Raw genomic sequence first — 57,671 nt, 5'->3', positions numbered from 1 at the left:
GCAGAAAACATCATCCCAACTTCAACTGGTGCAGCGAAAGCCGTTTCTCTAGTGCTTCCTGAACTAAAAGGCAAATTGAATGGTATGGCAATGCGTGTTCCAACACCAAACGTATCTGTTGTTGACCTTGTTGTTGAACTTAAAGAGAATGTAACAGCTGAGCAAATCAATGCATCTTTCAAAGCAGCATCAGAAGGCGATATGAAAGGCATTCTTGCTTACACTGAGCTTCCGCTTGTATCAACTGACTACAACGGCACAACAGCTTCTTCAACGATCGATGCTCTTTCGACAATGGTAATGGAAGGCAACATGGTAAAAGTTCTTTCTTGGTATGATAATGAGAATGGCTATTCAAACCGCGTTGTTGACCTTGTTCAATACATCGCAGCAAAAGGTCTTTAATTAAAAACACGCTGTTTTTCAGGCTATAACTTGGAAATCAACAGTTCACCATCTATAATGAAAAGGTGAAACGGGGAGCGGGATACAATCCCTGCTCCCCTTTTTTTGTCTGTTCCATTATGTCTGGCTGTGGGCGTTAGAGGCTCAGGGGCTGCAGGATGCAGGTCACGAAAGCATTGCGACAGGACGTCGCGTTTTTAGCTTGTGTTCCGACTCTTGTGCCTGTCGCCTCTAAACAAACGCCCTCCGCTTTTCATTTGTGTCTAGCTGCAGCGGCTAGGCTCTAGGGCTAGAGGATGTAGGTCACGAAAGCGTTGCGACAGGACGTCGCGCTTTTAGCTTTTGATCTGCCCCTTGTGCTTGTCGAGCCTGGGCAAGCCGCTTCCGCTTTTCAACTAACGATATGGAGGTCTTTTACATGAACAAGAAAACGATTAAAGATCTGGATTTGAAAGGGAAACGCGTTTTTTGCCGTGTTGATTTCAATGTGCCGATGAAAGATGGGGAAGTGACGGATGATACACGCATCCGCGCAGCACTTCCAACGATTCAATATTTGTCTGAGCAAGGCGCGAAAGTGATTTTAGCAAGCCACCTTGGCCGTCCAAAAGGCGAAGTAAATGAAGAAATGCGTTTGACAGCTGCGGGCAAGCGTTTAGAAAAACTGCTAGGCCAGTCGGTTACGAAAACAGATGAAGCCTATGGTGAAAGTGTTAAAGGTGCAATTGCCGAATTAAATGAAGGCGGCGTTCTTCTTCTTGAAAACGTTCGTTTTTATCCGGGCGAAGAAAAAAACGACGAAAAGCTTGCGAAAGAATTCGCGTCACTTGCTGATGTATATGTTAATGATGCATTCGGTGCAGCTCACCGTGCGCATGCATCAACAGAAGGGATTGCGAAGTTTCTTCCATCGGCATCCGGATTTTTAGTGCAAAAAGAATTGGATGTACTCGGTAAAGCATTGTCTAATCCGGAACGTCCTTTCACGGCCATTATCGGCGGTGCGAAAGTAAAAGATAAAATCGGTGTAATCGACTATCTTCTTGATAAAGTAGATAACTTAATCATTGGCGGCGGACTTGCGTACACATTTGTAAAAGCTCTTGGCCATGAAGTCGGTAAATCACTTCTTGAAGAAGATAAAATTGATCTTGCTAAGCAATTTATGAAAAAAGCCGAAGACAAAGGCGTTAAATTTTTAATGCCAGTTGATGTCACAGTAGCAGACGATTTTGGCGAGCATGCCAATACAAAAATTGTGCCAATCAATGAAATCCCGGCTGACTGGGAAGCACTTGATATTGGTCCGAAAACAATCGAATTGTACGCAGAAACAATTAAAAATTCGAAGCTTGTGATCTGGAATGGCCCAATGGGTGTATTTGAACTAGATAAGTTCGCAAACGGCACAAAAGGTGTCGCACAGGCACTGGCTGATTCAGGTGCATATTCTGTCATCGGCGGCGGCGATTCAGCGGCAGCTGTTGAGAAATTTAACCTGGCAGACAAAATGAGTCACATTTCGACTGGCGGCGGTGCAAGTCTTGAGTTTATGGAAGGCAAAGAACTTCCGGGCGTAACAGCACTGGACGACAAGTAATTTATAGAGTTGAAGGGAGATTTTTTCATGCGTAAACCAATTATTGCAGGAAACTGGAAAATGAATAAAACGCTTGGCGAAGCACTTGAATTCGCAAACGATGTAAAAGGAAGAGTACCATCTTCAGAGAAAGTCGACAGCGTAATCGGTGCACCGGCACTATTCCTTGGCCAGCTCGTTGAAGCGGCAAAAGGAACAGAATTGAAAATCAGCGCTCAAAATGCTCACTTTGAAGACAACGGTGCATTCACAGGCGAAACAAGCCCGAAATCATTGTCCGATCTTGGTGTAGAATATGTGATTATAGGTCATTCAGAACGCCGCGAATTATTTAACGAAACAGACGAGTCGGTTAACAAAAAAGCGAAAGCCATTTTCAATCATGGCATGACACCGATCATTTGCTGCGGTGAAACATTGGAACAGCGTGAAGCGGGCGAAACGAACGCATTCGTTGCCGGCCAAATTAAAGCGGCACTTGAAGGCTTGTCTGAAGAGCAGGTAAGCAATTCTGTTATCGCTTATGAGCCAATTTGGGCGATTGGAACAGGCAAATCGTCTTCATCAAACGATGCAAACGAAGTATGTGCAGAAATTCGTGAAACAGTTCGCGGTCTTTATTCAGACAAAGCAGCTGATTCTGTCCGTGTTCAATACGGCGGCAGTGTAAAACCTGAAAACATTGCAGAATACATGGCTCAGCCAGACATCGACGGTGCACTTGTCGGCGGCGCAAGCTTGGATGCAGCATCGTACCTTGCACTTTTGGAGGCTGTCAACAATGGCTAAAGGACCGGTTGCGCTCATTATTCTCGACGGGTTCGCCTGCCGGGCTGAAACGAGCGGAAATGCGGTCGCGCAGGCAAATAAGCCAAATTTCGACCGTTACTGGAATCAATTTCCGCATTCTCAGCTCATAGCAAGCGGGGAAGCAGTCGGTTTGCCAGACGGGCAGATGGGCAATTCGGAAGTCGGCCATATGAACATCGGCGCCGGCCGTATTGTGTATCAAAGCTTAACACGTATTAACATTGCGATTCGTGATGGTGAATTTTTTGATAACGAACAATTTTTAAAAGCTGCTGCTCACGCGAAAGCAAATGGAACGGCTTTGCACTTGTTCGGCCTGCTGTCGGATGGGGGCGTACATAGCCATATTGAGCATTTAAAAGCCTTGCTCCAATTTGCGAAGAATCAAGGCCTTGAAAAGGTATACGTTCACGCGTTTCTCGATGGACGTGATGTTGGACCGAAAACAGCAAAGAGCTACATTGAAGATGTGCAGGCAAAAATGGATGAGCTTGGTGTCGGACAGTTTGCGACAATTTCCGGACGCTACTATGCGATGGACCGCGACAACCGCTGGGACCGTGTTGAAAAAGCATACAGCGCAATTGCGCAAAACGACGCACCGAAGTTTCATGATCCGTTAGAAGCACTGGAAGCATCGTATGCAACCGGTGTGTATGATGAGTTTTTTGTTCCAACCGTTATTACGAATAAAGAAGGTCTTCCTGTTGCAAAAGTACAGGATAACGACGCGGTTATTTTCTTTAACTTCCGTCCGGACCGGGCCATTCAGTTGGCAAATGTCTTTACAAACGAAGACTTCATGGGATTTGATCGCGGCGAGTTCCGTCCGAAAAACTTGTTCTTCGTTTGCATGACACCTTATTCGGAAACAGTGAAAGGTGTCATCGCGTATAACAAAACAGATTTATCAAATACTGTCGGAGAAGTATTGGCTAACAACAACCTTCGTCAGCTCCGTATTGCAGAAACAGAGAAATACCCACATGTTACGTTCTTTATGAGCGGCGGACGTGAAGGAGAGTTTCCAGGTGAGAAACGCATTTTGGTCAACTCGCCGAAAGTAGCAACGTATGATTTGCAGCCGGAAATGAGCGCATATGAAGTAACGGACGCGTTACTTGCGGAAATCGAAGGCGACAAGCAGGATGCAATCATCTTAAACTTTGCTAATCCGGACATGGTAGGCCATTCTGGAATGCTGGAACCGACCATTAAAGCGATTGAAACAGTTGATGAATGCCTCGGGCGGGTAGTAGACTTAATTTTGTCAAAAGGCGGAACAGCGATCATTACAGCCGATCATGGCAATGCTGATGAAGTCACAACAATTGAGGGAAATCCGATGACAGCTCATACGACAAACCCAGTACCAGTGATAGTCACAAAAGAGGGCGTAACACTGCGTGAGGGCGGTATTTTGGGCGACTTGGCACCGACGATTCTTGATCTATTGAACGTAGAACTGCCAGTTGAAATGACTGGAAAAACATTAATCCAACAATAAGGGAGAGACAAAACTATGCCAGTAATTACAGACATTTATGCACGCGAAGTACTTGATTCACGCGGAAATCCAACAATCGAAGTAGAGGTATATACAGAGTCCGGTGCATTCGGACGCGCAATGGTTCCATCAGGTGCTTCAACAGGCGAACATGAAGCAGTTGAGCTTCGTGATGGCGATAAAAGCCGCTATCTTGGCAAAGGTGTCGAGCAGGCTGTGAAAAATGTAAACGAAGTAATCGCACCGGAAATCGTTGGCAGCTTCGTTGTAACAGATCAAATCGGCATCGACAAAGAAATGATCGAGCTTGACGGTACAGAAAACAAAGGGAAACTCGGTGCAAACGCAATTCTTGGTGTGTCAATGGCTGTTGCACATGCAGCTGCAGATTACCACGGCGTCTACCTTTATGAATATCTTGGCGGTGTAAACGGCAAGCAGCTTCCAGTTCCAATGATGAACATTGTAAACGGCGGCGAGCATGCGGATAACAACGTTGATATTCAAGAATTCATGGTTATGCCTGTAGGTGCAGCTACATTCAAAGAAGCGCTTCGCATGGGAGCGGAAATTTTCCACAATTTGAAAGCAGTTCTTCAGGCAAAAGGCTTGAACACAGCAGTGGGTGACGAAGGCGGATTTGCACCAAACCTTGGTTCAAATGAAGAAGCTCTTCAAACAATTATCGAAGCAATTGAGCGTGCTGGCTACAAGCCAGGTGAAGAAGTGAAATTGGCAATGGATGCCGCATCTTCAGAGTTCTACAACAAAGAAGACGGCAAATACCATCTTTCAGGCGAAGGCGTTGTAAAAACTTCAGCTGAAATGGTTGACTGGTACGAAGAAATGGCTAACAAATACCCAATCATCTCAATTGAAGACGGTTTGGACGAAAACGACTGGGATGGCCACAAATTGTTGACAGAACGTCTTGGCGATCGTGTTCAGCTTGTTGGTGATGACTTGTTCGTTACAAACACAAAAAAATTGTCTGAAGGCATTAAAAACGGCGTAGGAAACTCAATCCTAATCAAAGTAAACCAAATCGGTACATTGACAGAAACCTTCGATGCGATCGAAATGGCAAAACGTGCAGGCTACACAGCGGTTATCTCTCACCGTTCAGGTGAAACAGAAGATGCAACAATTGCAGACATCGCAGTTGCAACAAACGCTGGACAAATCAAAACAGGTGCTCCGTCGCGTACGGACCGTGTGGCGAAATACAATCAGCTTCTTCGTATCGAAGACAATTTGGCTGAACTTGCACAATACCTTGGCAACGACACGTTCTACAACTTGAAAAAATAATGATGCATCTGAAGCCCGGCGGCCGCCGGGCTTTTTTTGCGCAGGCAGGAAAAGTATGTTATAATACAGTCATCTATATGTTCGTCTTTAATGGAGGTAAACCACATGTTGCATACAGTGCTTATCGTACTGCTCGTGATTGTGACGATTTCGCTTATTGCGGTCGTTTTGCTGCAATCTGGGAAAAGCACGGGACTTTCCGGCGCTATTTCCGGCGGTGCAGAGCAATTATTCGGGAAACAGAAAGCGCGCGGCATTGATCTTGTGCTGCACCGCATAACGGTCGTCCTGTCCGTATTGTTTTTCGTTTTAACCATTGCACTCTCTTATTTTGATTTGTAATAAAAAAGGCGATTCGGCTGAATCGCCTTTTTTTGTGCCTGTAAGGCTCTTAACAGAAAAAAGAAAGGATCGATCAACTTGAAATTAACACTGCCACAACCATTTACATTTGAAGCAGGAAAGCGGGCCGTGCTGCTTTTGCATGGCTTTACCGGAAATTCATCCGATGTGCGCATGATTGGGCGCTTTCTTGAGAAAAATGGATATACATCACATGCGCCTCACTATAAAGGGCATGCGGTTCCGCCGGAAGAATTGGTCAAAACCGGTCCTGAAGATTGGTGGAAAGATGTGCAGGACGGCTACAATCACCTCATCGATCTCGGCTATGAAGAAATTGCGGTATGCGGGTTGTCGCTTGGCGGTGTTTTTGGGCTGAAACTCGGTTATACTAAACCTGTAAAGGGTATTATTCCAATGTGTGCCCCCATGTCGATGAAAGACGAGCAGACGATGTACAACGGGGTAGTGGAATATGCACGTGGATTTAAGAAATTTGAAGGGAAATCCGCTGATGTTATTGAAAAAGAAATAGAAGCGTTTAAACAAACACCGATGAATACGCTGCATGCGCTCCGCGACCTTGTACAGGATGTCCGCAGTCACATTGACCACATTTATGCGCCTGTATTTGTTGTTCAGGCACGCCAGGATCAAATGATTGACACGAACAGCGCCAACATTATTTTTGAAAATGTCGAAACAGATGAGAAACAATTGAAATGGTACGAACAATCCGGCCATGTCATTACACTTGATAAAGAAAAAGAGCAGCTGCACGCAGACATTCTCACATTTCTTGAACAGCTTGACTGGACGGTGTAACCTTGGCAAAAGGAGGCGGGTCATAATGGACCAGCACATAGAGAAAATCGTTGAACGATTATTGACGTATATGAAAGAAGAATCGTATAAGCCGATGACGGTACAGGAGCTTGAAGAAGTACTCGGCATTGAAGGATCAGAAGGATTCCGGGATTTTGTTAAGTCACTCGTCTACATGGAAGAACGCGGTCTTGTCGTCCGGACGCGGGCAAATCGGTACGGTCTGCCTGAAAAAATGAACCTTGTACGCGGAAAAATTTCCGGCCATGCAAAAGGTTTTGCGTTTTTGCTGCCGGATGAGAAGGATATGGACGACGTATTCATTCCACCACATGAAACAAATGGCGCGCTGAATGGTGACGTTGCCCTTGTGCGTGTCACGAAAGAAGACGAAAGCGGAACGCGTCGTGAAGGCACGGTCGTCCGTATATTAGAACGCGGTCAAACAGAGGTGGTCGGCACGTTTGTCGATAAAAAAAGCTTTGGTTTTGTGGAAACGGACGACAAAAAATTTACAGCCGATATTTTTATTCCGATAGAAAAAACAGCCGGCGCGATCGACGGGCATAAAGTGGTTGTCCACATTACGCGCTGGCCGGAAGGAAGACAGGCAGCGGAAGGCGAAGTAAAAGAAATTATCGGGCATAAAAATGATCCCGGTGTCGACATTATGTCGATCATTTACAAGCATGGCCTGCCACAGGAGTTTCCGGATGATGTGCTTGAACAAGCCAACGCCGTGCCGGATCAAATCGATCCGAAAGACATTCAAAACCGCCGCGATCTTCGCGAGGAAGTAATCGTGACCATTGATGGTGCAGATGCAAAAGATTTGGATGATGCGGTAACAGTGACAAAGCTTGAAAATGGCAACTACAAGCTCGGTGTTCATATTGCCGACGTTAGCCATTACGTAACGGAAAACTCCCCGATTGACCGGGAAGCATATGAACGTGGGACGAGTGTTTATTTAGTTGACCGGGTAATTCCGATGATTCCGCATCGTTTGTCAAATGGCATTTGTTCATTGAACCCAAAAGTGGATCGCTTAACACTGTCGTGTGAAATGGAAATTAATGGGTCGGGCGAAGTCGTCAACCATGAAATTTTTGACAGTGTCATTCGGACAACGGAACGTATGACATATTCAGATATAAATAAAATTTTAAACGATAAAGATGAAGAATTGCGTGCGAAATACGAGCCGCTCGTGCCATTATTTGAACGAATGGAAGAGTTGGCAGCGGTTTTGCGTCAAAAACGGTTTGACCGGGGTGCGATTGATTTTGACTTCAAAGAAGCAAAAGTTATTGTCGACGAAGAAGGGCATCCAACTGATGTTGTTATTCGTGAACGTTCTGTTGGGGAAAAGCTCATCGAAGAATTTATGTTAGCGGCGAATGAAACGATTGCTGAGCATTTTCATAGGATGGATGTTCCATTTATTTATCGGATTCACGAAGACCCGAAAGAAGACAAATTACAGCGCTTTTTTGAGTTTTTAACGAATTTCGGCTTGAACGTAAAGGGAACAGCGAATTCTGTTCACCCGCGGGCCTTACAGGAAATTATTGAAAATGTAAAAGACACACCGGAAGAAACAGTTATTTCAACTGTCATGCTTCGATCAATGCAGCAGGCGAAATATAACGCAGACAGCTTAGGTCATTTTGGTTTGGCTGCCGAGTTTTATACGCATTTTACCTCGCCAATCCGCCGGTACCCGGATTTAATCGTTCATAGACTGATCCGTACGTATTTAGTTAATGGGGATCTCACTCAGCCGACACAAGCAAAATGGGATGCGCGCCTTCCGGAAATCGCTGATCATACGTCAAGCATGGAGCGCCGTGCAGTCGAGGCGGAGCGGGATACAGACGAACTGAAAAAAGCGGAATATATGCTTGATAAAATTGGCGAAGAGTACGATGGTGTCATTAGCTCAGTGACAAACTTTGGGATGTTTGTTGCGCTTGAGAATACGATTGAAGGACTTGTCCACGTTTCGTATCTGACGGATGATTATTACCGTTATGATGAACGGCATTTTGCGATGATTGGCGAACGGACCGGCAATGTATTCCGAATTGGTGATGAAATCACGGTGCGTGTCCGCGATGTCAATAAAGAAGAGCAGTCGGTTGATTTTGAAATTGTGGGCATGATAAAGCAGCGCCAGCGTCCAAAACGCATGGACGGAGCAGCCGAAAAAAAACCGCGCAGCCGCGGTAAAAAAGCACAATTGTTAAAAAAAGATGACACGCCGTCGAAAAAACCAGCACGTCCGGATATAAAAGAGGGCAGCGGCGAATGGTCAAACCAGCCGCAAAAGAAAAAGAAAAACCGAAAGTTTTACGAAGGAATTCCGAAGAAAAAGAAGCGCAAGTAAGAAAGTGAGGACCCACCAATGCCAAAAGGAGAAGGAAAAGTGCTCGCGCAAAATAAAAAAGCGCGCCACGATTACTTTATCGAAGAAACGTACGAAGCAGGCTTGGTGCTGTTAGGAACAGAAATTAAAGCAATCCGTGCGGGACGTGTGAATTTAAAAGATTCATTCGCCCGCATTCGGAACGGCGAACTATTTGTTCACAACATGCACATCAGCCCATACGAGCAAGGAAATATCCATAATCATGAACCGCTCCGCACGAGAAAGCTTCTTTTGCATCGGAAGCAAATTAATACACTCATCGGTGAAACAAAAGAAGCGGGCTATTCCATTGTTCCATTAAAGCTTTATTTAAAAGATGGTTATGCCAAGCTGTTGATCGGACTTGCAAGAGGGAAAAAGAAATATGACAAGCGTGAAGATCTGAAGCAAAAAGAAGCAAAACGCGATATGGATCGTGCTTTCCGTGATCGTCAAAAAGGTTGAGAAGCTAATCTATTTATGTTATAATAGATTCTGTCACAATGAAGCAATCTTGCTTCGAACGATACCTTCAAGCGATGTTCTGATGTAAAGAACAGCTTTTCCTAACGGGGACGTTACGGATTCGACAGGGGTAGTTCGAGCCTGGGCTGCGGGTCAGAGGGTCGGCTCTGTCAAAACGCACTTGCCTATAATAACTGGCAAACAACAAACACAACTACAAGCTGCCTAATTAACTTTAGGTTAGCCTGTGCTCCTCCCGCTGTTGTCCGTGCAGTCGGGTAAGGGGCCCACTTTCAGCGGACTACGCTCGATTCCTCCGTCTGGGGATGACAGAAGAGACTAATCAGACTGGCCGATCCAAACGCCTGCTGTGCGGCAGATGGACCGGCGAGACTCAAATAGCATAGCTACACCCGTAGACGCTCAGGTGCCGTTATCTTTGGACGCGGGTTCGACTCCCGCCGTCTCCATACATGTATGGAGCACACAAAAAAGCCTTGCAAATTTTGCAAGGCTTTTTTGTATTTAGATAGAGCATTTCAAAGCCTATATTCAATCATTAAACCATGAATAAAAAGCCGGTATACAGCAGAAATCTCTGGCATGTATCAGATTTTCAGAAAATTACAATTAGCGGAAGGAAGTCATTGAAAAGAAATGGGCTGCATACATTTATAAAACAGTCCGCAAAGAACTTATTTGAAAAAGAAAACTAGAAATTTGCTTTATTGAATAATCATTCTTTTGCCTATTCCCTTGGTTAGAATATATGTTAGGGAAAAATACGATTTTTTGCCATCTATGCTGCATCAATTGAAACAATTTTAAAAAGAATTGAATAGCTGGGGGTGATTTGAATGAAAAAAATCATCATTATTGGTGCAGGGGGGCATGCAAGTGTTTTGATAGATGCAATCGAAAAAGAAAAGAAATATTCAATATATGGAATTATCGATCCAGTCCGTCCTGTTAATACAATTATTTATGGATACCGGGTCATTGGAACAGAAGGTGTGCTGCTGCAAATAAATAAGCACATTCACGGGGGGATCGCTGCGATCGAAGATAACTGGAGCCGGAAAAAAATGATTCAAACCATTCAGGCACTTGTCCCTAACTTTTCATTTATTTCATCTATTCACCCATCAGCGTATGTCAGCAGTGATGTCAAAATAGGAGATGGAACGATTGTTATGGCCGGAGCTGTCATTAATCGGAATACGATTATTGGAGAGCAATGTATTGTCAATACGAATTCCTCTGTTGATCATGACTGCATTTTGGGTGATTACGTCAGCATTGCACCGGGAGCAACACTTGGAAGGCAGGTAAAAATAGGCAACAGTGCGGTTATTTCGTTAGGTGCCAATGTCATTCACTCGATCCGCATTGGCGAACATACTATTATTGGAGCGGGCTCTACTGTCTTGAAAAACATAGACCCCTACAGTGTCGCATACGGGACACCCGCGAAAATAATCAGGTCCAGAAATCAAGAAGACAGCTACTTATCATGAGTAAAGAGAATGTCTGAAAAAAGCAAGGATAGGGAAAGTGGAAAAATTCTATTTGCTGCAAAGAAAAAGCAGCGCATCACCCACCGGTTCGATGACTGGAAATAAAATACTCATGAAGTTCGATGCTGGTTCACTTTATAGGAAAAAGAATCAATCTGATAAGCGGGTACGATTTCTTTTAGAAGTTTCTTTATTTCATCATTTCTCTGTTCTGCTCCAGGCGAATAAACGAGGTTTTCCAGCTGGCGGATCCAAAGCAGTATATCCATTTCAGTTAAATCAGCCGGTTTTGCCACATAAATAAGTTCATGTTTGGATGCCATATTGCCTTCTTCTGCTGTAAATAATTCTTCGTGCAATTTTTCTCCCGGGCGTATTCCTGTATAACAGATGTGAATGTCTTTATCCGGTGTCAGGCCGGACAGCGTAATTAAATTTCGGGCTAATTCACTGATTTTGACCGGCTTGCCCATATCGAGAATGAAAATTTCTCCACCCTTTGACAAAGCCCCTGCTTGAATGACAAGCTGCACAGCTTCTGGAATGGTCATAAAGTAGCGGGTCATATCAGGATGTGTGACCGTAACCGGCCCGCCGCCTTGTATTTGTTTTTTGAATAAAGGAATGACACTGCCCCTGCTTCCAAGCACATTCCCGAATCGCACGGCGACAAAGTTAGTATCGCTTTTTTGATTCAGGTTTTGAATGATCAGCTCTGCGATTCGTTTTGTTACACCCATGACGCTCGTCGGGTTCACCGCTTTGTCTGTTGAAATTTGAACGTACGTCTCAACATTGTATTGATGAGCACATTCTGCCAAATGTTTTGTGCCGAAGATGTTATTTTTAATTGCTTCGGTCGGGTTATGTTCCATTAAAGGCACGTGTTTATGGGCGGCAGCATGAAATACAACCTGAGGGCGGTGAACAGAGAAGATATGCTCCAGCCGATTTTTATCTTGAATATCGGCGATAAGTGCTTTAACAGAGAGGTTTGGACATAATTGTTCAAGCTCTTTTTCAATTGTATATATACTATTTTCTCCATGACCGAGCAGGAGCAATTGTTTTGGTTTAAAAGAAGAAATTTGCCTGCAGATTTCTGAACCGATTGAGCCGCCTGCTCCGGTAATTAAAACCGTTTTTTCTTGTACATAATGAGAAATACTGAGAACATCTAATTGAATAGGCGGCCGGCCGAGCAGATCTTCGACGTTTACTTCACGAATCATATTCAGCGTAATACGGCCGTTAATAATATCCGTGATCCGCGGCAGAATTTTCACATCTACACCGCTTTTTTGGCACGCTTTAACAATCTTGGTAATGTCGCTCCCCGAAGCAGAAGGGACTGCAATGACAGTCATTTCTATATTGAATTTTTTGATGACTCTTTCAATGTCCCGGCTTGTGCCGGCGACAGGCATATTTCTGACATGAAGGCCCAGTTTTTCTGGATCATCATCGATAAAGGCCACGGGATACAGAGATGAGTTAACAGATTTTTTTAGTTCTTTTACGACTAAAATACCTGCACTGCCGGCGCCGATAATTAATGTTCTTTTCCCTTTTTTATTGAGCATACCCTTGTTTTCATTGATGGACCATAAAATAAGGCGTGAAAATAAGAAAGCGAACAATGTCACGGCCCACGTCATCAAAAGAAGAGAGTGGGGTAAGCTGACCATATTCCATTCAGAGAAAAGAAGGTGAAGGGTACCGGCTGTGATAAGCGTGAACACAAAACTTTTACTGATGACCTTCGTTTCACCCATACTAGCAAAACGCCATAAATGACGGTAGTGGCGGAACAAATGAAATCCGACAATCAATGTGGTCCAAAACAGCAGGAAGATGTAAGTAATTTCATATAGGGTAATGTTTCCGTTGTTTTCATAAAAGATAAAGCAGGAGCTGATGACAGAAATAAATACGATCATGGAATCCATTAAAAGCGCTAGTGCATATATTTTGTTTCGACTCATAAAAACACCCCCCCTTCAATTCTTTTTATTTTCTTTACTGTATATGAATGCAGAGAAGGGAATGTGATGAAATTTCTAAAAAATGGGAATTAGCCTAGTGGAGAGAAGAAGAAACTGAAGTTAAAACAAGAGCGAAAACTTAATAAACGTAAAAAAGAACTTGCGGGGACGAGGCAAGTTCTTTTTTATAGGTGAATGATATTATTTTCTCATGTTGTTTTGAATGCCAAAGCGTGCATTCAGCTGTCCTTTGATCATGCTCCGCTTTAGTTTTTCCTGATCTGGCTTTTTCTTCATTTCCTGCCTGATTTCAAATGTTCGTACACCATCTTCCATCTGATTGGCGATATCCATTAACGTTTCCACATCACCAAAAGAATATTTTCTCGTTCCGCGCTGGGAACGATCAGGGAAAATGAGCTGTCGTTCTTCATAATAGCGGATTTGACGCTCGGATAGACCAGTCAGTTCGCTAACAACGCCGATCGTAATGACCTTTTTCGCTTTATAACTTTTTTCTTCTTCTGTCATAAGATCACCTCGAAATGGGATACATTCACTATTATATATTACTTCCGGAAAATATGTAACAAGTTTATGTTATGTTTTCTTACAATTAAACTTTTGTGTTAGATTATATAACATTTATCATGACTACTTCTTTTATGTCTCTTATAATCAACACTATCAACAGCCACCAAGGAGGATGTTCAGATGACAAAAGAAAAAATCGTATTAATCGGAAATGGAATGGCAGGTGTCCGGTCTATTGAAGAATTGCTGAAAATCGATCCGAACCGCTTTCATATCACTATTTTCGGTGAAGAGCCTTATCCAAATTATAATCGTATTCAATTGTCCAAAGTTCTCCAAGGGGACACGACGATTTCTGATATTACATTAAATGACTGGAATTGGTATGAAGACCACAACATCCAGCTTTACCCGGGAGAAAAAGTAACACGGGTGGATACGGAAAACAAATTGGTTCACACAACGAAAGAGCGCGCGGTTGCATACGACAAGCTTATTATCGCGACCGGCTCACTTCCATTTATCATTCCGGTGCCAGGCCACGAAAAAGAAGGCGTGACGGCATTCCGTGACATTAAAGACTGTGAAAAAATGATCAACACGTCGAAAGAATACAAAAAAGCGTCTGTCATCGGCGGCGGCCTTCTCGGCTTGGAAGCGGCGCGCGGCTTACTCAATTTGGGAATGGACGTCAATGTGATTCATCTTGCGGAATTTTTGATGGAGCGCCAGTTGGATGGAACAGCTGGAAAAATGCTTCAAAAAGAACTGGAAAAGCAGGGTATGACGTTTTTAATGAATAAGCAGACAGCGGAAATTCTAGGAGAAGATCGGGTAGAAGGCATCAGGTTTGGAGATGGGGAGCAAATTGAAACGGATCTTGTCGTCATGGCCGCGGGTATTCGGCCGAATACTTCCCTTGCAAAAGAAAGCGGCATTGCTGTCAACCGGGGGATTCTCGTCAATGATTATATGGAAACAAACACCCCGGACGTTTATGCGGTCGGCGAATGTGCGGAACACCGCGGAGTCGTTTATGGATTAGTCGCCCCGCTTTATGAGCAAGGAAAAGCAATGGCCGCACATATTTGCAATGAGCCGCCAGCTGGATACGAAGGCTCTGTCTTATCCACTCAATTAAAAGTGTCAGGCGTTGACGTGTTCTCGGTTGGTGAAATCGTGGAAGACGAAGAAACGAAAACAATCAAAATATTTGATGACTGGAAAGGCATGTATAAAAAGGTTTTAATCCGTGATGGGAAAATGGCCGGAGCTGTTCTGTTTGGCGATACGAGCGAAGGAAACAAGCTGCTTCGCCTTATTAACAAAAAAGCGGATGTAGAGGAATACATCGGGGCGGCGGAAGAAGCGGCCAGCGGCACAAGTCTGGTCGCGTCCATGGATGACAGCGAACTGATCTGCGGCTGTAACGGTGTGTCCAAAGGCGACATTGTCTGCGCCATTAAAGAAAATGGCTTAACGACTGTGGATGAAGTAAAAGGCTGCACAAGTGCGTCGCGTTCATGCGGCGGCTGTAAACCGCTTGTGGTCGATCTTCTTGCCGATACACTTGGCGATGGGTTTGACACCTCTACTCAAAAAGAAGCCATCTGTGGCTGTACGATACTTTCACGCGATGAAGTCGTGGAAGCAATTCGGGAAAAAGGCTTGTCGCATACACGTGAAGTGATGAATGTGCTCGGCTGGAACACAGACGGCGGCTGCTCGAAATGCCGTCCGGCGCTGAACTACTACCTCGGCATGATTAAGCCGACAGAATATGAAGACGAAAAAGAATCCCGCTTTGTCAATGAGCGCATGCATGGCAACATTCAAAAAGACGGCACGTATTCGGTTGTGCCACGGATGTATGGCGGTGTCACCTCAGCGGAGGACCTGCGGAAAATTGCCGATGTCGCCGATAAATACAGCGTGCCGCTGATTAAGGTAACTGGCGGCCAGCGGATTGATTTGTTCGGGGTGAAAAAAGAAGACCTGCCGGGCATGTGGGCGGACCTGGATATGCCATCCGGCTACGCATACGGGAAAACACTCCGGACTGTAAAAACATGTGTCGGCGAAAGCTTCTGCCGATTCGGCACCCAGGATTCCATGAGTTTGGGTGTCCGGATGGAAAAGAAATTTGAGCGCATTGGCACGCCGCATAAATTTAAAATGGCGGTTTCCGCCTGCCCGCGCAACTGTGCAGAATCGGGCATCAAGGATCTCGGTGTTGTTGGTGTGGACGGCGGCTGGGAACTTTATGTCGGCGGTAACGGCGGCACGCATTTACGAGCGGCTGACTTATTCTGTAAGGTCAAAACCGATGAAGAAGTGATGGAAATGATTGGCGCATTCATGCAATATTACCGAGAGGATGCCGTTTATCTCGAACGGACATCGGTTTGGGTAGAGCGTGTCGGGCTGGATCACATTAAAGAAGTGCTGGCTGATAAAGCGACACGGGACGCACTAAATGCCCGGATTGATGAGGCATTGTCTGTCACGAAAGAGCCATGGAAAGAAGTTATTGACAGCGAAAAAACACGCAAAGAATTATATGAAACTGAACTCGTCAGCGCGACAAAATAAAAGGGGGCCGTGAACATGGAAAAAGTAATGGAAAAGGTGCGGATCGCCTCGATTCAGGATCTGCCGGAGAAAATGGGCAAAACTGTTCGGATTGGGGAGCTGGAGCTGGCCGTCTTTAAACTGGGAAATGGAAAGGTAAGAGCGATTGAAAACCGCTGTCCGCATAAAGGAGGCGTACTCGCTGAAGGAATTGTCAGCGGCGAGCACGTTTTCTGCCCGATGCACGACTGGAAAATCTGCACGACCGACGGCCAGGTGCAGGCACCGGATGTCGGCTGTGTCTCAACGTATAAAGCGGTAGTTGAAAATGACGACGTGTTTCTATTGATCTAAAAAGGAGGCGGACCAAGATGGGGGCTGTATATATTGTAGGAGCAGGACCGGGCGACCCGGAACTGATTACCGTAAAAGCACTGAAAGCGATCCGGAAAGCGGATGTGATTTTATACGACCGACTGGTCAATAAAGAGCTGCTGGATGAAGCGAAGCCATCGGCGGTCCGCGTCTTTTGTGGCAAGTTTCCAGGCAATCATATTATGACGCAGGACCGGATTAACCGGCTGCTTGTGAAATTCGCCTCAAAAGGGAAATGTGTCGTCCGGTTAAAAGGCGGCGATCCCTTCGTGTTCGGCCGCGGCGGTGAAGAAGCAGCGTATGTGAGAAGCTTCGACATTCCGGTTCAGGTGATTCCCGGCATTACAGCCGGCATCGCCGCTCCAGCGTATGCGGACATCCCGGTGACGCACCGCGAATACGGCAATTCATTTGCGGTCGTCACCGGCCACCAAATGGACGGCAAACAAGAAACCGACTGGGCGCAATTGGCAACCGCTGTCGACACGATTGTCATTTATATGGGCATGAAGAATCTAGCCGGCATTGCCGAGGCCCTCATACAGCATGGCCGGAGCGGTGCAACGATGGCAGCGGTTATTGAACAGGGTACAACCTCTGCACAGCGTGTCGTGACTGCACCGATCAGCCACATTGCAGAAGAAGCCCGGAAGCAGAAAGTAGGAAATCCAGCGGTCATCGTAGTCGGAGATGTGGTCAATTGCCGCAAGCAGCTGCAGCATGAAATGGCTGCTGCTGCATATTAAAAGTAAATCCGTTGACTCGCCATTGTTTGTGCTGTACCATTATCTTTAATTCGAGATAATGAGCCGAGAAGGGTGGAGGCAACGTGAAATATTTATTTCAAAAGGGATCAAATAGCCGTGTGCTGCTTTTGCTGCACGGAACGGGTGGAACGGAGCAAGACTTACTGCCGCTTGCCGAAATCATTGACCCGAATGCATCTGTTTTGAGTGTCAGAGGAAACGTACTTGAAAATGGCATGCCGCGGTTTTTCAGACGGCTGGCGGAAGGTGTATTTGATGAAGAGGATTTAGTTTTCCGAACGAATGAATTAAATGAATTTTTACATGATGCAGCGAGCGAGCATGGTTTCGATCGGAATGAAGTGATCGCAATCGGCTACTCGAACGGTGCTAACATAGCGGCAAGCCTGTTGTTTCATTATGAGAATGCACTAAAAGGCGCAATTCTGCATCATCCGATGGTGCCGAGACGCGGTATTAAACTGCCGGATCTGCAAGGCGTGCCGGTTTTTATTACTGCTGGAAAAAATGACCCAATTTGTCCTGCTATGGAAACGGACGATTTAAAGCAGCTGCTGGACGGCGCCGGTGCCAAAGTGGATGTTCATTGGGAAATGAATGGCCATATGCTGACAGGCACGGAAGTTCAGGCAGCCGCTGAATGGTATAAACAGACACTATCTTAATAAAAACCAGAGAGAAGCATGCCTTCTTTCTGGTTTTTTTATTGAATTATCGTGTTTTGACAGTGAAAAGGGAATGTGAAATAGTAGAATTATCATAAATAAAAAGAGGTGGCTTATGATTCAAGTGAAAGCAAAACGCATAGTGGACGGGCAAGGGCGGGTCGTATTGCCGAAAGCGGTGCGTAAAAAGCTGGACATTCAACCGGAGGATCGTGTGATAGTGAAAGTAAAACAAGATGAAATTGTCATTAAAAAACACGTAGACCAAGTAGAAGAAGAGAAGGTTTGCTATGTCACAGGGGTCGCCTCAGCAGAGTGCCAGCCATTTAGCGGCGGCATTGAATTAAGTAAAGAAGCAGCGCTCCTTCTTCTGGAAGAAATGAAGTCTAAACAGTAAACAATTGGCGTATAGTTAAAAGTATGCTAATTTAAAGAGTGGAAATCGAATGAAGGAGAACTAAAATGGATTTTATCACTCTACTAAAAGCAGTTATTCTTGGCCTTGTCGAAGGGCTTACGGAATTTGCTCCGGTCTCGTCCACGGGACACATGATTATTGTCGATGAGATGTGGCTGCAATCACATCAGTTTTTGGGAAAGTATGCGGCTAATACGTTTAAAATTGTCATTCAACTCGGATCGATTTTAGCTGTTGTCGTAATGTTTCGAAACCGATTTATTGATTTACTGGGTTTGAAAAAAGAAACACGCGGGCAGGAGGGGCGTCTTCGGCTGACACACGTTCTTGTTGGCTTGCTGCCAGCTGGAATACTAGGTGTTTTGTTTGAAGATTTTATTGATGAACATTTGTTTTCAACAGAAACGGTATTGATTGGTCTTGTTATCGGCGGGTTTTGGATGATTGCTGCTGATTTGCTCGGACGGAATAAACGGACAGTGGAGACAGTTGATCAAATTACATACAAACAGGCCCTTACTGTCGGGATCATTCAATGCCTATCGCTTTGGCCGGGCTTTTCACGATCTGGTGCTACGATCTCAGGCGGTGTTATGCTTGGCATGAGCCACCGGGCAGCGGCGGACTTTACCTTTATTATGGCTGTCCCGATTATGGCTGGAGCCAGTTTCATTTCACTGTTGAAAAATTGGCAGTATTTTACGATGGACGCACTGCCGTTTTTTGTTATTGGCTTTATCAGCGCATTCATTTTTGCGCTTATCTCGATTAAATTTTTCTTGAAACTTATTAACCGTGTAAAACTGATTCCATTCGCCATTTATCGAATTGTGCTGGCGGCGGTCATTTATTTTATCTTTCTTTAAACGGAGACACTTGTCTCCGTTTTTTTATGTGGAATAATTAACTATGCTTGTATAATGCGAGAAAATCGAAAGAAGTGGTATGATAGGTTTCATTACGCAGAAGACGTGAACAGCAGAAGAAGCAGCGAAGCGGATTGGCGGAGGGCTGCAAAAAGAAAAACTCGGCGTTCTTTGATTTTTCGACGTCAAAAAAATTAAATGAAAAGGGCTCGATTCCGATCAATCATATAAGATTTTAGAGGTGTACAATCCTGCGGAAGAGAAAAAGGTATTATATAAGTTGACCTTATCACTTTTCCTTCTGCTTTTGTGTGAGCGCCGTTTTGGATTGCTGCTGACGATACAGTGCAAGCAATTGTTAAAAATGCAGAAGCAAATATAAAAGCGGTCATTGACTGAGTTTGATTTAGGGAAAGCGGGCATGATAAAATTACAGCACGAATGGATCCCGCAGGCAGCTGTCTGCGGTTTTTTCACAATGGAGGTTTATATGAACGAAACAAAAATCGAACAGTTAAAAGGAATTACAGCCGGTGTCAATACGGACAATGGCGACGACTTTCTTTATTCAATGGAAGAATTGAAGAATTTGGCCGAAGCGTGCGGCATTGATGTGAAAGGTGAGCTGACACAAAATTTGCCGCGTGTCCATTCGGCGCTTTATATGGGAACCGGGAAAGTGGAGGAATTGAAAAACCTTGCTGAACAGATGGAAGCGGACGTTGTCATTTTTGACAGCGAACTGTCGCCGTCGCAAATTCGTAACCTTGAAAAAGAACTCGACTGCGAAGTCATTGACCGGACGATGCTCATTTTAGACATTTTTGGCCGGCGTGCAAAAACGAAAGAAGCGCAGCTGCAAGTGGAGATGGCAAGGCTTCAGTACATGCTGCCGCGTCTTGTCGGCACGTATGTGGCCCTTGGACGGCAGGGGGGCGGATCAGGTTTTAAAAACCGTGGTGCCGGTGAAACAAAGCTCGAGCTCGACCGCCGGAAAATCGAATCGAAAATATCCTATTTGCGCAAAGAACTGGCAAAAATTTCTGAACAGCGGACGGTGCAGCGCAGACAACGGCAAAAAAATAATATGCCTGTTGCCGCGCTTGTCGGTTATACGAATGCAGGGAAATCGACGGTCATGAATGCGATGCTCCAGACACATGGCGGAGACGGAGCGGAAGTATTTGAAAAAGATATGCTGTTTGCGACACTTGATACATCCGTCCGCAGTATCGAGCTGCCAGATAAAAAAGAATTTTTGCTTGCCGATACCGTTGGATTCGTGAACAAGCTGCCTCACCATCTTGTTAAAGCGTTTCGTTCAACACTTGAAGAAGCGGCGGAAGCAGATGTGCTTGTCCATGTGATTGACGTATCAAGCTCTCAGTTTGAGACGATGATGGACATTACCGAAAAAACACTCGCCGATATTGGCGCAAAAAACATGCCGGTTATTTACGCGTACAATAAAGCCGATCTTGCTGGCATTGAGTATCCGGAAGCAGCCGGTGATTCGGTTTATTTATCCGCAAAAGAGCGGGCCGGTATTACGGAGCTGACCGATGTGCTGAAGCGTCATTTATTTAAAGACTACGTTCGCGCTACATTGCTTATTCCGTTTGATGAAGGGGAGGTGGTTTCTTATTTTAATGAACATACCGCCGTTCTTAAAACGGAATACGAGGAAAATGGGACGAAGCTGACGGTAGAGTGCAATCAGGCAGATTATGAAAAATATAAGTCATTTATTGTGAAATAATGAACCAGTACGTCTTTTGAGTGCTTTTGTGAGTGTAAAGAAAATAAAAGGTGATATGTTAGGCAGCAAGAGTCCTGTTTTCATACAGGATTTTGCTGCCTATTTTTGGGTACAGCCACTTTCGGATATAGGAAAAGGAAATTACTTCACGAACGGAGCTCTTTTTAGAAGAAGGGGTATAAGTAAAAATTTTCTTATTTGTCCTTCAAGAACTTTTTTTGAATATTACAATAAAGATTTTAAAAAAACAAAAGCAATATTTTAAAAATATAACCTTTATGAATGCGTTATCATTATTTTATGAACTGAAAACGCTTTCTTAATATAAGCATTCATTTTGATAAACACCTATTTAGAAAGAGGAGGATTTTATATGGAAGGAAAAGGAAAGATTTCGTTGCCGGCAAGTGTTGAACAATCATGGGATGTGCTGATGGATCCCGAGGCATTAAAAAATAGTATCATGGGCTGTAAAAAACTTGATGTGATAGCAGAAAATAAATATGAGGCAGACATTTCAATGGGAGTAGCTGCTGTAAAAGGGGATTACTTCTCAACGATTGAATTAACAAATATTCAAAAGCCAGAAAGCTACCGAATGATTATTAAAGGGGATGGAGCTTCAGGGAGCATCGAAGCGATTGCGGATGTAAGCCTGGAAGCAGTAGATGAAACAAAAACGATTCTTCATTACTCATATGAAGCAGAAGTTGGCGGGAAAGTGGCAATGGTTGGCCAGCGTATGCTTGGCGGAGTTGCAAAGCTTGTGATTAAAGATTTCTTTAAGAAATTTGAAAAAGAATTAAAAAAAGTAGAGTCAAGTCGCTAATTATTATATCAATCGGCAGAAAGGGGCGCTTTTTGAATGAAATTAGGAACAATGTTGAATTTTGCTGTTAAAAGATATCCAGACCATATCGCTTTAGTTCAAGATGATAAATCTTACACGTATACTCAATTAAATGCAGAGGCGGAGAAGGTGGCGGCTTCTCTGCAGCACATGAACATTCAAAAACAGGATCGCGTTGTTGTTATATTGAAGAATCGAATCGAAAATATCATGATTTATTGGGCGTTGCAAAAAATTGGCGCTATTTATACGCCATTGAACCACCGTTTATCCGCAAAAGAAGTGGAATACTGTGTAAGTGACGCTGAAGCGAAAGCGGTTGTATATGAAGCAGCAAGCCGGGCTTCTGTACTTGGCGCAAACTTAAAAGATAAACCGATTTTGATCGGGATTGAAGACGGGGACGGTGTGGACATTTCTTATCCGGAACTGGTAGAAAAAAGCCCGGGGAGCTACGAAAAACCAGATCTAGATGAAAATGATATTTCGCTCATGCTTTACACATCAGGAACAACAGGGCGTCCAAAAGGGGTTCCGAGAACTCACCGCAATGAATACGCGGCAGCGATGGCACACATTGTTCAAAACCAATACCAACTATGGGAAAGCACTCTTGGGGTCATGCCGCTTTACCATACAATGGGTGTGCGTTCGCTTCTTTCAATGACATTCTTAAATGGAAAGTTTGCCCTTCTGCCAGACTTTGATTCAAGAGATGCGTTATCGATTGTAGAAAAAGAGAAAGTCACGTCTTTATATTTAGTTCCTACTCTTTACCACGATATGTTAAATCACGCTGAATTTCATAATTATAACCTTTCAAGCCTTAAAAAAATTGGCTACGCGGGTGCAGCGATGACAACGACACTCGCTAACCAGTGTGTAGAGTTATTAAAACCGGACATTTTTGTGAATCATTATGGCAGTACGGAAGTATACACATTCACGATTTGCCCTGATGTACACAGCAAGCCTGGAAGTGCAGGGAAACCGGGAATTCATCAAGAAATCCGTTTAGTAAAACCTGATCCGGATGGTCTTTCTACCCCTGATGATGTTGTCGAAATAAAAGAACCTGGTGAAATTATCGTAAACCTGGAATCCATCGAAGCGTTTAAAGGGTATTGGAACCGTCCGGACGCGACAAGTAAAGCCATTCGAGATGGCTGGTATTTCACAGGTGATATCGGTTTTCTTGATGAAGACGGGGATTTATTCGTCGTCGGCCGTGTAGATGATATGGTTATTTCTGGAGGGGAAAACATTCATCCACTTGAAGTGGAAGATTGTCTCGCGCAACATCCGAAAGTATTGGAAGCAACGGTTATTGGGGAACCCGACGGTCGCTGGGGACAAATTGTTTCTGCTTATATTATTCCGAAAGATCCTACTGTAACGGCACAGGAGTTGGATGAGTTTTGTAAAAACCATCCCAACATGTCGAATTTCAAAAGACCTCGTAAATATACATTTGTAAAAGAAATACCAAAAAGCCCAGTCGGCAAAATTTTACGCAGAAAATTGCGCGATGGGGAGTTTGTAGAAGTGAATGATTCAAATGAAGCAGTCAGTCAATAAAATTTAATTTCAAATGGGGGACGAAAAAATGTCGGTTACGGAACAAACATACGACCATATTCGAATTGAGAAAAACGCAGAAAAGAAAACAGCAGAAATTATCTTTGACCGCCCGGAGAAAATGAACTACATCAGCATGGCAGGAAGAGACCAGCTCGGCGGCATTTTTGATCTGCTAAATGCAGATGATGATGTTCGTGTTATCATCCTAAAAGGAGCAGGTGACGTTTGTTTCTGTGCCGGAGGAAGCATTCCGGAATTCATGACGACACATCAGGAAAAATTATCTCATTTAGCGGATAATGTAGCAGCACCTGAGCGTTCGCCGAAGCCGGTTATCGCGCAGCTGCAGGGGTATACATTTGGCGTTGGCCTGGAGCTTGCGATGGCGTGTGATTTCCGAATCGCAGCGGAAGACACGCTGATGGCGCTGCCGGAAATGAACCTGGGGATGATTCCGGGAAGCGGTGGCACACAGCGTATCGCGAAGACTGTAGGGTTAACACGTGCGAAAGACATGATTATGCGCGCGCGCAAAATTCCGGCGGATGAAGCCTACCAGTGGGGCCTTATAACAAAAGTGGTGCCGAAAGCGGATCTTCAGGCAACAGTAGATTCCTTGGCGGAAGAACTCGTTCAATTCTCTCCTGTTGCACAGCGTGTAGCGAAAGAAGTCTTGAATGCATCGGAAGAAAGCCCGCTCAGCGCCGGCCTGAAAATTGAAGGAAAAGCATACGGCCTTCTCCGCACAACAGAAGATTTCAAAGAAGGCGTAGATGCGTTTGTTGAGAAAAGAAAGCCTGTATTTAAAGGAAAATAAGAACGTGTATTCACCGGCTGAGCATCGCCGGTGATTCACTTTTTCTGAAAAATTGAGATAGAGGGAGTGAAGACAGTGAAGGATAATCATGAAACTTCAGGAAAAATGAAAGGGTTTTCAAATAGTTTCAATATAAATACAGTCAGTGCTGGGACGCTCGCAGCTATTTTTGGCTGCACAGGTCCAGCTCTGATTATTATTAATGGTGCGACAAACGGGGGGCTGACACAAGCGCAGACTATTTCCTGGCTATTCGCTGTCTATTTTTTTGGAGGACTAATTGGACTATTTCTCGGACTCCGTTATAAGCAGCCGATTGCGGGCGCATATTCTATTCCTGGCGCTGTCCTTGTAGCAGGAGGATTAACTAACTTTTCTTTAAGTGATGCCGCCGGCGCTTATTTAGCGGCAGGAATTATAGTATTTGTTTTAGGAATTACAGGTGTTATTGGTAAAGTAACGAAATGGATCCCAGTTCCAATAGTTATGGCGATGATTGTAGGAGCGATGATTCGATTTGGAACAGATATGATTCTTTCAGTCGAACAGGCACCTCTGGTTGCTGGAACAGCCATCCTTGTATATCTTTTTTCAACCCGTTATATAAAAAAGGTTCCGCCTATTTTATCGGCATTTTTAGTTGCAGTTATATTATCTATTTCAACGGGACAATTTCAGGTACAAGAAATGGATTCGGCTTTCAGTCTTCCGCAAATGCTCTTTCCGACTTTTAACCTTGATGCGATTATTTCAATTGGGATTCCGCTTGCGCTGCTCGTTATTGGTGCTGAAAATGCACAGGCAACCGGTGTATTAATGGCTCAAGGTTATAAGCCGCCAGTGAACGCCATGACCATTATCAGTGGTATTGGCGGGATTGTAACATCCTTTTTTGGAGGACATAATGCGAACATTGCAGGTCCGATGACAGCGATTTGCTCATCAAAAGAAGCAGGTGAAAAACAAGGAAGGTACGCGTCGGTTATTGTGTGTGGCGTGCTATTTTCCGCTTTCGGTCTATTTGCAGGTGTTGTACTGCCCTTTGTAACGGCTATGCCAAAAGTATTGATCGGCACGATTGCAGGGCTGGCAATGATTGGTGTTTTGTTAAATTCATTGCAGAGTGCATTTGCGAAACCACGATTTCAAATCGGTGCTTTTTTTGCTCTTGTCATTGCCATGTCAGGAGTGAGTTTTTTTGGTGTAAGTTCTCCTTTTTGGGCAATATTAGGAGGTATTGCCGTATCCTTGATTATTGAGAAAGTGGATTTTGCAACGATCAGCAATGATCAAGAAGGACAAGGTGGAGAGGACGAAATATCTGCATAAATGAATATTTTATTATTTCAATAACAAGCTGAAGCTCTTAGTTTATCATAAGAGCTTCTTTTATTTGGAAAATAAATAAATACAGCAATAAATTGAGAACAAGTTGTGGAAAGGTCGAACCACAACTGGTAAGGTAAATAGACAGGGAAGGTGATAAATATTTATAAAAAGTTCCTTAAAATTTTAAAACTCAAGACTAGTTTGTTTTTTTATAATGAAGCTACTTTAAATAAAAATATCCGGCAGGCAGGGGTTGAGAGAGACAATGGCTGAGTTATTAATTGTAGATACCGATTACAGATCGATCAATGACATTCGTCAAATTGTTGAAAACAGCGATTATAGTTTTTTACGCATTTACCAGGCGAACACAGCACAAAAAGCATTTGATATCCTCAAACAATCCCAGCCGAGTGCCCTGCTGATGGATGTCTCTCTTCCCGATATGGATGGTATTGAATTTGCCAAGACAGTTCTTCAGCTTTACCCGGATATGCCTGTCATCGGGATTAGCGGGTTGAAGATGTTTGAGATTGTTCAAAGTGCAATTAATGCAGGGGTTTCAGGGTATTTGTTGAAACCGCTTTCTAAGGGTGAGCTTTTGAACACATTCGATCGTGTTTTAAAGTCTGTTATTAAAAAAGAAATGAATCAGACTGTAAGTCAAGATAGATTTGAAATGGATCTTCGAAAGCCGATTCAAAGTGCGGTTCAATATATTCAGCTTCATTACAATGAAAGCTTAACGCTCAAAAACATTTCGGACAAAGTGTATTTAAGTCCTTCTTATTTCAGCAAGTCATTTAAAGAAGAAATGAAAATGACATTTGTTGAATACTTGTCCTGGATTCGCGTTCAAAAAGCAAAAAGTATGCTGCGGATGACCTCACTGCCAATTGATGTTATTGCGAATAATACCGGTTTTGCCAATTCCAGTTATTTTGCGACGACCTTCAAAAAAATAGAAGGGCGAACACCTACACAATACCGGGAATACTTTTACTTGGAACGAACAAAAAATGCACAATTAAAGTAATGCGATTAAATCTGCAGCCCAAGGAGGGATTACCGTGCTGACAATCATCGATGAGATGTTGAGATGTGACCGGGAAGCAAAAAAAGGAATTTTAGCAACAATCATCAATGTTCAAGGGTCCACCTATCAAAAAGAAGGAGCAAAATGCTTTCAAGCCGAAGACGGGGGCCTGATCGGCTTATTAAGCGGCGGTTGTGTTGAAAGCGATATCATTGAGCATGGCCGTGAAGTACTGGCAAGCGGTATTCCGAAAACGATTCATTATGATTTTCGGGATGAAGGAGATCAAATTTGGGGACTTGGTGTAGGATGCAATGGGGCACTGGACATATTTATTGAGCTATACGATCCTGCTGTCCAGCCTGAAAAATGTGACTATATGAAAAAGGTTTTTACAGCGAAGTCTCCATTTTCGATCGCTACAATAACAAAAGCAGAAAATCCAGAAACATTGGGGGGAAAATGGATTGTAAACAATGAGCAGGAAGAAATCTTTGGCGGCTCTTTGTCACTTCCTGACAATGTAAGAAAAAGAAAACCAATGCTTACAGCTCTTAATGCCGACACGGAAATATTTTTAGATTATATTGATCCTGTTCCTGAATTAATTATTTTTGGAGCTGGACCGGACGCACTGCCTCTTGTAAGGACAGTAAAAAACTTAGGCTGGACGGTCAAAGTAGCGGATCATCGCCCGGGGTATGTTACAAAAGAAAATTTCCCGATCGCAGACGAACTCTTTCACGCACGTCTTGGGGAAAAACCGAATGTTTCATTACATGAGAATGCATTTGCGGTTATCATGAGCCATCACTTTGAGCAGGACCAAGCCATGCTGGGTTTTCTTTTGCAGTCTAACATCCGCTACATCGGCGTGCTCGGTCCTTCAAAGAGAACGAAACAGCTGTTAAAACCGCTGCTCGATCGCCATACAGTCGAATCGCTTCGTCTCGACCGTATTTACAGTCCAGTTGGAATCGATATCGGTGCTAAAAGCCCAGAAGAAATCGCGTTAAGCATGGCAGCTGAATTGATTAATATATACCGCAGTGGCAACGCCGTCCACTTAAAGGAAACAAAAGGTGAAAGTCTGATTAATGATTCGAACGAAACAAAACTGCATGTGCTGGCAACATGAAAACGGGCGTTGCAGGTGTTATCTTAGCCGCAGGTTTGTCAAAAAGAATGGGACGTCCCAAAATGATGCTTCCATATAACAAAAAAACAATCGTCCGTCATGTAATCGATGCAGCGCTCCGATCCCGATTGGACAGCGTACATGTTGTCATTAATCCGCAAATTGAAGGACTTCTTCAGGAAGTGTCCGTTGATGGTGTAATGAAAGTGATATCAAATGATTCCTTTCATTTAGGCATGTCCACTTCTGTTAAGAAAGGAATTCTGGCTATGCCGCACCATGCGGAAGCAGTGGTTTTTCTTCTGGGTGACCAGCCCGGAATCAGTGAGCAGGTTATTAATCAAGTAATAGGGACATACCAAGCTCATGATAAGCCGTCTATCGTTCGTTCCGCTTTTTGGAATGATGAGAAAGGTCATCCTGTTTTATTTAAAAAAATCATGTTTAAGCACCTTTTAAAAGCGGAAGGAGACAGCGGCGGGAAAGCGGTTCTTCAAAGGTTCAGCAGCGAAATCGTTTATGCTGAATTGAATCAGGCAAACATTCCGGATATTGATACTCTTGAAGATTATGAAGTGTTGGTAAAAGAAAAAGGAGGGTGAAGCATGACAAACGTAATTGGAAAATCAGCAACACGGGTAGAGGATAAACGGCTGTTAACAGGCCAGGGAAAATATATCGATGATCTGGGCACAAAAGTGAGCACTGGGCACGCGGCTATTTTACGGAGCTCGCATCCGCATGCATATATCAAATCAATAGATAAAGAGGCAGCCTTAAAAATGCCGGGAGTAAAAGGGATTATTACAGGTGAGGACATACGCGGTCTTGTAAAACCTTTCAGTGTGGGTGTTATGGCGCCTGTAGAGTATTATCCGCTTGCGATTGATAAAGTGCGGTATGTCGGAGAGCCCATGGCCATTATTGTGGCAAAAGACCGGTATGCAGCTGAAGATGCGCTTGAAAAAATCAAAGTTGTGTATGAGGCGCTGCCCCCTCTTGTCGGTATTGAAAGAGCGCTGGAAGAGGATGCACCTATATTGCATGAAAATGTTGGATCGAACATTGCCAATCATCGTGAATTCAATTATGGGGATGTCGACAAAGCTTTTGAGGAAGCGGACCGTATTGTTAAACATAAATTTAATTTTCCGAAATATACAGCAACGCCAGTTGAAACATACGGTGTGGTTGCAGAATATGACCCTGCGCATGATCAATACACTGTGCAGGCCAATTTCCACGGCCCGTTTGTTATTCATTCCATTATGGCGCAGGCACTTCAAATTCCAAGTAACAAATTGAGAATTATTGTGCCGAAAGATATCGGCGGCAGTTACGGGATCAAGGCTGGAATTTTCCCTTACATCGTTCTTTGCGGACTGGCAAGCAAACTGATTGGCTGTCCGGTGAAGTGGATTGAAGACCGGCAGGAGCATCTTTCCTCAAGTGCGAGCGGGACGGACCGAGTGACGTATATCGAAGCGGCTGTTGAAAACAGCGGCAAAGTAACAGGTCTTCGAATGAAGATGATTGATAACGTAGGTGCCTATATCCGCGCACCGGAGCCGGCTTCCCTTTACCGCAATCATGCCAATTCAACAGGCGCATATGATATTCAAAACTTACATATCGATGCGTATGCAATTATGACCAATAAGTCACCGACAGGCTTAATTCGGGGTTATGGGGGCCAGGAGCTGTACTTCCCGTTAGAGCGCATCATGCAGGAAGTGGCAAAAGAGCTGAACATGGATCATGCAGATGTGATCCGCAAAAACTTGGTTAAAGAAGCCCAATTTCCGTATAAAACGGCTTCAGGCGGTACGTATGACAGCGGAAATTACGAGAAATCATTTGAATTAGCTCTTGCAACAGGGAAATATGAAGAGTTCAGAAAAAAACAGGAAGAAGCGCGTAAAAACGGCAAAATACTGGGTGTCGGTCTCGCATGTATCGTTGAGCCGTCCGGTTCGAACATGGGATACATTACCGTCGCGTTAACGCCGGAAGAAAGAGCCGGTTCACTGCCAAAATCAGGCGCAGCAGAAGCGGCGACGGTCTCAATGGATCCGCTTGGCAGTGTGAATGTCCGAATTAGCACGACGCCATCAGGGCAGGGGCATGAAACCGTTGCAGCACAAATTGTTTCCGAAGTGTTAGGTATTCCGCGCGAACAAATTAATGTTGTCGCTGAATTGGATACATCAACAAGTGCCTGGTCGATTGCATCCGGCAGCTATTCGAGCCGGTTTGCGTCATTGGGGTCGAGTGCGATTTATTATGCGGCGCATAAAGTCCGTGCAAAATTATTTAAGATTGCAGCGGACCAGCTTAACGTAAAGGAAGCGGACCTTGAACTGGAAAAAGGATCGATTTTTGTTAAAAATAATCCGGACAAAAAGTTTTCTGTAAAACGTGCAGCTGGTCTTGCACACTGGCATCCAACTTCATTGCCTGATGGAATGGAGCCGGGAATCTATGAAACATATTATTACACAGCTGACGTGGCCCAAGCGCCGAATGAGCAGGATATGATTAATTCATCTGTGACATACGGCTTTGTTGCTGACATGGTGACGGTTGAAATTGATCCGGATACAGCGGAAGTGAAGATCATTGATTACTTTACTGTTCACGATGCCGGCAAGCTTTTGAACCCACTTATTGTTGATGGGCAAATTATGGGTGGCCTTGCACATGGATTGGGCGGTGCTTTATATGAAGAACTCGCTTATGACAAAAACGGCCAGTTTTTAACCGGTTCATTTATGGATTATTTATGCCCGACAGCTCCGGAAATTCCAAACGTGACGATTAAACATACAGAATCACCATCTCCTCTTACGCCACTTGGGGCAAAAGGTCTTGGAGAAGGAAATACAATGAGTGCGCCGGTTGCTGTTGCCAACGCAGTCAGTGACGCACTTGCTCATCTCGATATTATGATTGATGATCTGCCGTTAAGTCCAACACGCATTTGGAAACTAATGGGCGAAGCAAAAGAAAAAGTAACAACACCTTAAACAAGCAACGGAAGGGATGTAAAACATGAAGCCGCCAAAGTTCGAATATTATAAACCTGCAACCCTTGAAGAAGCATTAAATCTTTTGGAAGAAGCCGGCGATGATGGGAAAATCATCGCGGGCGGCCAAAGTTTAGTGCCGATTATGAATATGCGTCTTGCATCGCCAAAATGCTTAATTGACATTAATGGGTTAGAAGAGCTCAGCTACATTAAAAATGAAGACAATACATTAAAAATTGGCACATTAACACGTCAAAGCGATGTGGAACAATCAGAAATGGTTGCCAATGTTTGCGGCTTGCTGGCAGAAGCGATCACACAAATTGGCCATGTACAGACGCGGAATAGAGGAACAATCGGCGGAAGCATTGTACACGCCGATCCAAGTGCAGAACTTCCACTTGCCTTACTGACGCTAAATGGCTCAGTACAAATAACGTCAAAAGATGAAGTCCGTACCGTGGCAGCAGAAGACTTTTTCATTACGTACTTAACAACAGACATTATGCCGACTGAAGTGTTAACAGAGGTAACGATTCCTTTAATGGAAGAAAAAAGCGGTTATTCGTTTCAAGAGATTGCAAGAAGACATGGAGACTTTGCATTGGTAGCTGCAGCATGCCATATGACAGTGGATGACGAGGGCCTCATTACTGCGGTCAGATTGGCTCTTGGCGGCGTTGAAGCCATCCCATTGTTAATTGGGGACGCAGAGGACATTCTCACAGGCGAGCAGCTGTCGGATTTGTTGATGGAGCAAGTAACTGAAAGTGTTGAAATGGAATCCGATCCGGAGTCCGATCTTCACGCTTCAAGTGAATATCGCATGCATCTTGCTAAAGTATTAACAAAACGTGTTTTAACACAAGCATATGAAAGAGCAAGGGGGTAAAGAAGATGGGCAAACATGAAATCGAAGTAACGATAAATGGGAAAGTATTTCAGGAAGAAGTAGAGCCCCGTATGCTGTTAAGTGATTTTGTACGCGATGTATGTGGACTGACGGGTACGCACGTCGGCTGTGAGCATGGTGTGTGCGGTGCTTGTACAATCAATGTGAATGGTTCAGCAGTGAGAAGCTGTCTTATGTTTGCAATTCAGGCTGATGGCCAGCAAGTTCAAACGGTCGAAGGCTTGACCAGCAATCATGAATTAACAGATTTACAGAAAAACTTCATTGAGTGCCACGGGCTGCAATGCGGATTTTGTACAGCGGGCATTTTAATGTCAACGGAGGACTATCTTGAGAAAAATCCGAACCCGTCCTCAAAAGAAATAAAAGAAATGCTTTCCGGTCATTTATGCCGGTGCACTGGTTATGACGGTATCGTAAAAGCAATTGAAAAAACAATTGAAGAAAGAAATCAATCAGTTCTATCTTAATACGAAGGAGACCATACAATGACCATTACGGAACAATCTTACGATCATATTCGAATTGAGAAAAACGCAGAAAAGAAAACAGCAGAAATTATCTTTGACCGCCCGGAGAAAATGAACTACATCAGCATGGCAGGAAGAGACCAGCTCGGCGGCATTTTTGATCTGCTAAATGCAGATGATGATGTTCGTGTTATCATCCTAAAAGGAGCAGGTGACGTTTGTTTCTGTGCCGGAGGAAGCATTCCGGAATTCATGACGACACATCAGGAAAAATTATCTCATTTAGCGGATAATGTAGCGGCACCTGAGCGTTCGCCGAAGCCGGTTATCGCGCAGCTGCAGGGGTATACATTTGGCGTTGGCCTGGAGCTTGCGATGGCGTGTGATTTCCGAATCGCAGCGGAAGACACGCTGATGGCGCTGCCGGAAATGAACCTGGGGATGATTCCGGGAAGCGGCGGCACACAGCGTATCGCGAAGACTGTAGGGTTAACACGTGCGAAAGACATGATTATGCGCGCGCGCAAAATTCCGGCGGATGAAGCCTACCAGTGGGGCCTTATAACAAAAGTGGTGCCGAAAGCGGATCTTCAGGCAACAGTAGATTCCTTGGCGGAAGAACTCGTTCAATTCTCTCCTGTTGCACAGCGTGTAGCGAAAGAAGTCTTGAATGCATCGGAAGAAAGCCCGCTCAGCGCCGGCCTGAAAATTGAAGGAAAAGCATACGGCCTTCTCCGCACAACAGAAGATTTCAAAGAAGGCGTAGATGCATTTGTTGAAAAAAGAAAGCCTGTATTTAAAGGGAAATAAGGAATAAAAGAGTGAAAAAGATTGCAGGCTGTTGACAAACGCTCGCTTTCGGCGTTGCTTGCCAGCTGTGAATGCTCATGACCCTAAAAAGGTCACTCCGCTTCCCATCCGGCTGCGCGTCTTGAAAGACAACCGTTTTCAATCAGCCTGCTTTTTAACTTTGTCCACACGCTCATAGATTTTTTCGTTTTTGGACAAAACAATTAGGAATCTATTTTTCCGGGCTTGTAGAGAAACGAACCATCTCTACAAGCTTTTTTTATGAGCAATTCAATATAAAGGGAGGCAGTAAAAGTGGATATTCATTCAAGAGTAAAAACGATGGCGGAAGGTAATGTGTGGAAGTTATTTGGTGTTAATGTGTTAAAAGGCACTGACGGAGAATGTGAATTGGAAATAGAGATGAAAGAAGAATTTAAACAATCCTACGGTTCGATGCATGGGGGGGTTATCGCAACTGCGCTTGATATGTCAATGGCCGCAGCGATCTCGACAACGTTAGAGGGCAACAAATACTGTAATACCATCGATTTGTATACGAGCTACCTTCGACCGATGGCTGGAAGCCGGCTTATTGCAAAAGCAGCTATTGTGAAAAATGGAAAGCGTGTAGCTGTTTTGAATGCGGATGCATTCAACGAAGAGGGTAAACATATTGCCACAGCCAGAGGCACATTTATGATATTGGATAAATAGTTTTTAAAACCTGCCTAGATAGTAATTGAAAATTTTAAAAAAACAAAAATTTAAAATAATAAAAATACAATAATGAAATTAAACAACTCGAATTCGAGATATATTGTTAATGAAAACGCTTACTAATTTCAGGGGCAGGGAGTGAAGCATGTGTTAACAAAAGCAGCTGTAACGTATGGAAAAGGGGAACCGTTTCAAATTGATGATATTACCATCGACAAACCAAAAGACGGGGAAGTGCTCATCCGTATTAAAGCGGTCGGTATTTGTCACACGGACTTAATTGTGAGGGATCAGTATTATCCTGTTCCATTGCCAGCCGTACTCGGTCATGAAGGATCAGGTATTGTGGAAGAAGTCGGTACAGGCGTTACAAGTGTACAGCCAGGTGATCACGTTGTATTGTCTTTCAGTTCATGCGGGCAGTGTACGAAATGTTTGTCCGGCAACCCTTATGCGTGTGAAACATTTTTCGAGTTAAATTTCACAGGCACGATGGGGGATGGCACATGCCGCTTGCACAAAGACCATCAAGACGTATCGAACTTTTTCGGTCAATCAAGTTTCGCCCACTACTCCGTCGTGTCAGAACGTAATGTCGTAAAAGTTCCGAAAGATGTACCGCTGGAAATTCTAGGTCCGCTTGGATGCGGAATTCAAACAGGCAGCGGTGCTGTATTAAATAAATTGCAGCCAGCTGAAGGATCAAGCATTGTCGTATTTGGCTGCGGTTCTGTAGGCTTAAGCGCAATTATGGCTGCGAACGTTGCCAGCTGCACAACAATTATTGCAGTTGATCTTCAAGAAAGCCGTTTAGAACTTGCAAAAGAATTGGGTGCAACACATACCATTAACCCGAAAGACGTCGCCAATACAGTGGAAGAAATTCAAAAAATCACTGGCAGCGGAGCTAATTATTCTGTTGAAACAACAAGTATCCCTGCTATACTGCGTCAAGCGGTTGACTGCCTGGCGACATTAGGAAGAGCAGCAGTCATTGGAGCACCGCCGGTTGGGACAGAAGTTTCCTTAGATGTTAATACGCTTCTGTTTGAAAGATCTGTTACTGGAGTTTTGCTTGGATCGGGCGTCCCGCAGACGTATATTCCAAAATTGATTGACTTGTATAAAAAAGGCAAGTTTCCATTTGATAAATTAATTAAATTTTACTCTTTGGAAGAAATCAATCAAGCCTGTGAAGATTCTGAAACAGGAATAACGATCAAGCCAATTTTAAAACTTTCTTAATTAGAGGAGGAAAATATATTGGAAACAAAAACAGCGAAATACACAGACTGGAACAAGCTAATCATCAATGGTGAGTGGAAAGATGGTTCAAGCAGCAAAGAGTGTGTTGTTGAAAACCCTTACAACAATGAGGTGCTGACAAAATTTAAATATGCAAGTAAAGAAGACATTAATGAAGCATATGAAGCGGCTGAAAAAGCGCAGGAGCATTGGGGCGCGACTTCTGCTTATGAACGCGTGGAACTGCTTGAAAAAGTAGCGGCTCTTTTTGAAGAAAGAAGAGAAGAACTAGTCCAGCTTTTAGTTGAAGAATCAGGAAGCTCGCAATTAAAAGCAAACGTCGAAGTCAGCTGTTCCATTGCTGACCTTAAAGAAGCGGCAAAATATCCGCTGCAAATGGAAGCATCCATCCGCGCTTCAGCCGTTCCAGGAAAAGAAAACCGTGTGTACCGTGATCCAATCGGTGTTGTGGGAGCGATTACACCATGGAACTGGCCTCTTTATTTAACCATTCGTGTTGTGGCTCCAGCCATTGCAACAGGCAACAGCATTGTTGTTAAATCCGATTCACAGACGCCAATTACGGGCGGCCTTATCATTGCTAAACTCTTTGAGGAAGCTGGTCTTCCAAAAGGCGTATTGAGTGTCTTGGCAGCGGATCTTGAAGAAGTGGGCGATTATTTTGTTGAGCATCCTGTCCCACAGGTTATTTCATTTACTGGCTCAACGGCAGCAGGCAGACACGTTGGTTCACTAGCCGTGAAAAACGTGAAAAAACCAGCACTTGAACTGGGCGGAAACAATGCGCTTATCGTTCTCGATGATGCAGATGTTGACTTAGCGGTATCTGCCGCTGCATTTGGGAAATATATGCACTCTGGCCAAATTTGTATCGCGCTGAACCGTATTATTGTAGACCGCAAGATTTATGATTCATTTGTGGAAAAATTTAAAGCGGCAAGCATTAAAATTAAAGCCGGAAACCCAGCAGAGAGCGACACAATTATTGGGCCGCTAATTAATCGGAAGCAGGTAGACCGCGCGCTGAATCTTGTCGAACAAAGTATTGGTGAAGGCGCGAGAATAATTTTAAAAGGCGAAGTAAACGGAAATGTTGTAGAACCAATCATTTTAGCGGATGTCACAAATGATATGGCTGTTGCTCAAAATGAAGTGTTCGCGCCTGTCGCGGTTATTATTCCTGTTGATAGTGAAGAAGAAGCCATAAAAGTCGCAAACGGCACGCCATTTGGCTTGAGCGGCGCGGTATACTCAGGTTCCATTGAAAGAGGCATCAATGTTGCTAAAAAAATCAAAACAGGCATGATTCATGTGAACGACCAGTCTATTAACGTAGAGCCAAATGTTCCATTCGGCGGGGAAAAGCTCTCCGGAATTGGTCGTTATTGCGGCGAATGGGCCATCGATGAATTTACAACAGTTAAATGGCTATCCGTCCAAAAACAACCACGTGAATATCCATTCTCTTAAATCATTTAGAAGTAAGCCCGTTGGATAGAATTGTCCAACGGGCTTAACTATGCAGATAACCTAATTGGTGGCGCCAGTACTTACTATTTGGCACCGCCTTTTTAATTCTGTGAAAAATCCCCCCGTGAAGAATAGGAAGCCGCTTTATTTTTTTACTTAGTGAGTTTGTCCCAATCATTTTTTGCTTTTTTTCATAAGATAAAATTGAACAATTAATACAAGGTGCTGATGTATATATAAATATTTGCCACTGCGTATCACCTTAAACTAAAAATACAAGGATTAACGTACAATCGTTTCATTCCTGGCTGCTTTTGATTATATATGTTGTGTCGTTGCCGGCTATCAGAAGACTGCTAAAAGAAAGGAGGTGAAAAACAATGCCATTTTTTCCTCAGAATCCTGGTTCAAGACCGTATTCGCCTTATCCGGGACCTTATCAACCATACGACAGACGATACCCACCTTATCAAGGATCGTATCGGCCATATGGCGGCAGACCATACCGGCCTTATCCAGGCCCCTATCAACCATATGGCAGACCATATCCGCCGAATCCTATGTCACCTTACCGTAACCCTGGCCCAGGTCCGGGATCTGGATTTTTTACACAAGGTATCAATCCTTTCTCACCCCAAGGAGAACCTTACCAACAGAGACCTAGTACGTGGGGGAATATCAGCCAGATTATGACGAATGTAGGAGACTTATCAAATGGGATTAATGCGCTAAGACAAATGGGTTCTTTTTTTAATATACTACGTTAAAAATAAAAAGATCTGTTTGCTTTTCAATTGCCTCTGAGGCCTTGAGTTCACTTTTAGTTTGCGTCTTTACTCGTATCACTTGTAAAATAGTTTATAATTAACGCTTAAATTTCCCCAACGAACAGATACACGTTACATACCTTTGTTATTTGAAGTATATGTGGCGGTACTGAGATTGGGGAATTTTTTTTATAAGAACTTTATTTGTACAAGCAGTGTACAAAAATAAGTTCCTCTACCTGTGTTTTCATTTATCTGGTCTTATAAATAACTGTATATAAGGAAAAAATAAAGATACTGGCATGGAATCTTACTAAACAAGCAAAGGGTGTGCATAAGGGTGGAATTTTATCACGGACAAGAAACACTTACCGTCATTCAGTGGGTGTTAAGAGCCATTACCGCTTTTTTATTTTTACTGTTTGCAGCAAAAATGATGGGGCAGCGATCGATTGCTCAGTTAAGATTACTTGATTTTATCGTCGCGATATCAATTGGCAATATTATTGCCCATCCCTTGTCAGATGAAAAAATAGGGATAAAAGGAACACTTGTTACGATGTCTGCCTTTGTCGTTTTATATATATTCGGGGTCATGTTAAGCATGAAATGGCAAAGGTTTCGAAATTGGGTTGAGCCTTCTCCTTATCCGGTCATAAAAAATGGGCAAGTAATTGACAAAAATCTAATAAAAGCGAGAATTTCCATTGATTTCTTATTGTCAGAACTCAGAAAAGGGCAAATTGATGGGATTGAAAAAGTTTCACTCGCTTTATGGGAACCTGGTGGTGCCATTTCCTTTTTTTTAAGCCCTCAGCATCAGACAGTAACTCCGGCGGATTTGAGCTTACCGACAAAACCATTTTCCTTTCAGAAAACCGTTATTAAAGAAGGAAAAGTGGATGTTAATGAATTGAACAATTTGGATAAAGATGAAATCTGGCTGAAAAATAAAATAAAGAGTACATACAATGTTGAGGTAAAAGATATTTTACTGGCAACTGTTGATAATACTGAAAATGTAAAAATCTTTTTGTATCAATAATCATCATAACTCAGAACAACGGAGAAACACATTTTCCGGACAAGAATTGGTCTCCTTTTTCATTAAAAGTAAAATTTTCGAGATGTAAACTGTTACAGATTTTCTAACTTTAAATCAATGTAAGGTTGCTCTGTATAGCATATACAGAGCAAAAATGCTTACGCTTACTATTATTATACCGGTGGTCGATCAGGGCTTTTAAATTGAGTGAAAAACAGGATAAAGATAATGATGGGAAGTGCGACAAGAAAAAGGCTGCCTTTAGACGGTCTAATCGTTGGAGTATCTGTTAAAGCCACGGTTATCACCTCCCTTTAATTTTTTTGTAAATCCAGGTCAATGTCAAAGTGCTTCGACACAACGGTATTAAATTCTTTAAAGACTTTTGGGGCATTAGGCAGAGTTGGATCGGGTTTTTGAGTTCCAAAAATGGGTCCGGCGATGGTGAAACTAAACCCGTCAGAACTAAGCGCTATAGCGCCAATTCCAACCTTGCCGCTGATTAACAACATAGCAAGAAGAATATCTATGGCATCAATCGTTGCATCTACTGCTTGATTGTTGTTTTTCGATTCTATTCGCGATTCTCCGGAAAGGGGGCCGCCAACTGCAAGCGCAAACCCGTTTGGAGTAATAAAAATTCCAACAATGGTAAATTGTCCGGCTAATAATAACCCAGCTGTTATGATATCCATGTCGCGTTGGATAGCACGCAGTATAGAGAGCTCGTGTTGGGTTTTTCTTTTATCGTTCATCTCACACCTCCCCTTATAACATATGTTATTCCGATTGAAAGTAATTTGTATGATTAATTTGTATCAGCGCTGTTCTAGTTGTCCGGCTTTTTTTAAGTTGTGCAACGATACATGAGGAACAAATTTCAAACAATTTTCATATCCTTTATTATAAAAATTAATCCTCATGTGCGAAGGGGAAATAACAGCTCAGATTTTGTCGTGCATTACCCTCGGCAGTCACCAGATCATGACCACCAGCAAATTTCTTACTCTTGTGCATAGATATATAAAGGAAAACGAGAAGGAGAATGATTTTGCGTGAAAAAAATTGTATTTGTGAGCGGTGCAAGCGGTGTGGGAAAAACTACTTTGTGTGAGATTTTAACAACACAAATAGGACCGTCTTATAATGATGAAATTGCTGGAATCGATATGGATGAGGTGTATAAATTTGTGGATCGTAGGTTTCGTAGTCCGCATGGGGGCCGCTTATATAAATTGGCCCGGCATAATACAGGATGCTTAACCAATAATTTTCTGGAAAATGGAATTCATACGGTATTTATATTTGGAATTGAAATTTACAATAAACTGAGGGTGAATGATGTGCTGGAGTATGTACAAATAGATGAGCAAACGCTTGTGTATCATTTCACACTTACCCCACCGAAAAGAAAGATCATCGAGCGGCTGTTGAAAAGGCAAAACCATGTTCCTGAATGGTTTCACATGCATTTACTGGAAAGAGAGTATTACTATGATGCAAAATGGACCATCCCAATTGATAACTCCAACCTAACCCCGCGTAAAACAATGGATATCATCATGGAAAAAATACAGAAAACACAAGGAACGGATTATTTTACGACAAGATAGTAAAGCAGCTCAGCTTTTAGGTTTCGAATAGAATAAGGGAATGCATGCTTTGCGGGTAGAAAATTCACTATACATTCCCTTTGGTCACTTATTAGAAACACTGATAACCTCTTATGTTCGGATATGTCTCGTTATACTACTGTATGCTGCTTATTTGCAAGCCGGATTCGGTTCGGGAAAATATTTGAAATTGGTGCATTTTTTTAGAAAGGCTGTTAATTCCAGTCATTTATGTTCCTTCATTATATATGTGTTGTTACTAAAAACGCTGTAACCTCCACGATTTTAATCATTCGATTTCATTTTAAAGAAGTGCCGGTCATATAAATACGTGAAGACACACGTAAGAAAACAATAAAAGGCTGTTGGTGTCTATTTGACCCGAAGGTACCGTGGAAAGAGGGGCAAATAAAATGATTCAGGGGAGGAGAAGATGGATATCATCGGAAAAACAGTCTCGCGAAAAGATGCATGGGAAAAAGTAACAGGACAAGCAGTATACACAGGAGATAAAAGCGAGTCCGGAATGCTTTATGCAGAAAAGGTGATAAGTCCTTATGGGCATGCGCTCATAAAGAATATGGACCTTTCCAAAGCGAAGAAGATAAAAGGAGTAAAAGCAATTATTACGGGGGGGAATTTACCTTTAACCGGGGAAGAAATTCAAGACCGCTACCCTATTGCCTGTGAGAAAGTCCGTTATCATGGAGAAGTGGTAGCTCTTGTTGTAGGGGATACGCCGAAATGCGCCAGGCAAGCGGCGGATCTCATTCGCGTTGTGTATGAACCTCTGCCTGTTGTGAACACGCCGGGACAAGCTTTCGATCCAAACGCACCTCTTGTTCACGAACAACTGGAGCAATATAAAAAAAAATCTACCGTCTACCCGGAGCCCGGAACGAATATTGCCAATCGTTCTAAAATTAGAAAAGGGGATATCACAAAAGGATGGGAAAAAAGCGATGTTGTAATAGAAAAGCGTTTTTCATTTAATCCTTCTGATCACATAGCTATGGAAACCCGTTGTGCATTAGGGAGAATTGAAGCTGACGGAAAAGTTTTGATCACCTCATCCTCGCAGGCCCCATTCATGATTAAACGCTTAATAAGTGAATACTTTGGAATCAAAAATGGGAATGTGATTGTCAATACGCCACTTGTTGGAGGAGGATATGGAGGAAAAGCTTCTATCCAGCTGGAGCTTCTTGCTTATATTGCATCAAAAGCTGTAGGAGGCAGGCTGGTAAGGGTGCAAAACACCCGTGAAGAAGATATCTTAACTTCTCCCTGCCATATCGGACTGGAAGCAACCATTAAACTTGGCTGTTCGCAAGAAGGACTTTTACAGGCGGCTGAAATCCTTTATCTTTGGGACGGGGGCGCTTATTCAGATAAAGCAACGTCCCTAAGCAGAGCGGGTGCAGTGGATTGTACGGGCCCCTACCATATTGATAACGTTTGGTGTGACTCGCTGTGCATGTATACGAACCACCCGTACGCGTCCCCTTACAGAGGCTATGCCCATTCAGAAGTGTTATTTGCTTTTGAACGTACAATGGACGGTTTGGCAGACAAGCTCAGGCTCGATCCCCTTGAATTCCGGCACAAAAATGCAATTCGTCCTGGAGACACAACGCCTACACAAGTTTTGCTGAACAAAAGTAATGTTGGCAATTTGCCGGAGTGTATTGATCGATTGAAAACATTGATGGAATGGGAAAAAGGGCAAAAGATCGATCTCGGTCATCATAAAATGAAAGTGAAGGGAATCAGCTGTGTTTGGAAGACATCAACTATTGACACAAATGCAGGCTCCGGGGTTATTTTAACATTTAATCCCGATGGCAGTGTGAACCTTTTATCCGGAGTCGTTGAAATCGGGACGGGAACCAAAACGGTACTTGCTCAAATTGTTTCAGAAAAGCTAAAAATGAAGTTTGAAAACGTACATGTCCAAATAAAAGTGAACACACAAAACACGCCGGAGCATTGGAAGACAGTCGCCAGCCGTGGAACCTTCATGGCGGGAAGAGCCGCATTGCAGGCAGCTGATGATGCGATCGGCCAGTTAAAGCACCTGGCTTCGTGTGTGTTAAGAGCGCCTGTTGAAGATTTTGAAATCGGGAGAGAAAGGGTTTATCTCCGGGACGACCCATCTATCGGATTATCGTATAAAGATCTTGCCTATGGGTACACATATCCGAATGGAAATGCCATTGGAGGACAAATCATTGGCAGGGGACATTATATACTTAGGCATCTCACCTATTTAAACCCTGAAACAGGCGCAGGAAAGCCGGGGCCGGAATGGACAGTCGGTGCACAAGGGGTTGAAGTGGAGTTTGATACGCGGGAGTATACGTACAAAATAACAAAAGCCTTCTCTGTCATCGATGCTGGAAAAGTACTGAATCCTAAAATGGCTGAAGGACAGATAATGGGTGCCATGAGTATGGGACTTGCGTTTGGGGGAAGGGAAACATTTTATTTCGATGATCTCGGCCGAGTGCTGAATCCTCAGTTAAGAACCTATAGGCCGTTACGGTACGGTGAGAATCCTGAATATATTTGTGAATTTGTTGAAACACCGCAAATAGACGCGCCATATGGTTCAAGAGGGGTTGGAGAGCATGGACTCCTCGGTATGCCGGCAGCACTTGGCAATAGTTTGTCTTTAGCTGCAGGCGTTTCCTTAAACCAATTACCATTGCTTCCTGAATTGATATGGCGAAAAAAGGAGGCGGCAAATAGAGGTGATTCCTTATGACTTTCGTTACTACAAACCAACATCAATTAAAGAAGCGGCTCATCTATACCAAACCATAACCGCTGAGGGCGGGAAACCTGTCTACTATTCAGGCGGCACTGAGATCATTACGCTTAGCCGGTTAAATCTCGTCTACACCGATGCGGTGATCGATATTAAATCCATTCCTGAATGCCAGGAATGGGGGTTTCATCATGAAGAACTCATAATAGGTGCTGCATTGCCTCTCAGCTTTTTTGATGAAAAAAGAGATTTTCCACTCCTAACCGAGACAGCAAGAGAGATTGCGGATTATACGGCACGAAATAAAATTACAATTGGCGGCAATATTTGCGGGCAAATTTTTTACAGAGAAGGCGTCCTGCCTTTTCTCTTATTGGACAGTCAAGTCCTTATTGCCGGAGAAAGCGGAGTGCGGAGGCAATCACTGAAAGAAGTATTTATTGAAACGTTAACGCTGAAGGACGGAGAATTTCTTGTTCAGCTCACAACAAAAAAAATAGATTTACGATTGCCTTCTCTTAGTGTGAAGAAACGTCAGCAGTGGAAGACCGGGTACCCGCTTTTGACAGTTGCATCTGTAAAAAAAGACGGCCTCCTCCGGTTTGCGTTCAGCGGGGTTTGTCCGTTTCCATTTCGATCTGAACAAATGGAAGTTGTTTTGAATGACAGGAAGAAGCCGTATGAAGAGCGTGTCTTAGACTCTTTCAAGTATTTACCGAAGCCCGTTCTAAACGATACGGAAGGATCAAGTGAGTACCGGTTATTTGTTTTGAAAAATACAATTATTGATTTTTTGAAGAAATTAGAAGGTGATCAGCGTGAGTGAGAAGAAGTCAAAAAAAGTCACGATTGACATGAATATTAATGGAGAAAAAGTTGAAACAGATATTCTGGCAGCTGATCTTTTACTGGATGTAATACGAAATAATTTAGGGTTAACGGGAGCGAAGCCCGGTTGTTTAAATGGGGACTGCGGGGCATGCACCGTCATAATAAATCAAAAGCCAATGAAATCGTGTCTTACGCTGGCTATTGAAGTAGGAGATAAGGAAATCACGACGATTGAAGGACTGCTCCATTCACCGGTCCAAAAAGCCTTTGTGGACGAGTTTGCTTTTCAATGCGGTTACTGTACGCCGGGATTTATTTTAAATAGCCATGCGCTGCTTATGAATGATCCGAATCCTAATAAAGAAAAAATAACAGAATGGCTATCTTCCAATATTTGCCGTTGCACAGGATATAAGGAAATTGAGAACGCTATTCAGGCTGTCATGACGAAAACACATAATAAAAATGATTCAGACTGATTGGAGAAACAATGGCTTGGAGCTGTCTCTTTGTTTTGGGACAGCTCCAAGCAAATTATAACGATTTATAAACAACCTCTCTGGTTTTTGTGAAATGTTGGTTTTTATAAAATTGTTTTGCATACGTGTTTTCAGTCCAATATTCGAGTTCAATCAGGTCGATATTTAATTTTTTCGCTACGGTGTATACTTCCTCCATTAATTTTGAGCCGTAGCCCTTTCCTCTATGCGTTTCTGTGATGCTTAACTGATGTACATATACAGAATTTAATTCTTTGTTAAAAGCCATTTCTGGATAATTTCGTATCTCTAACCAAGCATATCCAAGGGGTTCGTGATGATCTTCTAAAATCAAAAAAACGAAACGGTCGATATTGATGACACTTTTGAAGAATTCTTTCACATCATGATGATCATACTCTTTAAAATATTCCGGATACAGTTTTGCATGCACATCGTGAACAGATTCACTTAACTTTGCGATTGTCTCAAAATCACGACTTTGATAAATGTTCATAATGCCTCCTATTTCCCCTAATATTTTTTCCTTGAAAAACAATACGTAAGGCGAAAAGGGGTCAGGTGAAAATTTTTTGAGCACGTAAAATTCTATCTTTTCTAACCTGCAAAATTTGTATAGTTCCTGAAATAAATATATGTAAGGAAACGATCATTACTACTTGAATAATGACCGTTTCCGGATTAAACAGGGACCGAAATGTTAAAACGGGAGGTTATTTTTAGTAACCGTATCCGCGACTGAATGATGCGCCGATGATGATTAAAAGGATGAATAAAACAACAACCAATGCAAAGCCGCTGCCGTATCCGCCGCCACCGTATCCTACTGCACTCATATCTGTCACCTCCTTTAAAATCCGAGGAATTTCTTGATTATTTGAGAAATCTCCCGGTTTTTTAAGTTTATGGACGTGGAAAATGGAGTCCTGCCATTTGCTCATATGAAAAGCTGGCTTTTAACTAGAGAGATTCATTGAATCTAGGCAATGAACCTTCTAGATCGTTCATTAGCAGTAATACCCATGATGGCCATGATGACCGACCAAAGAAGCCCCAACAATAATGAGAAGAATAAACAGCACAACCACTAATGCAAACCCCCGGCCAGCTCCATAGCCAGGTGAAACAACTTGACTCATGGAATTTACACCTCCTTTTCTACATAGTATGAGAAGTTACATCTGTTGGTTGGGCAGAGAGGTAGGAAAATGAAAAATCGTTCATCCTTTTTAGGATCGCAGCCGGGAAGTGATTGACGCTCTTTTTACCAGAAGAACGCTGATGCTAAGGCAAATCCACCAATTGCAGCGAGTGCGATTGGAACGCCATATCCATATCCGCCATATCCATATCTATAACCAAAACCATAACCGAATCCTCCCAGTCCTCCAGCAGGATGGAGCCAAACGTGCTCATGTGTAACCCGCGTGATTCTCCCTGTATAAACCTTGCCATCATGACATGTGAGCCGTACCATTTTTCCAACATGCTTACAGCAAACATGATACATATGTGGATGAGACATATCTCTTTCCCCCTTTTCATTTAAATTTGCATTGGCTATGCATAATAGTTTATGCGGAAAAGAAAGTTCTGTATTAGACAAAGGCCTGCGAATGTAAATTATCGTAATCTAAGTGAAAAAATGCGCTTCTATTAATAAGAAATAGTTATGTACATAAAAATAAAAAGAGTATTGAAAAGGAGGGGGCGGCATCTTGCCTGTATTAGACACTCGAACATGGATGTATGATTTCTTGAAAGCCTGCAAAGAACAACACCTTAAGAATCCTTATTTTATTCAGTGTGACGTTTTGTGCTCTTCACTTGAAAATTTATTTCCTGAGATAAGTGTTGAAGAAATTCATTACCATTTATTAACTATCGGACTGTTTGAGCCCTCGGAATGGAAGGATATTGAACAGACCGTTTATCGAATGGAGAAAAGCAGTATGTGGGAGCTTGTGAGTCAGGAATATGAACGATTAAAAAGGAAATGGAATGGTCCAGAGATACCGATCATCATTTTTCCAATTAGAAATGCTCATCTGACAAGAAATAAAAACACTGTTTCAAAAAATGGGGCGGCTTTTAAGGAAGCAATCTTTTTGTTTCTATCGCCTGATTTGCAAAAAGAAGAGATAATGGCTTTATTGGCACATGAATATAACCATGTGTGCCGGCTAGCGTATTTAGGTAAAGATGAAAAACAATTATCTCTAAAAGAAGCGCTCATTATTGAAGGGTTTGGGGAATTTGCTGTGAAAGAATTATATGGGGAAAAGTGGTTAGCCCCCTGGATTAATTTCTATTCATTTGATGAGACAGTGGAAATTTGGAAAAAGAAATTCATCCCGTCTTTAAATATCGTTGGAAAAGAAAAATATGACGTTTTTTTATATGGAAAAAACAACCGGAACCTGCCAAAGTGGATTGGGTATCATATTGGTTTCCAGATTGTTGATTCTTTTCATTCTCTTCAAGGACCCTTTAAAGATGGCGGGTTGTATACGAAAACTGCTGACGAGGTGATAGCTGGATCTACATTTCGATATGAATCATAATGTATAAAAATGATCGTTATCGATCGGTCATTGATTTGCAAAAGGGATATATTTTACAAGCGTAAAATATATCCCTTTTCCTTTTTAAGATATGAAAGGTTTGCGAACAGCTATAAACATTTTTAACAATAACCGCCGTATCCACCCATAAATGATGCTCCAATGATAATTAAAAGAATGAACAATACGACGACCAGCGCAAATCCACGTCCTGCTCCAGCTCCATAAGATGCTACTCCGCTCATAATTCTCCACCTCCTTTTCTACAGAGTATGAAAAATATAAGAAGTTGTTTGGACAGAAGTCGAGAAAAAAACTTTTTTTGCAAAATCACTGCTTTTTTATACCCATCTTTCATAACTAAAAAGTAACTACTTTCAAATAGGAGCAATTACTAAAGATAATAAACATAATAGTATAGGAGACGGAAGCCCTAACAAAGATGGAGTGATCCTCCTTGTTGATCTTATTTTATGTTCTTAAAAATAAAAAGTGCTTTTTAAAAATTATCTGTTCCCTGTACACACACGCAATATGGAGAAGTTGTACAGATGAAAACGAAATAAAAACAAACTTTCCAATTGTATCTGTTATTAAAATCATCTGTATTCGCCGAAAGACAAGCTCCTAACTGAGTTAGTGAGCATAGTTTGTAAAGAGGTGCTGTGTATGGCACACAGAGCTATCATATAAATCAGGAGAGGAGAGATAAACAATGGATTCTGATAAAAATAACTTGCCAAGCCTGTTTCAAAACTCTTTCTCAAACTTTATAAAATCGTTTGATTCTTTTTTCGAGGAATCATTTAGACATTATGAGGATTTCTTCAACCAGTCGTTTGCTGTTACCTCCTATGAAACAGGTTCAGACATGGTGATTGAAGCAGAACTTTTAGGGTGCAGGCGAGACCAGATTCAGATAAAAATTCTGCCAAATGGTCAATTAAAGATCAGTGTGGAAAATGCCAATTCAACAGAAGAAGAAACGAAGGAGGGTGTCGTTTTTTTTAAAAATCAATCATTGCAACAATACGAGAGAATCATAACATTGCCTTATTCCATCTCAGATGAGACGGCAAAAGCGTCATTTAAAGATGGGGTCTTAAGAATTATTATGTCGAAAGGAAAACAAACAGAAAAAACCATTGAAATTGAATAATTTATAGTATGGTTAGAAAGCAGAAACAGGACGAGTTAAACGTTAAGAAGCTCGCATATGATTCCATGCCGGCTTAATAAATGGAAGCAGCCCCACAAATGTGTGGGGCTGCTTCTTCGGGCCCGCATGATGCGGGTCATAAAGGCATTGCGACAAGATGTTACGGTTTTAGCCTTTGCTCCTTGGGCCCGCATGATGCGGGTCACGAAGGCGTTGCGACGGGATGTCGCGATTTTAGCCTTTGCTCCTTGGGCCCGCATGATGCGGGTCACGAAGGCGTTGCGACAGGATGTCGCGATTTTAGCCTTTGCTCCTTACATTATGTCGTCTAAACGGCATCCACCAGTTCGCGGAACCGAGCAGTTTCATTAAGCTTGGTACAAGAAGGAGCCGGACGATGGTCGCATCAATCGCAATCGCGACGGCAATGCCAATTCCAATTTGCTTGACCGGGACAACGCCGGTAAATGCAAAAGCACCGGTAATCACGATCATAATGAGTGCAGCAGACGTAATAATCTTGCTCGTGCTCGCCAGCCCTTCTACTGTCGCATATGTGTTGTCGTGTGTTTCCAAGTAATACTCGCGAATGCGGGAAATGAGAAATACTTCATAATCCATGCTTAGGCCGAAAACAAGACTAAACACTAAAACTGGCAAAATAAGCGAAATATCAGCCGGGTCCATTCCGAAGTGGCCGCCCTGGAACAGCCAGACGAGAATGCCGAATGTGGCGGCAAGGCTGATAACGTTCATTAAAATCGCTTTAAGCGGAATAATGATCGAACGGAACGCAATCATTAAAATAAAAAATGTTGAAATTAAAATGACCGACAAAACCGGAATCACTTTATTAAAAATTTCATCGTACAGCTCCTGGTTAAACTTCGGCTGTCCGCCAAACATGATGTCCGCCGGCCAGTCGTCCGCGCTCCAGTTACGAACGATCGTCTGCGCCGTATCAGAATCCGCCTCCACATCAAGTGAGATAGGGATGAGCAGCTTGTCTTCTTTTATAAAACCATCAATGGCCGGCTGAAGCTGGGCGGCTGCCTGTGGATTTTGGAGAACAGCAGCAAGCTGAACCGGATCGGTTTGGCCGCTAATGGAAAATAACGTTTCTGCTCCACTAACAGCTTCTTCTCGTTCGAATTCATCCTGTAAATTCTTCATCACAGCAAGCCCGTCTTCACTGAGCCAGCCATCTTCTCTTTCCGCTGCAGCATATACTGTTGACGCGGCATCCTGCATAAATTCCCGCTCAATTTTGTCATAGGCTGTCCGTGACTCAAACGTTTTTGGCAAAGAGTCTGCCGCCGGAATGGCAAGATTCATCTTTTGTACCGGAACGATGCCAGCGCCGAGAATGAGTAGCGCAAGCAAGGCAATCAGTATCGGCCGCTTCATGACAAAGCTGGCAAAAGTGCGCCATCGATTGGACGTATCGGGATTTGGACGGACAATCTGCCATTTATTTATGCGGTCGCCGAGTAGCTTCAGCATGGCCGGCAAAAGTGTCATGGAGGCGATCACTGCAATGGCAATAGCTATCATTCCGCCGATCGCCACATTTTTGAAAATATCAATATCGATTAACATCACCGAGCCGAGCCCGATAAACACACACAGCGCGGAAAACAAAATCGAGTGGCTGGCTTTAGACTGTGTGATCTGAAGTGCCTCATCAATCGTCCGTCCGTTCGCGCGTTCTTCTTTATAGCGATTAATAAATAGAAGCGAAAAGTCAATTGACAGCGCCAGCCCAAGCATCGGCACAATGTTTAAAATAAATATCGCCAGGTCCACGGAGTCGGCAATGAACGATAAAATGCCGAAGCCGGTCACAATTGTGACACCGCCAATAATGAGCGGCAAAATCGATGCAACAACGGTTCCTAGCGCAAGCAAAAGCACGATAAGCGCCACCGGCAGACCAATCAGCTCTGCCCGTTTTAAGTCGTCCTGGCTTGCCTTGTTAATATCTTTTGAGATGACCGGCCCGCCTGTTAACGAAATGCCATCTTCTTTTTTAATAATCGATCGGACATCGTCAATAACAGGGTCCATTGCAATAAATTCGTCGTCGAAGTGAACAGCTGCATACGCGATATCGTCTTTCAGCCACTCTTTTTTAACAAGCGGCGAGTCCACCGTGGAAGGAGAAACACCGTCGTCAATCTCGGTTAACACCGATTCGATTTTTGACTGAAAAGCATCTGCTGACTCGCTTTCACTTTTTTCAAACAAAACGAGCAGTGTATGCTCCGGAAAATCGAATGTGTCATGCAATTTCTGCTGAACAGTTTCATAGTCGCCATCTGTCCGGAATCCATCACCTTCAAGCTTAGAAGGAAGCTTTGCAGCAAAAAAGCCGAAGACAACAGCAGCGATCAGCCAAAGAACGAGTGTGATTTTCCAAAATTGAATAAAAAGTGGTTGATTGTTCACGATAGTAACTCCTTTTTTTCTCTATATTTCTATCATAAAGGAAAAACGGCGCTACTGGAAAATAATTAAACTATATAAATTGAACTGTTGTTTTTTCGCTGTGACCGATAAAATGCTGGAAGTGACTGATAAATAGGCCGATCTGACCGATAAATGCTTTTTATCGGTCGAATGATCACTGTTATCGGGTTAATGCCGCTTCTGTTATTCTAAAAATGAGACGTCATTCTTTTGTTCAACTTATATAGGAAAAGGTATTGACGTTGAAAATCATTATCAATATAATGAACATTATGAAAATCATTCTCATTTAAGAAGAAAGGAGAAAGAAAATGTTTATTGAAATGAAAACGATCATCGTGCAGCCTGGTACAGCTCATCTTATCGTGGAAAACTTTCAAGGGAAAAATGCAATGGCCGATATGGATGGCTTTATCGATAAACGCATTCTTGTTCGGTCACGCAACAAAGAAGAAGAAAAAGTGATTGTGACGATTCGCTGGGATTCTGAAGAAGCGTATAAAGGCTGGAAAAAAAGCCCGATTCACATTACGGGACATCGTGAAAAACGCGAAAAGCCGCCATACGTGATCGATTCCATGAGCGAAACGTTCACAGAAGTGTCATCCGTAACGCCTGTTTAACCGGACATGTACTTGCGCCGACAAGCTCTTTCCTTTAAAATGAAATGGAAAAGCTGTCGGAGGAGAATAGTGATGTATAAGCTAGATGACTCACTTGGGTATAAGCTGTTTCAAAGTTCGCGGCTCATGACCAACAGGCTGAACCAGTATTTCCGATTAAAAGGCTATCCGATTACACATGAACAATGGCAAGTGTTAAGCCGTCTATTTGACAAAGACGGACAAACACAGCAGTCGCTCGCTGCGCTAAATGAACGGGATGAACCGAGCGTATCACGCCTCGTCGCCAATATGGAACGAAGCGGGCTCATTGAAAGGCGTTCACACCCGACAGATAAACGGATTAATCTTGTATTTTTATCGGAAGAAAGCAAAAGGCTAAAGAAAGAATACACCGCAGTTGCTGAGCAGACGATTCAAGATGCGTCTTTTGGCATTGACCCGAATGTATTTGCAGAATGCCTGCGGACATTGGATCAAATCCGTCGCAATTTGGCGTAAAAAAGCGTGCCGGTTCTTAATCGGCATTTATATTTTTCACTTCAATTGAGAATGAGTCTCTCTATCATCATTTGCATGACAGCAATACAAAGGTTAGGACAAATTATGAAAAAACGCTACTTAGTTCTATTGCTTATTGTGTTATCTTTTACATCGTTATTTGTCGGCGTGACAAGTATTTCGCCGATTGATCTATTCCGGTTTGATGATCATCAGACGCAAATCTTCTGGCAAAGCAGGGTGCCGCGGCTGATCAGTATTTTAATCGCGGGTGTGACACTGAGCATCAGCGGGTTTATTATGCAGCAGTTAAGCCGTAATAAATTCGTTTCTCCAACAACTGCAGGGACGATGGATTCGGCCCGGTTCGGGATTTTGATCGCGCTCATTGTGTTTACCTCCGCCAGCCCATTTGAAAAAATGGTCGTTGCGTTTATTTTCTCGCTTGCGGGCACTTTTTTGTTCATGAAAATCCTCGACCGGATTAAAATGAAAGATCCGATTTTTATTCCGCTTGTTGGGCTCATGTTCGGGAATATTATCAGCTCAATTACGACGTTTTTTGCATACAAGCATGACTTGATTCAAAATATGTCGGCCTGGCTTCAAGGGGATTTCTCCATGATTACGGCGGGCCGCTATGAAATGCTTTATATCAGCATTCCGCTCGTTGTGATTGCGTACATATTTGCTGACCGGTTTACGATTGCCGGCCTCGGCGAAGATTTTGCAAAGAACCTTGGCTTGAATTATAAACAGGCTGTAAATATCGGTTTGATTATTGTTGCATTGTCCACGACGCTCGTTGTGTTGACAGTTGGGCTTATTCCGTTTCTTGGTCTCGTTGTTCCGAATATTGTGTCGATTTACCGGGGCGACAATTTAAAAAACAGCTTGTATGATACGGCGTTGCTCGGTGCAGTATTCATTTTATTTTGCGACATTCTCGGCCGAATCATCATTTTCCCTTATGAAATTCCGATTGGCTTGACCGTCGGCGTCATTGGGAGCGGGATTTTTATTTACTTGCTGATGAGGAGACGGGATTATGCGTGAAAAAAGCAAATTTATACTGTTAATCGTTCTGGCGGCCGCATCGATTGCCGGCTATATGTTTATTGAACTTGGACCGAATTGGGATTACGCGCTGCCGAGACGTGCGGAAAAAATTGCGGCGATTGTTTTAACAGGAACGGTCATTGCGATTGCGACATTATTGTTTCAAACGGTCACCAACAACCGGATTTTGACCCCGAGTATTATCGGACTTGATTCGCTTTATATGCTTGTGCAGACGACGCTTGTTTTTTTCCTGGGCTCAACCAGCCTGACGGTGATGAACAAGCAGGTGAACTTTGCCATTTCAATTGGCTTTATGGTTGTGTTTGCGCTTATTTTGTACCGGTTCTTGTTTCGCCGGGAAGGGCAGAACATTTACTTTTTATTATTGCTTGGGTTAATTTTCGGTACCTTTTTCGGCAGTTTTACATCGTTTATGCAGGTGCTGATCGATCCGAACGAATTTCAAATTATTCAAGACCGGATGTTCGCAAGCTTTAATAACATCCAAACGGAAGTCCTTGTGATGGCAGCCGTTATTACGGCGGCGGTGCTGCTTTATTTAACGAAATTCGTGAAATATTTGGACGTCTTGTCACTTGGAAAAGAAACAGCCATCAACCTTGGTGTCGACTATGATTACACTGTGAAGCGGCTGCTCGTTATTGTGGCAATTCTCATCTCGGTTGCGACAGCTCTTGTTGGCCCTATTACGTTTCTTGGACTTCTTGTTGTAAACGTTGCATATGAAATGTTTAAAACGTATAAACATTCCGTGTTAATTTTCGCTTCAGTGCTTGTGTCAATCGTGGCGCTGACAGCCGGGCAAGTGCTTGTTGAACATGTCTTTACATTTTCGACACAGCTCAGCGTGATCATTAACTTTGTCGGCGGTATTTACTTTATATACTTATTGTTAAGGGAGAGTAAAACATAATGGTAGAAGTGCAATCGATCTCGAAATCATACGGATTAAAAGCAGTTGTCGATGATGTCTCAGTGAATATTCAAAAAGGCAAAATCACGTCTTTTATCGGTCCAAACGGTGCCGGGAAAAGTACACTTCTGTCCATTATCAGCCGGTTGATGAGCGCTGATACAGGAGAAGTATTAATTGACGGCCAAAAAGTAAATGAAACGAAAAACCGGGATTTGGCGAAAAAAATCGCAATCCTCAAGCAGTCGAATCATTTAAGCCTGCGTTTGTCGGTTCGGGATCTTGTTTCATTTGGCCGGTTTCCTTATTCGCAGGGAAAGCTGACGAAAGAAGACCATGTCTACATCGATGAAGCGATTCGCTACATGGAGCTTGAAGATATGCAGGACCGGTATTTAGATCAGCTGTCCGGCGGCCAAAAGCAGCGTGCGTTTATCGCGATGACGATTGCGCAGGATACGGAATACATCTTACTCGATGAGCCGCTCAATAATTTGGATATGAAGCATTCGGTTCAAATTATGAAAGTGCTGCGCAGACTGGCTGACGACCTTGGCAAAACGATACTGATCGTGATTCATGACATTAACTTTGCTTCTGTTTATTCGGATTATATCGTTGCGTTAAAAGACGGGAAAATTGAAGCACAAGGAACGGTTAATGAAATCATTACAAGCTTGACGTTAAAGCAAGTATATGGGATGGATATGTCGATACAAGAAATTAACAATCAAAAAATATGCGTGTATTTCAGCTAATTAAAGGAGAAAACAATGAAAAAATATTTATTATTTATTGTAATGGCTTTATTTGCAATGATCGCGGCGGCATGCGGATCATCAACGTCGAGTGAGGAAAATACAGCAGAACCAGCGGAAAAAAATGAAGCACCAACAGAAGTAACGGTTACACATGAGCTTGGTGAAGCAACCGTACCTGTAAATCCTGAAAAAGTCGTTGTATTTGATTTTGGTTCACTTGATACAATGGCAGAGCTTGGCGTTGAGCCAGTTGGTCTTCCGAAAGAAAACATTCCGGATTATTTATCCCAGTTTGAAGATGAGAAATATGAAAACACAGGAAGTTTAAAAGAGCCTGATTTTGAAAAAATTAATGAGCTGGCACCGGATTTAATCATCATTTCCAGCCGCCAAATGGATTTGTATGATCAGTTCGCTGAAATCGCCCCGACGGTTTATCTTGCAGTAGATGATGCAAATTACATGGAATCATTTAAGAAAAATGCCACAACCATTGGCCAGATTTTCGATAAAGAAGCAGAAGTAGAAGAAAAACTGGCAGCGATTGATGAAAAAGTTGCCGCATTAAATGAAAAAGCGTCAACAATGGAAGGGAACGGACTTGTTATTTTGGCGAATGAAGGCAAAATTAGCGCATACGGTCCTGCTTCACGCTTCGGTATCATTCATGATGTATTCGGCGTGAAACCGGCAGATGAAAACATTGAAGTATCGACACACGGACAAAGCGTATCATTTGAATACCTTGTTGAAACAGATCCAGACTATTTATTTGTTGTTGACCGCGGTGCTGTTGTAGTGGATGGAGAATCTTCTGTGAAGCAAGTAGTCGAAAACGATCTTGTCAAAGGCACAAAAGCAGTGAAAAATGACAATGTTATTTACCTTGATCCAAACGTTTGGTATCTGTCAGGCGGCGGATTGCAGTCTGTGCCGGCTCAAGCGGATGAAATTGAAAAAGCTATTGCTGAGTAAAAAGGAAAAACAGGACCGATGCCTAAGCATCAGTCCTGTTTTTTTATTTTAAGGGTAAAGGTTGTGCCGAGCGGTGAGGTTTCTTTTAATTCCAAATCGCCGTCCATCGCCCGGGCGAGCAGCTGGCTGAACGGCAAGCCCAGGCCAAGTCCACGGATTTTATATTTCTTATTTTCGCCGCGGTAAAAGCGTTCGAAAATCAACGTTTTTTCGGATTCTGGGATGCCGATTCCTGTATCCGACACATCAATCAATGCACACGGGTCCTCATTTCGAACGGTTACGGCCATTTGTCCTTTGCTTTCAATCGCATGTGCCGCATTGTTCAGCAAGTTCATCATAATTTGCCGAAAGCGGTTCGGGTCAGTCAAAACGATAAGGTCACGTTCGTATGGATGAAAGTGAACCGGAATGTCATCTGAATTACGTGCTAAATTCCATTCATGCACGATGCCGCGTGTCAATTCATTCAGTTCGTGCGGTGCGGTTGAAACCGGCAGCGCATTAGCCGCGAACGTGTTAAACTCCAGCAAGTCGTTAATCATTGTCTGCATGCGTTCTGTTTCTTTCAATGAAATTGTAATAAACTCTTTCGCTTCTTCTCCTGTCACGACATCATCTTTTACCGCCTGGAGCAAGCCGCTGATCGATGTAACCGGTGTTTTTAACTCGTGTGTGACACCAGCCAGCAGTTCAGCCCGGATTGATTCTAACTGCTCCAAACGAATGGCCATGTCGTTAAACGATATGACAAGATCGTACACTTCCTGCTCTTTTGCTTTGGATGGCATAAGAGAGACACCATAATTGCCGTTGCGGATTTCTTTCGCAGCAGCAGCCGCTGCGCTGATCGGACGTGCAAGGCGCCGTGATAAAATATAAATGGCCGCCCAGCCGAGCAAGCCGCTTCCTAAAATGAACAGCGCAAGAAGCCTGTATTCATCGTTCAAATCCGCAAATTCATCTTCCGGCTGAAGCATAACGACCCAGCCAAACGTCACCTCATCCACAATAATTGGTTTTTTAATTAAATAAACGAGTGCATCATTATTTAATCCTGAAAACGTCTGTACTGAGCTTTTTTTCTCCAGCACAGCAGAAGGAAATGAGCTTTCTTTATACAGATCCTGATCGCCTGCAGATAAAATGGTCCCGCCTGCATCAGTAATAAAAATGGAAGGCGGAGACTCCATTTTCATCAGCTCGTCCCGGGCATCAAGCATATCCTGATCGAGATAAGTAGATTGCGTAGTGTCTTCTACATTCTGCTGGCTCCCGGCAATCCGTCCGGCCAGTTCAGCCGCTAAAAATTCAGATACGTCCAGCCGGTTTTCAAGCGTTGTGTGCCGGATCCAGACGACCGACAGCATAGCCAGCACAAGCAGCCCGACAGCGAGCGTCACTGCATACCGCGTTGTCCAGTAGCGAAGCAGCGAAATACGCCGTGTTTTATTACTCAACAACAAACTGATACCCCACTCCGCGCAGCGTTTTAATTTCTCCTTCAGACGACGGCCATTTTGCGAGTGCTTTACGAATCCGTTTTACTGATAGATCGACAGCACGGTCGCTTCCTTCGTAGTCGTGTCCCCATACTTCATCAAGCAGCTGGTCTCGCGTAAATGTCCGGTTCGGCGCCGCCGCTAAAAATAACAGAAGAGATAAGTCACGGGGCGTCAGTGTAATTTCTTTATTCGCCAGCATGATCCGGTGTGCTGTAAAATCGATCGTCAGACTGCCGAATTGATGAACTTTTTCATCTGGACGGCTTTCTTCGGAACGGCGCAGCACCGCCCGAACACGCGCCACGACTTCGTCTGCAATAAATGGCTTTGAAATATAATCGTCTGCGCCGCCGTTTAATCCGTTAAGACGGTAATTTACATCATTTAACGCTGTCAGCATAATGACCGGACAGCTGCCGTTCGTCCGGATTTCTTTTAATACGGCCCAGCCATCTTTGCCGGGCATCATAACATCCAGCAAAACAAGGGAAGGCGGGGCCAATTGAAATTTTTCCACCGCTTCTGTTCCGTTAAATGCCTGAACCACCTGAAAACCGGCCTTTACCAAATATACTTTCAGTACCTGGCTGATCGCAGGCTCATCTTCTGCTATTAAAATTGTCTGCATTGAACATACGTCCTTTCCCTATTGATACGCGCCATGGCCAAATTCATTCTGTTTGTGGCCAGTCCAGCATCTATAAACAGATTCGACAAAAAACCGGCCTCGCTTGGCCGGTTTTAATAAAATCCATTTAATTGTTCAGCCGCTTCAGAATTCACCTCAGAAATAGCAGTAATCAAGTCTTTCGTACGCTGCCCGTCTGTTTCAATACCAAAGTAGCCGGCTGCATTATGTACATATGTTTCATGGACCTTTTTTACCTCGAGACGAAGCGCTTTTTCCTCTTTACCATCCGTCTTAATGCCAAGAGCAGCGGCTTGATGCTGCAGTTTCGCCAGCCGGACTTTTTTCGCAGCTGTTTCCAAATCGTCGCCTTCAATATGAATGCCGAGTGCTGCCGCCTGATCGGCAATGACATCAGCGAAAT

The 57,671-nt window shown here is 43.3% G+C and carries 57 protein-coding genes and 1 other RNA gene (2 of these 58 cut by a window edge); 46 read left to right on the top strand and 12 right to left on the bottom strand.

Translation table 11 applies throughout. The features are described from left to right. The 11 genes from gap to NLX67_RS01750 all read left to right on the top strand — a co-directional run. A protein-coding gene (gene gap / locus NLX67_RS01800; RefSeq protein ID WP_046178214.1) for a type I glyceraldehyde-3-phosphate dehydrogenase crosses the window boundary here: on the top strand, positions 1–405 show its 3' portion. 603 nt of this gene lie to the left of the window's left edge; 405 of the gene's 1,008 nt are visible here — the last part of the coding sequence; the start codon falls outside the window, past its left edge; it ends in the stop codon at positions 403–405. Between the two features lie 418 nt (positions 406–823). Continuing rightward, positions 824–2,005, top strand: a complete 1,182-nt coding sequence (locus NLX67_RS01795) for a phosphoglycerate kinase (protein WP_254310135.1) — start codon at positions 824–826, stop codon at positions 2,003–2,005. A 27-nt stretch (positions 2,006–2,032) separates the two neighbouring features. Continuing rightward, complete coding sequence (gene tpiA, locus NLX67_RS01790; RefSeq protein WP_254310134.1) at positions 2,033–2,794, top strand: triose-phosphate isomerase; 762 nt, start codon at positions 2,033–2,035, stop codon at positions 2,792–2,794. After that, positions 2,787–4,322 carry a 2,3-bisphosphoglycerate-independent phosphoglycerate mutase gene (gene gpmI / locus NLX67_RS01785; RefSeq protein WP_046178217.1) on the top strand — a complete coding sequence of 512 codons (1,536 nt, stop codon included), beginning with the start codon at positions 2,787–2,789 and terminating at the stop codon, positions 4,320–4,322. The genes tpiA and gpmI overlap by 8 nt, the downstream gene beginning before the upstream one ends. Positions 4,323–4,337: 15 nt before the next feature. Next, positions 4,338–5,633, top strand: coding sequence for a phosphopyruvate hydratase (gene eno / locus NLX67_RS01780; RefSeq protein ID WP_046178218.1), 1,296 nt, complete (start codon positions 4,338–4,340; stop codon positions 5,631–5,633). A 105-nt stretch (positions 5,634–5,738) separates the two neighbouring features. Further along, positions 5,739–5,975 (top strand): preprotein translocase subunit SecG, encoded by a 237-nt coding sequence (secG, locus tag NLX67_RS01775; RefSeq protein ID WP_375143337.1) that lies wholly within the window; start codon positions 5,739–5,741, stop codon positions 5,973–5,975. A gap of 78 nt (positions 5,976–6,053) precedes the next feature. Beyond that, on the top strand, positions 6,054–6,800 hold the full coding sequence (locus NLX67_RS01770) for an alpha/beta hydrolase (RefSeq protein ID WP_046178219.1): 747 nt from the start codon (positions 6,054–6,056) through the stop codon (positions 6,798–6,800). Between the two features lie 25 nt (positions 6,801–6,825). Then, positions 6,826–9,189, top strand: coding sequence for a ribonuclease R (gene rnr, locus NLX67_RS01765; protein WP_254310133.1), 2,364 nt, complete (start codon positions 6,826–6,828; stop codon positions 9,187–9,189). A gap of 18 nt (positions 9,190–9,207) precedes the next feature. After that, a complete protein-coding gene (gene smpB / locus NLX67_RS01760) occupies positions 9,208–9,675 on the top strand; it encodes an SsrA-binding protein SmpB (RefSeq protein ID WP_046178221.1) in 468 nt (155 codons plus the stop codon). A 106-nt stretch (positions 9,676–9,781) separates the two neighbouring features. Further along, positions 9,782–10,148: a transfer-messenger RNA gene (ssrA, locus tag NLX67_RS01755) on the top strand. Between the two features lie 384 nt (positions 10,149–10,532). After that, a complete protein-coding gene (locus NLX67_RS01750; protein ID WP_254310132.1) occupies positions 10,533–11,192 on the top strand; it encodes an acetyltransferase in 660 nt (219 codons plus the stop codon). A 110-nt stretch (positions 11,193–11,302) separates the two neighbouring features. On the opposite strand, the gene NLX67_RS01745 is transcribed toward NLX67_RS01750, so the two are convergent. Both NLX67_RS01745 and NLX67_RS01740 read right to left on the bottom strand, forming a co-directional pair. Continuing rightward, on the bottom strand, positions 11,303–13,177 hold the full coding sequence (locus NLX67_RS01745; RefSeq protein ID WP_254310131.1) for a polysaccharide biosynthesis protein: 1,875 nt from the start codon (positions 13,175–13,177) through the stop codon (positions 11,303–11,305). 201 nt (positions 13,178–13,378) lie between these two features. Next, the gene (locus tag NLX67_RS01740; RefSeq protein WP_046178224.1) at positions 13,379–13,708 is read right to left on the bottom strand and encodes a MerR family transcriptional regulator; all 330 of its coding nucleotides are present in this window, start codon (positions 13,706–13,708) and stop codon (positions 13,379–13,381) included. Positions 13,709–13,891: 183 nt separating this feature from the next. On the opposite strand from NLX67_RS01740, the gene nirB reads away from it, so the two are divergent. From nirB to NLX67_RS01625, 23 genes are all read left to right on the top strand, one after another. Continuing rightward, positions 13,892–16,303 (top strand): nitrite reductase large subunit NirB, encoded by a 2,412-nt coding sequence (nirB, locus tag NLX67_RS01735; protein ID WP_254310130.1) that lies wholly within the window; start codon positions 13,892–13,894, stop codon positions 16,301–16,303. Between the two features lie 15 nt (positions 16,304–16,318). Further along, a complete protein-coding gene (gene nirD / locus NLX67_RS01730; RefSeq protein WP_254310129.1) occupies positions 16,319–16,636 on the top strand; it encodes a nitrite reductase small subunit NirD in 318 nt (105 codons plus the stop codon). A gap of 17 nt (positions 16,637–16,653) precedes the next feature. Then, positions 16,654–17,403: a uroporphyrinogen-III C-methyltransferase gene (cobA, locus tag NLX67_RS01725; protein ID WP_254310128.1), complete on the top strand. Its 750-nt coding sequence runs from the start codon at positions 16,654–16,656 to the stop codon at positions 17,401–17,403. 83 nt (positions 17,404–17,486) lie between these two features. Beyond that, entirely contained in the window at positions 17,487–18,089 is a 603-nt protein-coding gene (locus NLX67_RS01720) for an alpha/beta hydrolase (RefSeq protein WP_254310127.1), read from the top strand. A gap of 115 nt (positions 18,090–18,204) precedes the next feature. Further along, positions 18,205–18,486, top strand: coding sequence for an AbrB/MazE/SpoVT family DNA-binding domain-containing protein (locus NLX67_RS01715; protein ID WP_046178229.1), 282 nt, complete (start codon positions 18,205–18,207; stop codon positions 18,484–18,486). A 65-nt stretch (positions 18,487–18,551) separates the two neighbouring features. After that, a complete protein-coding gene (locus tag NLX67_RS01710) occupies positions 18,552–19,373 on the top strand; it encodes an undecaprenyl-diphosphate phosphatase (protein WP_046178230.1) in 822 nt (273 codons plus the stop codon). A gap of 490 nt (positions 19,374–19,863) precedes the next feature. After that, entirely contained in the window at positions 19,864–21,132 is a 1,269-nt protein-coding gene (gene hflX, locus NLX67_RS01705; protein ID WP_254310480.1) for a GTPase HflX, read from the top strand. A 28-nt stretch (positions 21,133–21,160) separates the two neighbouring features. Then, complete coding sequence (locus tag NLX67_RS01700) at positions 21,161–21,397, top strand: hypothetical protein (RefSeq protein WP_046178231.1); 237 nt, start codon at positions 21,161–21,163, stop codon at positions 21,395–21,397. Between the two features lie 108 nt (positions 21,398–21,505). After that, positions 21,506–21,961 carry an SRPBCC family protein gene (locus NLX67_RS01695; RefSeq protein ID WP_046178232.1) on the top strand — a complete coding sequence of 152 codons (456 nt, stop codon included), beginning with the start codon at positions 21,506–21,508 and terminating at the stop codon, positions 21,959–21,961. Between the two features lie 36 nt (positions 21,962–21,997). Then, positions 21,998–23,560: an AMP-binding protein gene (locus NLX67_RS01690; RefSeq protein ID WP_254310126.1), complete on the top strand. Its 1,563-nt coding sequence runs from the start codon at positions 21,998–22,000 to the stop codon at positions 23,558–23,560. 28 nt (positions 23,561–23,588) lie between these two features. After that, positions 23,589–24,380 carry an enoyl-CoA hydratase/isomerase family protein gene (locus NLX67_RS01685; RefSeq protein ID WP_254310125.1) on the top strand — a complete coding sequence of 264 codons (792 nt, stop codon included), beginning with the start codon at positions 23,589–23,591 and terminating at the stop codon, positions 24,378–24,380. Positions 24,381–24,455: 75 nt separating this feature from the next. After that, entirely contained in the window at positions 24,456–25,709 is a 1,254-nt protein-coding gene (locus tag NLX67_RS01680) for a benzoate/H(+) symporter BenE family transporter (protein ID WP_254310124.1), read from the top strand. Between the two features lie 265 nt (positions 25,710–25,974). Beyond that, the gene (locus NLX67_RS01675; protein WP_254310123.1) at positions 25,975–26,745 is read left to right on the top strand and encodes a response regulator transcription factor; all 771 of its coding nucleotides are present in this window, start codon (positions 25,975–25,977) and stop codon (positions 26,743–26,745) included. Between the two features lie 34 nt (positions 26,746–26,779). Further along, on the top strand, positions 26,780–27,883 hold the full coding sequence (locus NLX67_RS01670; RefSeq protein ID WP_254310122.1) for an XdhC family protein: 1,104 nt from the start codon (positions 26,780–26,782) through the stop codon (positions 27,881–27,883). Then, a complete protein-coding gene (locus NLX67_RS01665) occupies positions 27,880–28,485 on the top strand; it encodes a nucleotidyltransferase family protein (protein ID WP_254310121.1) in 606 nt (201 codons plus the stop codon). The genes NLX67_RS01670 and NLX67_RS01665 overlap by 4 nt, the downstream gene beginning before the upstream one ends. 3 nt (positions 28,486–28,488) lie before the next feature. Beyond that, a complete protein-coding gene (locus NLX67_RS01660) occupies positions 28,489–30,909 on the top strand; it encodes a xanthine dehydrogenase family protein molybdopterin-binding subunit (RefSeq protein ID WP_254310120.1) in 2,421 nt (806 codons plus the stop codon). Positions 30,910–30,934: 25 nt separating this feature from the next. After that, the gene (locus tag NLX67_RS01655) at positions 30,935–31,804 is read left to right on the top strand and encodes an FAD binding domain-containing protein (protein ID WP_254310119.1); all 870 of its coding nucleotides are present in this window, start codon (positions 30,935–30,937) and stop codon (positions 31,802–31,804) included. Between the two features lie 5 nt (positions 31,805–31,809). After that, entirely contained in the window at positions 31,810–32,295 is a 486-nt protein-coding gene (locus NLX67_RS01650; RefSeq protein WP_254310118.1) for a (2Fe-2S)-binding protein, read from the top strand. An 18-nt stretch (positions 32,296–32,313) separates the two neighbouring features. Beyond that, positions 32,314–33,105 (top strand): enoyl-CoA hydratase/isomerase family protein, encoded by a 792-nt coding sequence (locus NLX67_RS01645; RefSeq protein ID WP_046178241.1) that lies wholly within the window; start codon positions 32,314–32,316, stop codon positions 33,103–33,105. Positions 33,106–33,399: 294 nt separating this feature from the next. Beyond that, entirely contained in the window at positions 33,400–33,801 is a 402-nt protein-coding gene (locus NLX67_RS01640) for a PaaI family thioesterase (protein WP_254310117.1), read from the top strand. Positions 33,802–33,951: 150 nt separating this feature from the next. Beyond that, positions 33,952–35,049 (top strand): NAD(P)-dependent alcohol dehydrogenase, encoded by a 1,098-nt coding sequence (locus NLX67_RS01635; protein ID WP_254310479.1) that lies wholly within the window; start codon positions 33,952–33,954, stop codon positions 35,047–35,049. A 15-nt stretch (positions 35,050–35,064) separates the two neighbouring features. Then, positions 35,065–36,540, top strand: coding sequence for an aldehyde dehydrogenase family protein (locus NLX67_RS01630; protein WP_375143344.1), 1,476 nt, complete (start codon positions 35,065–35,067; stop codon positions 36,538–36,540). 1,107 nt (positions 36,541–37,647) lie between these two features. Further along, positions 37,648–38,352, top strand: coding sequence for a DUF421 domain-containing protein (locus NLX67_RS01625; protein WP_254310115.1), 705 nt, complete (start codon positions 37,648–37,650; stop codon positions 38,350–38,352). A gap of 314 nt (positions 38,353–38,666) precedes the next feature. On the opposite strand, the gene NLX67_RS01620 is transcribed toward NLX67_RS01625, so the two are convergent. Further along, on the bottom strand, positions 38,667–39,107 hold the full coding sequence (locus NLX67_RS01620; RefSeq protein ID WP_254310114.1) for a hypothetical protein: 441 nt from the start codon (positions 39,105–39,107) through the stop codon (positions 38,667–38,669). Positions 39,108–39,407: 300 nt separating this feature from the next. Between NLX67_RS01620 and NLX67_RS01615 the strand changes: the two genes are divergently transcribed. The 4 genes from NLX67_RS01615 (at position 39,408) to NLX67_RS01600 (ending at position 44,045) form a co-directional block, all read left to right on the top strand. Then, on the top strand, positions 39,408–39,965 hold the full coding sequence (locus NLX67_RS01615) for an ATP-binding protein (RefSeq protein ID WP_254310113.1): 558 nt from the start codon (positions 39,408–39,410) through the stop codon (positions 39,963–39,965). Positions 39,966–40,398: 433 nt separating this feature from the next. Then, positions 40,399–42,732: a xanthine dehydrogenase family protein molybdopterin-binding subunit gene (locus tag NLX67_RS01610; RefSeq protein WP_254310112.1), complete on the top strand. Its 2,334-nt coding sequence runs from the start codon at positions 40,399–40,401 to the stop codon at positions 42,730–42,732. Then, positions 42,719–43,561 (top strand): FAD binding domain-containing protein, encoded by an 843-nt coding sequence (locus NLX67_RS01605; RefSeq protein ID WP_254310111.1) that lies wholly within the window; start codon positions 42,719–42,721, stop codon positions 43,559–43,561. Before NLX67_RS01610 ends, NLX67_RS01605 begins: the two co-directional genes overlap by 14 nt. 28 nt (positions 43,562–43,589) lie before the next feature. Beyond that, the gene (locus NLX67_RS01600) at positions 43,590–44,045 is read left to right on the top strand and encodes a (2Fe-2S)-binding protein (RefSeq protein WP_046178878.1); all 456 of its coding nucleotides are present in this window, start codon (positions 43,590–43,592) and stop codon (positions 44,043–44,045) included. Between the two features lie 55 nt (positions 44,046–44,100). On the opposite strand, the gene NLX67_RS01595 is transcribed toward NLX67_RS01600, so the two are convergent. From NLX67_RS01595 to NLX67_RS01580, 4 genes are all read right to left on the bottom strand, one after another. Beyond that, positions 44,101–44,562: a GNAT family N-acetyltransferase gene (locus tag NLX67_RS01595; protein WP_254310110.1), complete on the bottom strand. Its 462-nt coding sequence runs from the start codon at positions 44,560–44,562 to the stop codon at positions 44,101–44,103. A gap of 223 nt (positions 44,563–44,785) precedes the next feature. Continuing rightward, positions 44,786–44,902 (bottom strand): YjcZ family sporulation protein, encoded by a 117-nt coding sequence (locus NLX67_RS01590; protein WP_082091413.1) that lies wholly within the window; start codon positions 44,900–44,902, stop codon positions 44,786–44,788. Between the two features lie 171 nt (positions 44,903–45,073). Next, positions 45,074–45,205: a YjcZ family sporulation protein gene (locus NLX67_RS01585; protein WP_082091414.1), complete on the bottom strand. Its 132-nt coding sequence runs from the start codon at positions 45,203–45,205 to the stop codon at positions 45,074–45,076. A 125-nt stretch (positions 45,206–45,330) separates the two neighbouring features. Beyond that, positions 45,331–45,591 (bottom strand): hypothetical protein, encoded by a 261-nt coding sequence (locus NLX67_RS01580; protein ID WP_254310109.1) that lies wholly within the window; start codon positions 45,589–45,591, stop codon positions 45,331–45,333. Between the two features lie 193 nt (positions 45,592–45,784). On the opposite strand from NLX67_RS01580, the gene NLX67_RS01575 reads away from it, so the two are divergent. Continuing rightward, a complete protein-coding gene (locus tag NLX67_RS01575; RefSeq protein ID WP_254310108.1) occupies positions 45,785–46,630 on the top strand; it encodes a DUF2268 domain-containing putative Zn-dependent protease in 846 nt (281 codons plus the stop codon). Positions 46,631–46,752: 122 nt separating this feature from the next. Here NLX67_RS01575 and NLX67_RS01570 read toward each other — a convergent pair whose 3' ends face one another. After that, on the bottom strand, positions 46,753–46,875 hold the full coding sequence (locus NLX67_RS01570) for a YjcZ family sporulation protein (RefSeq protein WP_082091415.1): 123 nt from the start codon (positions 46,873–46,875) through the stop codon (positions 46,753–46,755). A 470-nt stretch (positions 46,876–47,345) separates the two neighbouring features. On the opposite strand from NLX67_RS01570, the gene NLX67_RS01565 reads away from it, so the two are divergent. After that, a complete protein-coding gene (locus tag NLX67_RS01565; protein ID WP_254310107.1) occupies positions 47,346–47,789 on the top strand; it encodes an Hsp20/alpha crystallin family protein in 444 nt (147 codons plus the stop codon). A gap of 300 nt (positions 47,790–48,089) precedes the next feature. Here NLX67_RS01565 and NLX67_RS01560 read toward each other — a convergent pair whose 3' ends face one another. Next, the gene (locus tag NLX67_RS01560) at positions 48,090–50,237 is read right to left on the bottom strand and encodes an MMPL family transporter (protein WP_254310106.1); all 2,148 of its coding nucleotides are present in this window, start codon (positions 50,235–50,237) and stop codon (positions 48,090–48,092) included. A gap of 332 nt (positions 50,238–50,569) precedes the next feature. On the opposite strand from NLX67_RS01560, the gene NLX67_RS01555 reads away from it, so the two are divergent. The 6 genes from NLX67_RS01555 to NLX67_RS01530 all read left to right on the top strand — a co-directional run bounded on the left by NLX67_RS01555 (position 50,570) and on the right by NLX67_RS01530 (position 55,114). Then, on the top strand, positions 50,570–50,881 hold the full coding sequence (locus tag NLX67_RS01555; protein ID WP_046178256.1) for an antibiotic biosynthesis monooxygenase family protein: 312 nt from the start codon (positions 50,570–50,572) through the stop codon (positions 50,879–50,881). A 72-nt stretch (positions 50,882–50,953) separates the two neighbouring features. After that, positions 50,954–51,382 (top strand): MarR family winged helix-turn-helix transcriptional regulator, encoded by a 429-nt coding sequence (locus tag NLX67_RS01550; protein ID WP_254310105.1) that lies wholly within the window; start codon positions 50,954–50,956, stop codon positions 51,380–51,382. A 105-nt stretch (positions 51,383–51,487) separates the two neighbouring features. Then, positions 51,488–52,438, top strand: coding sequence for an ABC transporter permease (locus NLX67_RS01545; RefSeq protein WP_046178258.1), 951 nt, complete (start codon positions 51,488–51,490; stop codon positions 52,436–52,438). Next, positions 52,431–53,378, top strand: a complete 948-nt coding sequence (locus tag NLX67_RS01540) for an iron chelate uptake ABC transporter family permease subunit (protein ID WP_046178259.1) — start codon at positions 52,431–52,433, stop codon at positions 53,376–53,378. The genes NLX67_RS01545 and NLX67_RS01540 overlap by 8 nt, the downstream gene beginning before the upstream one ends. Then, complete coding sequence (locus NLX67_RS01535; protein WP_046178260.1) at positions 53,378–54,136, top strand: iron ABC transporter ATP-binding protein; 759 nt, start codon at positions 53,378–53,380, stop codon at positions 54,134–54,136. The genes NLX67_RS01540 and NLX67_RS01535 overlap by 1 nt, the downstream gene beginning before the upstream one ends. A 15-nt stretch (positions 54,137–54,151) precedes the next feature. Continuing rightward, positions 54,152–55,114: a siderophore ABC transporter substrate-binding protein gene (locus tag NLX67_RS01530; RefSeq protein WP_046178261.1), complete on the top strand. Its 963-nt coding sequence runs from the start codon at positions 54,152–54,154 to the stop codon at positions 55,112–55,114. Between the two features lie 29 nt (positions 55,115–55,143). Here NLX67_RS01530 and NLX67_RS01525 read toward each other — a convergent pair whose 3' ends face one another. The 3 genes from NLX67_RS01525 to NLX67_RS01515 form a co-directional block, all read right to left on the bottom strand. Continuing rightward, entirely contained in the window at positions 55,144–56,577 is a 1,434-nt protein-coding gene (locus tag NLX67_RS01525; protein ID WP_254310104.1) for a sensor histidine kinase, read from the bottom strand. Next, a complete protein-coding gene (locus tag NLX67_RS01520) occupies positions 56,567–57,247 on the bottom strand; it encodes a response regulator transcription factor (protein WP_254310103.1) in 681 nt (226 codons plus the stop codon). The genes NLX67_RS01525 and NLX67_RS01520 overlap by 11 nt, the downstream gene beginning before the upstream one ends. A gap of 113 nt (positions 57,248–57,360) precedes the next feature. After that, a protein-coding gene (locus tag NLX67_RS01515) for a hypothetical protein (RefSeq protein WP_046178263.1) crosses the window boundary here: on the bottom strand, positions 57,361–57,671 show its 3' portion. 148 nt of this gene lie beyond the right edge of the window; only the last 311 of its 459 coding nucleotides appear in the window; the start codon falls outside the window, past its right edge — the gene reads right to left on this strand; it ends in the stop codon at positions 57,361–57,363.

Source organism: Domibacillus sp. A3M-37 (genome assembly GCF_024213455.1).
GTDB classification, from domain to species: Bacteria; Bacillota; Bacilli; order Bacillales; family Domibacillaceae; genus Domibacillus; species Domibacillus tundrae.
This window is presented reverse-complemented; position numbering and strand designations above follow the sequence as displayed.

Bases quoted from the DNA above. Each gene is read 5' to 3' on its own strand.
- NLX67_RS01795 (WP_254310135.1), top strand. From the start codon at position 824: ATGAACAAGAAAACGATTAAAGATCTGGATTTGAAAGGGAAACGCGTT.
- tpiA (WP_254310134.1), top strand. From the start codon at position 2,033: ATGCGTAAACCAATTATTGCAGGAAACTGGAAAATGAATAAAACGCTT.
- gpmI (WP_046178217.1), top strand. From the start codon at position 2,787: ATGGCTAAAGGACCGGTTGCGCTCATTATTCTCGACGGGTTCGCCTGC.
- eno (WP_046178218.1), top strand. From the start codon at position 4,338: ATGCCAGTAATTACAGACATTTATGCACGCGAAGTACTTGATTCACGC.
- secG (WP_375143337.1), top strand. From the start codon at position 5,739: ATGTTGCATACAGTGCTTATCGTACTGCTCGTGATTGTGACGATTTCG.
- rnr (WP_254310133.1), top strand. From the start codon at position 6,826: ATGGACCAGCACATAGAGAAAATCGTTGAACGATTATTGACGTATATG.
- smpB (WP_046178221.1), top strand. From the start codon at position 9,208: ATGCCAAAAGGAGAAGGAAAAGTGCTCGCGCAAAATAAAAAAGCGCGC.
- NLX67_RS01750 (WP_254310132.1), top strand. From the start codon at position 10,533: ATGAAAAAAATCATCATTATTGGTGCAGGGGGGCATGCAAGTGTTTTG.
- NLX67_RS01745 (WP_254310131.1), bottom strand. From the start codon at position 13,177: ATGAGTCGAAACAAAATATATGCACTAGCGCTTTTAATGGATTCCATG.
- NLX67_RS01740 (WP_046178224.1), bottom strand. From the start codon at position 13,708: ATGACAGAAGAAGAAAAAAGTTATAAAGCGAAAAAGGTCATTACGATC.
- nirB (WP_254310130.1), top strand. From the start codon at position 13,892: ATGACAAAAGAAAAAATCGTATTAATCGGAAATGGAATGGCAGGTGTC.
- nirD (WP_254310129.1), top strand. From the start codon at position 16,319: ATGGAAAAAGTAATGGAAAAGGTGCGGATCGCCTCGATTCAGGATCTG.
- cobA (WP_254310128.1), top strand. From the start codon at position 16,654: ATGGGGGCTGTATATATTGTAGGAGCAGGACCGGGCGACCCGGAACTG.
- NLX67_RS01715 (WP_046178229.1), top strand. From the start codon at position 18,205: ATGATTCAAGTGAAAGCAAAACGCATAGTGGACGGGCAAGGGCGGGTC.
- NLX67_RS01710 (WP_046178230.1), top strand. From the start codon at position 18,552: ATGGATTTTATCACTCTACTAAAAGCAGTTATTCTTGGCCTTGTCGAA.
- hflX (WP_254310480.1), top strand. From the start codon at position 19,864: ATGAACGAAACAAAAATCGAACAGTTAAAAGGAATTACAGCCGGTGTC.
- NLX67_RS01695 (WP_046178232.1), top strand. From the start codon at position 21,506: ATGGAAGGAAAAGGAAAGATTTCGTTGCCGGCAAGTGTTGAACAATCA.
- NLX67_RS01690 (WP_254310126.1), top strand. From the start codon at position 21,998: ATGAAATTAGGAACAATGTTGAATTTTGCTGTTAAAAGATATCCAGAC.
- NLX67_RS01685 (WP_254310125.1), top strand. From the start codon at position 23,589: ATGTCGGTTACGGAACAAACATACGACCATATTCGAATTGAGAAAAAC.
- NLX67_RS01675 (WP_254310123.1), top strand. From the start codon at position 25,975: ATGGCTGAGTTATTAATTGTAGATACCGATTACAGATCGATCAATGAC.
- NLX67_RS01665 (WP_254310121.1), top strand. From the start codon at position 27,880: ATGAAAACGGGCGTTGCAGGTGTTATCTTAGCCGCAGGTTTGTCAAAA.
- NLX67_RS01660 (WP_254310120.1), top strand. From the start codon at position 28,489: ATGACAAACGTAATTGGAAAATCAGCAACACGGGTAGAGGATAAACGG.
- NLX67_RS01655 (WP_254310119.1), top strand. From the start codon at position 30,935: ATGAAGCCGCCAAAGTTCGAATATTATAAACCTGCAACCCTTGAAGAA.
- NLX67_RS01650 (WP_254310118.1), top strand. From the start codon at position 31,810: ATGGGCAAACATGAAATCGAAGTAACGATAAATGGGAAAGTATTTCAG.
- NLX67_RS01645 (WP_046178241.1), top strand. From the start codon at position 32,314: ATGACCATTACGGAACAATCTTACGATCATATTCGAATTGAGAAAAAC.
- NLX67_RS01620 (WP_254310114.1), bottom strand. From the start codon at position 39,107: ATGAACGATAAAAGAAAAACCCAACACGAGCTCTCTATACTGCGTGCT.
- NLX67_RS01610 (WP_254310112.1), top strand. From the start codon at position 40,399: ATGGATATCATCGGAAAAACAGTCTCGCGAAAAGATGCATGGGAAAAA.
- NLX67_RS01600 (WP_046178878.1), top strand. From the start codon at position 43,590: ATGAATATTAATGGAGAAAAAGTTGAAACAGATATTCTGGCAGCTGAT.
- NLX67_RS01595 (WP_254310110.1), bottom strand. From the start codon at position 44,562: ATGAACATTTATCAAAGTCGTGATTTTGAGACAATCGCAAAGTTAAGT.
- NLX67_RS01590 (WP_082091413.1), bottom strand. From the start codon at position 44,902: ATGAGTGCAGTAGGATACGGTGGCGGCGGATACGGCAGCGGCTTTGCA.
- NLX67_RS01585 (WP_082091414.1), bottom strand. From the start codon at position 45,205: ATGAGTCAAGTTGTTTCACCTGGCTATGGAGCTGGCCGGGGGTTTGCA.
- NLX67_RS01580 (WP_254310109.1), bottom strand. From the start codon at position 45,591: ATGTCTCATCCACATATGTATCATGTTTGCTGTAAGCATGTTGGAAAA.
- NLX67_RS01570 (WP_082091415.1), bottom strand. From the start codon at position 46,875: ATGAGCGGAGTAGCATCTTATGGAGCTGGAGCAGGACGTGGATTTGCG.
- NLX67_RS01565 (WP_254310107.1), top strand. From the start codon at position 47,346: ATGGATTCTGATAAAAATAACTTGCCAAGCCTGTTTCAAAACTCTTTC.
- NLX67_RS01555 (WP_046178256.1), top strand. From the start codon at position 50,570: ATGTTTATTGAAATGAAAACGATCATCGTGCAGCCTGGTACAGCTCAT.
- NLX67_RS01550 (WP_254310105.1), top strand. From the start codon at position 50,954: ATGTATAAGCTAGATGACTCACTTGGGTATAAGCTGTTTCAAAGTTCG.
- NLX67_RS01545 (WP_046178258.1), top strand. From the start codon at position 51,488: ATGAAAAAACGCTACTTAGTTCTATTGCTTATTGTGTTATCTTTTACA.
- NLX67_RS01540 (WP_046178259.1), top strand. From the start codon at position 52,431: ATGCGTGAAAAAAGCAAATTTATACTGTTAATCGTTCTGGCGGCCGCA.
- NLX67_RS01535 (WP_046178260.1), top strand. From the start codon at position 53,378: ATGGTAGAAGTGCAATCGATCTCGAAATCATACGGATTAAAAGCAGTT.
- NLX67_RS01530 (WP_046178261.1), top strand. From the start codon at position 54,152: ATGAAAAAATATTTATTATTTATTGTAATGGCTTTATTTGCAATGATC.
- NLX67_RS01520 (WP_254310103.1), bottom strand. From the start codon at position 57,247: ATGCAGACAATTTTAATAGCAGAAGATGAGCCTGCGATCAGCCAGGTA.